Origin of the sequence: Megalodesulfovibrio gigas DSM 1382 = ATCC 19364, from assembly GCF_000468495.1 — a bacterium.
Classification (GTDB): Bacteria; Desulfobacterota; Desulfovibrionia; order Desulfovibrionales; family Desulfovibrionaceae; genus Megalodesulfovibrio; species Megalodesulfovibrio gigas.
The window spans coordinates 1,137,469-1,182,241 of sequence record NC_022444.1 but is presented as its reverse complement, the minus strand read 5'-3'; the positions used below and the strand labels follow the sequence as shown (position 1 = coordinate 1,182,241).

The 44,773-nt window shown below is 65.0% G+C and carries 41 protein-coding genes and 2 tRNA genes (1 of these 43 cut by a window edge); 28 read left to right on the top strand and 15 right to left on the bottom strand.

Annotation, left to right across the window (positions count from 1 at the left end; all coding sequences use genetic code 11):
• Positions 1-1,024, top strand: a 1,024-nt coding sequence (locus tag DGI_RS18305) for a hypothetical protein (RefSeq protein ID WP_021759736.1), incomplete at its 5' end; no start/stop codon positions are given.
• A 246-nt stretch (positions 1,025-1,270) separates the two neighbouring features.
• Here DGI_RS18305 and DGI_RS05305 read toward each other — a convergent pair.
• The 4 genes from DGI_RS05305 to DGI_RS05290 form a co-directional block, all read right to left on the bottom strand.
• Positions 1,271-1,348, bottom strand: a tRNA-Glu gene (locus DGI_RS05305).
• 10 nt (positions 1,349-1,358) lie between these two features.
• A tRNA-Gln gene (locus DGI_RS05300) sits at positions 1,359-1,432 on the bottom strand.
• A 67-nt stretch (positions 1,433-1,499) separates the two neighbouring features.
• Positions 1,500-1,844 (bottom strand): hypothetical protein, encoded by a 345-nt coding sequence (locus DGI_RS05295; protein ID WP_021759735.1) that lies wholly within the window; start codon positions 1,842-1,844, stop codon positions 1,500-1,502.
• A gap of 44 nt (positions 1,845-1,888) precedes the next feature.
• Positions 1,889-2,380: a DUF721 domain-containing protein gene (locus tag DGI_RS05290; protein ID WP_021759734.1), complete on the bottom strand. Its 492-nt coding sequence runs from the start codon at positions 2,378-2,380 to the stop codon at positions 1,889-1,891.
• Positions 2,381-2,484: 104 nt separating this feature from the next.
• On the opposite strand from DGI_RS05290, the gene DGI_RS05285 reads away from it, so the two are divergent.
• Both DGI_RS05285 and ahcY read left to right on the top strand, forming a co-directional pair.
• On the top strand, positions 2,485-3,426 hold the full coding sequence (locus DGI_RS05285; protein WP_021759733.1) for an ArsR/SmtB family transcription factor: 942 nt from the start codon (positions 2,485-2,487) through the stop codon (positions 3,424-3,426).
• A gap of 15 nt (positions 3,427-3,441) precedes the next feature.
• Positions 3,442-4,863: an adenosylhomocysteinase gene (ahcY, locus tag DGI_RS05280; RefSeq protein WP_027193414.1), complete on the top strand. Its 1,422-nt coding sequence runs from the start codon at positions 3,442-3,444 to the stop codon at positions 4,861-4,863.
• Positions 4,864-4,986: 123 nt separating this feature from the next.
• On the opposite strand, the gene DGI_RS05275 is transcribed toward ahcY, so the two are convergent.
• From DGI_RS05275 to hypD, 6 genes are all read right to left on the bottom strand, one after another.
• Complete coding sequence (locus tag DGI_RS05275) at positions 4,987-5,565, bottom strand: UbiX family flavin prenyltransferase (RefSeq protein WP_021759731.1); 579 nt, start codon at positions 5,563-5,565, stop codon at positions 4,987-4,989.
• Positions 5,566-5,650: 85 nt separating this feature from the next.
• On the bottom strand, positions 5,651-7,111 hold the full coding sequence (locus DGI_RS05270) for a menaquinone biosynthesis decarboxylase (RefSeq protein WP_021759730.1): 1,461 nt from the start codon (positions 7,109-7,111) through the stop codon (positions 5,651-5,653).
• Positions 7,112-7,219: 108 nt separating this feature from the next.
• On the bottom strand, positions 7,220-9,142 hold the full coding sequence (locus DGI_RS05265) for a molybdopterin-dependent oxidoreductase (protein WP_021759729.1): 1,923 nt from the start codon (positions 9,140-9,142) through the stop codon (positions 7,220-7,222).
• Between the two features lie 6 nt (positions 9,143-9,148).
• A complete protein-coding gene (locus tag DGI_RS05260; protein ID WP_021759728.1) occupies positions 9,149-10,711 on the bottom strand; it encodes an SDR family oxidoreductase in 1,563 nt (520 codons plus the stop codon).
• A 13-nt stretch (positions 10,712-10,724) separates the two neighbouring features.
• Entirely contained in the window at positions 10,725-11,747 is a 1,023-nt protein-coding gene (hypE, locus tag DGI_RS05255; RefSeq protein WP_021759727.1) for a hydrogenase expression/formation protein HypE, read from the bottom strand.
• Positions 11,748-11,959: 212 nt separating this feature from the next.
• A complete protein-coding gene (gene hypD, locus DGI_RS05250; protein ID WP_021759726.1) occupies positions 11,960-13,078 on the bottom strand; it encodes a hydrogenase formation protein HypD in 1,119 nt (372 codons plus the stop codon).
• A gap of 98 nt (positions 13,079-13,176) precedes the next feature.
• On the opposite strand from hypD, the gene DGI_RS05245 reads away from it, so the two are divergent.
• The 6 genes from DGI_RS05245 to DGI_RS05220 all read left to right on the top strand — a co-directional run bounded on the left by DGI_RS05245 (position 13,177) and on the right by DGI_RS05220 (position 19,056).
• Entirely contained in the window at positions 13,177-14,079 is a 903-nt protein-coding gene (locus DGI_RS05245) for a DMT family transporter (RefSeq protein WP_021759725.1), read from the top strand.
• Between the two features lie 73 nt (positions 14,080-14,152).
• Entirely contained in the window at positions 14,153-14,914 is a 762-nt protein-coding gene (locus tag DGI_RS05240) for an ABC transporter ATP-binding protein (RefSeq protein WP_027193067.1), read from the top strand.
• Between the two features lie 65 nt (positions 14,915-14,979).
• A complete protein-coding gene (locus tag DGI_RS05235; RefSeq protein WP_021759723.1) occupies positions 14,980-16,104 on the top strand; it encodes a branched-chain amino acid ABC transporter substrate-binding protein in 1,125 nt (374 codons plus the stop codon).
• 99 nt (positions 16,105-16,203) lie between these two features.
• Positions 16,204-17,121, top strand: a complete 918-nt coding sequence (locus DGI_RS05230; protein WP_021759722.1) for a branched-chain amino acid ABC transporter permease — start codon at positions 16,204-16,206, stop codon at positions 17,119-17,121.
• Entirely contained in the window at positions 17,105-18,331 is a 1,227-nt protein-coding gene (locus DGI_RS05225) for an ABC transporter permease subunit (protein WP_027193066.1), read from the top strand. The genes DGI_RS05230 and DGI_RS05225 overlap by 17 nt, the downstream gene beginning before the upstream one ends.
• Positions 18,328-19,056 (top strand): ABC transporter ATP-binding protein, encoded by a 729-nt coding sequence (locus DGI_RS05220; RefSeq protein WP_407656291.1) that lies wholly within the window; start codon positions 18,328-18,330, stop codon positions 19,054-19,056. The genes DGI_RS05225 and DGI_RS05220 overlap by 4 nt, the downstream gene beginning before the upstream one ends.
• Before the next feature lie 78 nt (positions 19,057-19,134).
• On the opposite strand, the gene DGI_RS05215 is transcribed toward DGI_RS05220, so the two are convergent.
• Positions 19,135-19,584, bottom strand: coding sequence for a universal stress protein (locus DGI_RS05215; RefSeq protein WP_021759719.1), 450 nt, complete (start codon positions 19,582-19,584; stop codon positions 19,135-19,137).
• A gap of 169 nt (positions 19,585-19,753) precedes the next feature.
• Between DGI_RS05215 and DGI_RS05210 the strand changes: the two genes are divergently transcribed.
• The 19 genes from DGI_RS05210 to DGI_RS16955 all read left to right on the top strand — a co-directional run bounded on the left by DGI_RS05210 (position 19,754) and on the right by DGI_RS16955 (position 39,644).
• The gene (locus DGI_RS05210) at positions 19,754-20,368 is read left to right on the top strand and encodes a sugar transferase (protein WP_021759718.1); all 615 of its coding nucleotides are present in this window, start codon (positions 19,754-19,756) and stop codon (positions 20,366-20,368) included.
• On the top strand, positions 20,365-21,018 hold the full coding sequence (locus DGI_RS05205) for an acetyltransferase (protein WP_021759717.1): 654 nt from the start codon (positions 20,365-20,367) through the stop codon (positions 21,016-21,018). Before DGI_RS05210 ends, DGI_RS05205 begins: the two co-directional genes overlap by 4 nt.
• 77 nt (positions 21,019-21,095) lie before the next feature.
• Positions 21,096-22,274 (top strand): DegT/DnrJ/EryC1/StrS family aminotransferase, encoded by a 1,179-nt coding sequence (locus DGI_RS05200; protein ID WP_021759716.1) that lies wholly within the window; start codon positions 21,096-21,098, stop codon positions 22,272-22,274.
• Positions 22,275-22,277: 3 nt separating this feature from the next.
• Positions 22,278-24,188, top strand: coding sequence for a polysaccharide biosynthesis protein (locus DGI_RS05195; protein ID WP_021759715.1), 1,911 nt, complete (start codon positions 22,278-22,280; stop codon positions 24,186-24,188).
• Positions 24,189-24,251: 63 nt separating this feature from the next.
• Complete coding sequence (gene fliR, locus DGI_RS05190; protein ID WP_407656290.1) at positions 24,252-25,022, top strand: flagellar biosynthetic protein FliR; 771 nt, start codon at positions 24,252-24,254, stop codon at positions 25,020-25,022.
• A gap of 18 nt (positions 25,023-25,040) precedes the next feature.
• Positions 25,041-26,147, top strand: coding sequence for a flagellar biosynthesis protein FlhB (gene flhB / locus DGI_RS05185; protein WP_021759713.1), 1,107 nt, complete (start codon positions 25,041-25,043; stop codon positions 26,145-26,147).
• Positions 26,148-26,201: 54 nt separating this feature from the next.
• Positions 26,202-28,319, top strand: a complete 2,118-nt coding sequence (gene flhA, locus DGI_RS05180) for a flagellar biosynthesis protein FlhA (protein ID WP_021759712.1) — start codon at positions 26,202-26,204, stop codon at positions 28,317-28,319.
• Position 28,320: 1 nt separating this feature from the next.
• A complete protein-coding gene (locus DGI_RS05175) occupies positions 28,321-29,469 on the top strand; it encodes a flagellar biosynthesis protein FlhF (RefSeq protein ID WP_021759711.1) in 1,149 nt (382 codons plus the stop codon).
• A 39-nt stretch (positions 29,470-29,508) separates the two neighbouring features.
• Positions 29,509-30,324, top strand: coding sequence for a MinD/ParA family protein (locus tag DGI_RS05170; RefSeq protein WP_021759710.1), 816 nt, complete (start codon positions 29,509-29,511; stop codon positions 30,322-30,324).
• Complete coding sequence (locus DGI_RS05165) at positions 30,278-31,075, top strand: FliA/WhiG family RNA polymerase sigma factor (RefSeq protein ID WP_027193064.1); 798 nt, start codon at positions 30,278-30,280, stop codon at positions 31,073-31,075. The genes DGI_RS05170 and DGI_RS05165 overlap by 47 nt, the downstream gene beginning before the upstream one ends.
• A gap of 15 nt (positions 31,076-31,090) precedes the next feature.
• A complete protein-coding gene (locus tag DGI_RS05160) occupies positions 31,091-31,816 on the top strand; it encodes a flagellar basal body-associated FliL family protein (RefSeq protein WP_021759708.1) in 726 nt (241 codons plus the stop codon).
• A gap of 42 nt (positions 31,817-31,858) precedes the next feature.
• The gene (locus tag DGI_RS05155; RefSeq protein WP_021759707.1) at positions 31,859-32,185 is read left to right on the top strand and encodes a hypothetical protein; all 327 of its coding nucleotides are present in this window, start codon (positions 31,859-31,861) and stop codon (positions 32,183-32,185) included.
• Positions 32,186-32,210: 25 nt separating this feature from the next.
• Positions 32,211-32,639, top strand: a complete 429-nt coding sequence (locus tag DGI_RS05150) for a hypothetical protein (protein WP_021759706.1) — start codon at positions 32,211-32,213, stop codon at positions 32,637-32,639.
• A gap of 3 nt (positions 32,640-32,642) precedes the next feature.
• Positions 32,643-32,990, top strand: a complete 348-nt coding sequence (locus tag DGI_RS05145) for a hypothetical protein (RefSeq protein ID WP_021759705.1) — start codon at positions 32,643-32,645, stop codon at positions 32,988-32,990.
• Positions 32,991-32,995: 5 nt separating this feature from the next.
• Positions 32,996-34,042, top strand: a complete 1,047-nt coding sequence (locus DGI_RS05140) for a tRNA dihydrouridine synthase (protein ID WP_021759704.1) — start codon at positions 32,996-32,998, stop codon at positions 34,040-34,042.
• 17 nt (positions 34,043-34,059) lie between these two features.
• A complete protein-coding gene (gene ispH, locus DGI_RS05135; protein ID WP_027193062.1) occupies positions 34,060-34,911 on the top strand; it encodes a 4-hydroxy-3-methylbut-2-enyl diphosphate reductase in 852 nt (283 codons plus the stop codon).
• An 18-nt stretch (positions 34,912-34,929) separates the two neighbouring features.
• The gene (locus tag DGI_RS05130) at positions 34,930-35,904 is read left to right on the top strand and encodes a chemotaxis protein (RefSeq protein ID WP_021759702.1); all 975 of its coding nucleotides are present in this window, start codon (positions 34,930-34,932) and stop codon (positions 35,902-35,904) included.
• 116 nt (positions 35,905-36,020) lie between these two features.
• The gene (locus DGI_RS05125) at positions 36,021-37,211 is read left to right on the top strand and encodes a hypothetical protein (protein WP_144284122.1); all 1,191 of its coding nucleotides are present in this window, start codon (positions 36,021-36,023) and stop codon (positions 37,209-37,211) included.
• 255 nt (positions 37,212-37,466) lie between these two features.
• A complete protein-coding gene (locus DGI_RS16955; RefSeq protein ID WP_158407290.1) occupies positions 37,467-39,644 on the top strand; it encodes an ATP-binding protein in 2,178 nt (725 codons plus the stop codon).
• Positions 39,645-39,957: 313 nt separating this feature from the next.
• Here the strand turns inward: DGI_RS16955 and DGI_RS05115 are convergent, their stop codons facing one another.
• The 4 genes from DGI_RS05115 to DGI_RS05095 all read right to left on the bottom strand — a co-directional run.
• The gene (locus DGI_RS05115; protein WP_027193060.1) at positions 39,958-40,302 is read right to left on the bottom strand and encodes a hypothetical protein; all 345 of its coding nucleotides are present in this window, start codon (positions 40,300-40,302) and stop codon (positions 39,958-39,960) included.
• 168 nt (positions 40,303-40,470) lie between these two features.
• Complete coding sequence (locus DGI_RS05110) at positions 40,471-41,931, bottom strand: sigma-54-dependent transcriptional regulator (RefSeq protein ID WP_021759698.1); 1,461 nt, start codon at positions 41,929-41,931, stop codon at positions 40,471-40,473.
• 7 nt (positions 41,932-41,938) lie between these two features.
• Positions 41,939-43,852 (bottom strand): PAS domain-containing protein, encoded by a 1,914-nt coding sequence (locus tag DGI_RS16950; protein ID WP_021759696.1) that lies wholly within the window; start codon positions 43,850-43,852, stop codon positions 41,939-41,941.
• 7 nt (positions 43,853-43,859) lie between these two features.
• Positions 43,860-44,773 carry the 3' portion of a hybrid sensor histidine kinase/response regulator gene (locus DGI_RS05095; RefSeq protein WP_034607441.1) on the bottom strand. 679 nt of this gene lie beyond the right edge of the window, so 914 of the gene's 1,593 nt are visible here — the last part of the coding sequence; the start codon falls outside the window, past its right edge; its stop codon occupies positions 43,860-43,862.

Here is a 44,773-nt window from a genome sequence, read left to right as displayed (position 1 = left end):
TTGTGCAATATGCGGGCTAGACACCAGTGGTCCCGATGCGCAATTACGTGCGAAGGTGCTTCGTGGAATTGATGCTATCGCCAAGGAGCTTCCAAAACGGCACGACTGGCGTGAAGTAATGACCGTGGGACTTGATGGTGGAGGCGATCTCTCGTTTTTGGTTCAAGCCCCAAATTTTCGAGCTTTTCCGGCGGGGAATTACTTTGGCGTGTCCTCGATTGTGCCAGCTTGGGGATATGGTTGGCGTTCTCTCTTCAGGGATGAGAAGATCTATGACATCCTTTCTTGGTTTTTACACTATGCTAGGCAATATATTCACCGTTCAAATGTCGCACGGGTTCTAATGATCGCGTGGGAGGAGCACTCCAAAATCTTACACCCCTTTGGATCGCGCACAGTGTCTCTTAGGTATGGTCCACAAAGGCCAATGACTTCCGCTCAAAACGCTCTTGATGTATCAATGAACGCGCTTCGCCCGTCCTCGACCATTGACCATGATTTCATCTTTAACAGCATTCCGCTGTCGAACTCTGCCTGGATCAACCGGAATATGCTCGACCCGTATGTGCATCAAGCTGCTTTCCATTGCCTCAGGGGCCATAACCTGCGACACCATTCATTTGATGTCGAAGCGGTGGTGGCGTTTGACTGCGCCATCCAGTCCGTGGCTCGATTGCTACGCAATGGGGGCAAAATATCGCGGCGGCAATTATGTAAGGCTCTTGGGCTCCCTAGTGAAGCCGGCAGCTTGGCTGAATACATGTATTTTCTTAGAAACGAATTCGGTGCGCACGCCGGAGGATGGCGTTGGTGGGACGCCGGGGAAATGGTTGGAGAAAACATCGAAGATATAGCCAACCTTGCTGACGAAATCCTTGCCAAGGCTGCCGATGCCGAGGTTCACATGCGGGCCGTAGAGCCTGATCCTGTGGATTGGGCCGGGTGGTTTTTTCAGCATTTTAAGATGCTGTGGGACACTGTTTGGTTTGAAAACTTTGATCGTTGGAACGCTCAGCACCAGTAGAGGCGATGTGCGCGGACACACAACCGTACCAGGAGAAGTGGCCTAGTTGCTTTTACCAGTAAGTGTGAAAGCAAGATGGAGAGGAGACGCATCTGTTGTTCGCTGTGCCAGGGGCAGATAGGGATAGCCTCCCTCGACCGCACCTCCGCCCACCAATCCCCACCCTGTCAACGGCGTGGATGTAGACCTTGTGTGGTCAGCAAGAAAAAAGGCTTGAAGCGTGAACTTCAAGCCTTAGATGCCTGGTGGCGTCCCCAAGGGGATTTGAACCCCTGTCGACGGCGTGAAAGGCCGTTGTCCTGGACCAGGCTAGACGATGGGGACGCACTATAGGTGGCTGGGGGACAAGGATTCGAACCTTGGTTAACGGGGCCAGAACCCGTCGTCCTGCCGCTAGACGATCCCCCAGCAGCGGAAAAGAGGTTCTACTTAATTCCGCGGGAATCGTCAAGCCCCTGCCACAACTTTTTTTTCGCTACACCGCAGCGGCCAGGCGGCGGGTGCGCTTCTTCAACTTGTTGATCTTGCGGCGCAGGGAATCGCGTTCCTTGACGGTTTCAAGGGCGGCCTTCTGCACGCGCATTTCACGGATGGACTTCTTGATCTGGTGGATCTGCGCCTTGTAGGGGGACACCTTGCCGGCTTCTTCGGTCATGCCGAAGGCTTCCTTGATGGCCCCAATGATGGCGTCTTTGTCCATCCCGGAAACACCGGTGATCATGGGCAGCTTGGCGATGACGAGATCGCGCAGCTCTTTGGCGGTCATCTTGTCCAGGGGCTTTTTGAGCCCGAGATCTTCAAAGGAAATTTCTTCAGCCATGGTCTTCATCCTTATACATGCTCCTCCGCGAGCGGAGGCTGCGTTCATCCAACGTCCCTGCCAGTCACCATCTTCACGTAGGCCCGGTACGCCTTGACCCAGGGAGTGTCTCCCGTGGCCAGACGCGCCAGGGCCGACGGGGTTCCCAGTTCGCCGATTGCGTCCGGCGTGGGCACTGGGAGCGGCGGCGTTGGCGCAGGCTTTGCGTTCAACGGAGTCCGGTTCATTAGCAGCTCACCCTGGACGTTGTCAAACAATTCTTGCCCTAAAAATCGATGCACGTCGTATAAAATTTGTGGCGCGTAGAACACCAGCTCGTGCATGCCCATGGCATCCTCCACACCCACGCGCAGCACACCCTGGTGCGAGCCCATCGGATGCGCCCAGGCGGCGATCTCCGGCCCCACGGCGGTTTCCCACTCGCGCCACAGCCGCACCAGCGCCAACCCCTCGGGCGCACCGGGGATGCGGGTGAGCAGCGAATCCGCCAGGGCCTGCGCACTGGCCTGGCCGGCATGTTCACGGGTGCGTGCCATGCAGCCACTGTAGCCGATTTTTTCTGCTTGACAATATGGAGGATGTAAGGAAATAGTTATATCAACATTTCTTGATATGCAAACATCCTGAACCAAGCGCCCCCATGCACCTCCTCGAATGTCATAAGGCCCTGGCCGACGAAACACGGCTGCGTCTCTTCCATCTGCTGGCCCACCACGAACTCAATGTGGGCGAGATTCTGGATATCGTACAGATGGGGCAGAGCCGTGTGTCGCGCCATTTGAAGATCCTGGCCGATGCCGGGCTGGTGAATGCCCGCCGGCATGGCGCGTGGGTGTTTTACGCCCTGGCGCCGGAGGGCGAGGCCGCGCCGTTTGTCCGGGCCATGCTGCCCTTGCTGGGGTCCTTGCCCACGGCGGCTGCGGATCTGGACGCCGCCCGGCTGGTGGTGGAGGAGCGCGCCCGGCAGACGCGCCATTTTTTCGATGCCCTGGCTCCGCGCCTGGACATCATGCAGCAGGAGATGCTCGGCGGGGCAGAGGTGGCCGGCCTGGTGCTGGAGGCCTTGCCCGGTGCGCCGGCCTGCGCCGTGGTGGCGGATCTGGGCTGCGGCGCCGGGGCGCTGCTGCCCGGTCTGCTGGCCAGGGCCGGGCGCGTTATCGGGGTGGACAGTTCCGCCCGCATGCTGACCCAGGCCACGCGGTTGTTGCAGCGCGAGGGCCTGCCGGCGTCCCGCGTCTCCCTGCGGCTGGGGGATCTGGAGCACCTGCCCTTGTCCGATGGCGAGGCGCACTGCGCCGTGCTCTCCCTGGTGCTGCATCATCTGCCCTCGCCGCGCCGCGGGCTGGCCGAGGCCTGGCGGGTGCTGGCTCCGGGCGGCGCCTGCCTGGTGCTGGATTTTGCCCGCCACGAGCACGAGGCCATGCGCAGGAAATACGGCGATCGCTGGCTCGGCTTCGAGCCGGACGAACTGGCCACCTGGTGCACCGAGGCCGGCTTTGTCATTGAATCCACAGATGCCCACCCCTTGCCGCACGGGCTGGGGGTGCTTCGCGTCATTGCACGCAAACAGTTGACGACCTAATACGGAGTGCCTCCCATGGTGAAACCCCTCGATCTTTCTTTGGAATATAAAGTGGCGGACATGGCCTTGGCTGACTGGGGCCTGAAGGAAATGCAGCTCGCCGAGAACGAAATGCCCGGCCTGATGGAGACCATCAAGAAATACGGTCCCCAGCAGCCCCTGAAGGGCCTGAAGATCACCGGCAGCCTGCACATGACCATCCAGACGGCCATGCTCATCAAGGCCCTGCACGCCCTGGGCGCGGATCTGCGCTGGGCCTCCTGCAACATCTTTTCCACCCAGGACCATGCCGCCGCCGCCGTGGCCAAGGCCGGCATCTCCAAGGTCTTTGCCTGGAAGGGCGAGACCCTGGAAGACTACTGGTGGTGCACCGAGATGGCCCTGACCTGGCCCGACGGCTCCGGCCCGGACCTCATCGTGGACGACGGCGGCGACGCCACCCTGCTGATCCACCATGGCGTCAAGTGCGAGAAGGATCCGTCCCTCCTCGACAAGCCCGTGGACAACAAGGAATTCGCCATCGTCATGGCCCGGCTCAAGGCCGCCTATGCCCAGAATTCCGGCCGCTGGCAGGCCGTGGCCGCCAAGATCAAGGGCGTGTCCGAGGAAACCACCACCGGCGTGCATCGGCTCTATCAGATGCAGAAGGCCGGCGAGCTGCTCTTCCCGGCCATCAACGTCAACGATTCCGTCACCAAGTCCAAGTTCGACAACCTCTACGGCTGCCGCGAGTCCCTGGTGGACGGCATCAAGCGCGCCACCGACGTGATGATGGCCGGCAAGTGCTGCGTGGTGGTGGGGTACGGCGACGTGGGCAAGGGCTGCGCCCAGTCCATGAAGGGCTACGGCGCACGGGTGAAGGTGGTGGAAATCGACCCCATCTGCGCCCTGCAGGCCGCCTTGGAAGGCTACGAAGTGGGCACCATGGACGAATTCGCGTCCCAGGGCGACGTCTTCGTCACCGCCACGGGCAACTACCATGTGATCACCTACGCCCACATGCAGCAGATGAAGGACGAAGCCATTGTCTGCAACATCGGGCACTTTGACTCGGAAATCGACATGCATTCCCTGGAAACCGACCCGGCCTGCGCCAAGGACGAGATCAAACCCCAGGTGGACAAGTGGACCCTGCCCAACGGCCGCTCCATCATCGTGCTGGCTGAAGGCCGGCTGGTGAACCTGGGCTGCGCCACCGGCCACCCCAGCTTCGTCATGAGCGCCAGCTTCACCAACCAGGTGCTGGCCCAGATCGAACTGGCCACCCGCGAGCACGAAGCCAAGGTCTATGTGCTGCCCAAGGTGCTGGATGAGGAAGTGGCCCGCCTGCACCTGGCCCGCCTGAATGCCCGCCTGGCCACCCTGAGCAAGGACCAGGCCGACTACATCGGCGTGCCCGTGGAAGGCCCCTTCAAGCCGGACCACTACCGGTACTAGAGCACGTTGTTTTTGAAAAGAACTCTCGGGGGAAAACCTNGGGAGAGCGCGAGAGGGGAAACCTTTTGCAAAAAGGTTTCCCCTCTCGCCAATACATTTTTCAGGAAGAATGTCCGGATGGCCTCAGCCGTCCTGCCAGCGCGGGGCGTGGGGATCGGGCAGGCCCAGGTGATCCAGCAGGCGCGTGGCCAGGTGGCGGGTGAGGTCGTCGATGGTGGTTGGCCGATGATAAAAGCCCGGTGACGCCGCCACGATGGTGGCGCCGGCGTCGTGGGCGGCCAGCATGTTCTGCAGGTGGATGCGGTTGAAGGGCGTTTCCCGGACCACCAGGATCAGCGGCCGGCGCTCCTTGAGGGTCACGTCGGCGGACCGGTGCAGCAGGTTGGCCCCCAGCCCCTGGGCGATGGCCGCCAGGGAGGCCATGGAGCACGGGCAGACCACCATCCCCGCATGCCGCCAGGATCCTGAGGCCGGCCCGGCGCCGATTTCCTGCTGGCTGTAGCGACGCTCGCAGCGGGCGTCCAGGTGCGCGGCCACGTGTGCCCGGTCCAGCCCCATTTCCACCTGTAGCACTTCCCAGGCGCCGTCGGAGACGATGCAATGCACGGCCACGTCCGGCCGGGCGGCCAGCAGGTCCAGGAGCATCAGGGCATAGGGCATGCCGCTGGCTCCGGAGAGCCCAAGCACAATACGGGTTTTCACGTCGAAGCAACCCCCGGATAAAAAAATTTCTGGAAGGGGGAGCACGCGGGGGACACCATGCAAAAAGGCATCCCCCGCGCAGGCGTTATTTCTTCGTCAGCGGGATTCCCAGCTTGGGCCACAGGGCGGCGACCTTGCGCTTGACCTCGGGGTCCATGGTCAGGGAGTCGGGCCATTCGCGGAAATGGCCGTCGTCCGGGCCTTTCTTGGTGGCGTCGATGCCCATCTTGGCCCCGTAGAAAGCCGTGGGCGAGGAATGATCCAGCGCATCCAGCGGCCCTTCCAGGATGACGATATCGCGCCGCGGATCCACGTTGTTGCCCAGCCGCCAGAGCACCTCGGAGGTGTTCTGCACGTTCACGTCCTTGTCCACGATGACGATGATCTTGGTGAACATCATCTGCCCCAGACCCCACAGGGCGTACATCACCTTGCGGGTCTGGCCGGGGTAGCGCTTGTCGATGGAGACGAAGCACAGGTTGTGGAACACGCCTTCCAGGGGCAGGTTCATGTCCACCACTTCGGGGAGCTGTTTTTTGATGAGCGGCAGGAAGATGCGCTCCGTGGCCTTGCCCATGAAGCAGTCTTCCATGGGCGGCGGCCCCACGAGGGTGGCCGGGTACACGGCGTCCTTGCGGTGGGTCAGCGCGGTGACGTGGAACACGGGGTAGTCGTCCGCCAGGGAATAGTAGCCGGTATGGTCGCCAAAGGGACCCTCGCGGCGGCGCTCGCCGGGATCCACATAGCCTTCCAGCACGAACATGCTGTTGGCCGGCACCTCCAGATCCACCGTCTTGCACTTCACGTACTCCACCGGGGACTGCCGCAGGAACCCGGCGAACATGAACTCGTCCATCTCGTCGGGAATGGGGGCGGTGGCGGCGTACGTGACAACCGGGTCCGGCCCGATGGCCACGGCCACTTCCAGGCGCTGGCCCTTTTTTTCCGCCAGATGATAATGATACGCCCCGCCCTTGTGCCGGTGCCAGTGCATGCCCGTGGTGTTTTTGTCGAACACCTGCATGCGGTACATGCCCATGTTGCGCATGCCTGTTTCCGGGTTCTTGGTGATGACCAGGGGCAGGGTGATGAAGGGACCGGCATCCCCGGGCCAGGTGGTCAGCACGGGGATGATGCCCAGATCCACATCGTCCCCGGTGTACACCACGTCCTGGCAGGGGGCCTTGGTCACTTCCTTGGGGAAGATGTTGGCCATCTTGGCCAGCTTGGGCAGCAGCTTGAGCTTTTTAAGGATGGAGTCCGGCTTTTCGATCTCCATGAATTCCTGGATCTGCTCGGCCACGGCGTCCAGGCTCTCCACTTCCAGCGCCATGTGCATGCGCGAGAAGGAGCCAAAGGCGTTGGTGAGCACGGGAAACTTGGAGCCCTTGACGTTTTCGAAGAGCAGCGCCGGCCCGAAGCCCTTGGACGTGCGGTCCGTGACTTCGGCGATCTCCAGATACGGGTCCAGCGGCTCCGTGATGCGCACCAGCTCTTTCTTCTCGTCCAGGCGCTTCAGAAAGGCGTGCAGGTCTTTGTAGGCCATGATTCTTCCTGATGATTCCAGAATGATTCGGGAGGAAATAGGGTGAGGATGAACGAACATCCTACCCCGAAGCCCGGCAGGATGCAATGCAGGCGCGCCGGATCGGGATCAGCTCTCCTGCTCCAGCCGGCACCATTGGGCGTAATAGGCTGCCTGCCCACCCAGATCCGCTTCCCGGGGTTCGATGAGGGCATTGATGCCCCAGCCACGGGAGAGCCAGCCCCCGCGCGGCACCAGCACGCCTTCCGGATGCAGGCCCGGTCGCAGGGCCAGCCGCACGGCCATGCTGCCCAGGGGGGTGACCAGCCGGGCCGGGCGGGCCGGATCCAGGGCTGCGGCGCACGGTGATTCCGGCGCGATGCGGGCCACGGGCAGATCCTGCATCTGTTCGGGCCGGCGGCGGGACAGAAGCGATTCGCGCTCCACAAAGGTCAGCAGACGCAGGGGATAGCCGTCCGGCGCGGGCGGTTCGGGAGTGAGGGTCCTGACCAGATGGAACCGGCCGTTTTTGGTGGCAAACTGCCCGTCGGCCCAGGGCACGGGCTGGGGCTGCGCCGCAAGCCAGCCCTGGCTGCGCAGTGCCGCCAGGGTGCCGGCCGGCGTGGCTGTTTGCAGGGCTTCGGCAAGCACGGTGTCGGCGTCCGGGAAGTCCATGCCCAGCCGCGCGGCCAGCAGGGATTGGATCTGGAAGTTGCTGCGCACCCCGGCGGGCGGGGTGTGCCATTCCGGCGGCAGGGGCCGGCCGTGCATCACGAAATCGTGCCCTGCCGCCCGGGCGATGTCCTCGCGTTCAAAGAGCAGGGCCGGCGGCAGAATCACCGTGGCGCAGGCGGCGGTGTCGGTCATGAAGGGTTCCACGGCCACGTGGAACCGCCCCCGCAGGGCCTGGGCGATGCGTGCGGCGTCCGGTGCGGTGGCCACGGGGTTCCAGCCTTCGGTCCAGACGAAGGTCACGGGCGGTTCGGCTGTTTCCAGGGCCTGGCCCAGGGCGGCGAAGGGCAGGGTGCGCCGGCGCGGCATGTCGGCCGGGGCCTTGGTCCAGCCGTAGGACACGTGGCCCTTGTCGCCACCGGCAAAGGAGATGCCGCCGCCCTCGCGGCCGATGTTGCCCGAGCACATGGCCAGGGCGTTCACCCACCGCACGTTTTCTCCGCCCAGGGCATAGCGTTGCAGGCCCCGGCCCAGGACGACGTGCACGGGCGCATCCGCCATCCAGTCGGCCAGCAGGTGGATGGATTCGGGGGAGACGTCGCAGGCCGCAGCCAGGGCGTCAAGGGAGTGTGCATCCAGCAGCGGCACCAGGGCATCCGCACCGGTGCAGCGGGCCAGGGCATTTTGATCCAGCCGGCCGGTGTCTTTCAGAATTTTCAGGGCTGCGGCGGCGAGGAAGCGATCCGACCCCGGCCGGATGCGGATAGTCTGATCGGCAAAGGGGGTGTAGCCGGGGTCGCCGGGATGGATGGCCAGCACGGAGATGCCCTTTTTGCGGGCCTGGAGCAGCACGCGGCCGGCATGGGGCGTTTGCGCCGCGAGGTTGCGGCCCCACAGCACGATGCGCCGGGCCGCCAAGGCGGTGCTCCAGTGGGGTTCGCGCTGGACACCAAAATCCTTGACGATGGCCGCGCCCATGGCCCGCACGCAGGAGCCGCCGGCCAGCCCGGCCGCGCCCAGGCGGCCGAAGATGTATTCGCTGGCCCGGTGCAGCACGCCGAAGGAGGCGTAGTCGATGTGATGCAGGATGCGCTCGGGCGTGTCTCGCAGGGCTGTGAGCTGTGCCGCGATCAGGTCCATGGCCTCTTCCCAGGATGCGGGATGGAACTGCCCGTCCTGCTTGATCAAAGGCGTGACGATGCGATCGGGCCGCTGCAGGGTCTGCTGGACGTAGTCCTGCATCTTGGCGCAGCAGAAGCCGGCGGTGAAGGGATGGTCGGGATGCCCGCGCAGACGGATGCGGCCGTCCTCCTGCCGCTCAGCGAGGAGGGCGCAGCCGTCGTGACAGTGGGACAGGCAGGCGGTGAGGGTGGTCGTCATGGAAGATCATCCTTTGTGCAGCAATCGCTCCGGCGTCTTGAGGGCATCCAGGCTGCAGGCGGTCGTCTCCCGGCCGGTGACGCGCTCGGGACCAGCGAGCACGGCCGCGCCGCTCTGCCGGCCGATGGTCCGGAGCATGCCCTTGAAGATGAGCAGGTGCAACGGGAACGTGGCCCACCAGTAGGCCAGCCCCCACAGCCCGCGGGGCAGGAACCGGGAGCGCTGCACCAGCTCCGTGCGGTGTTCGTCCAGGGGGGTGCAGCGGAATTCCAGCAGGGCTTCGCCGGGCAGGCGCATCTCGGCCAGGAGCATCAGCCGCCGGTTGGGCTGCACATCCAGCACGCGCCAGAAATCCACGGCATCGCCGATGAAGAGCTGTTCCGGATGCCGCCGGCCACGCCGCAGGCCCGGCCCGCCGGCCAGGGTGTCCAGCCAGCCGCGCAGCTTCCACAGGATGTTGCCGAACAGCCAGCCGTTTTCTCCGCCGATGCTTGTCACATGCTGCCACACCTGCGCTGCCGGGGCGTCCAGGACAAGGCGGTAGGTCTCGCCCAGCACCGTGCCGCCGGCATAGGGGGCATCGCCGCAGCCGAGCCATTCCGGGGCGCGGGCCTCGCCGGCGTCGCTCCAGCAGGTTTCCACGGTGTGTTGCCGAATCTTGTCCAGGGCCATGGTCATGGCCTCGCGCGCGGGCAGGGGCTTGTGCTGCAGCAGCTCCATGAGGCGATTGTCCCGGGCCACCACCCGCGTCTTGAGGCCCTGCACCAACGGCCGGGCCAGACTGGCCGGGATGGGCGTGACCAGCCCCACCCACAGGGACGACAAAAACGGCGTGAGCACCGGCACGGGGATGAGCCGCGGCGTGGGCAGGCCGGCCACCTCGCAATACAGGCGGAAAAGTTGTTTGTAGGTCAGCACATCCGGGCCGGCGATGTCGTAATCCTCGCCCGCGGTCTCGGGATGCTCCAGGCAGCCGGCCAGGCAGTGCAGCACGTCGCGCACGGCCACGGGCTGGGCCTCGGTGTACACCCAGCGCGGGCAGACCATCAGGGGCAGGCGATCGGCCAGATAGCGGACAATCTCGAAGCTGGCGCTGCCCGCGCCGAGGATCTGGGCCGCCCGCAGAATCGTCGCCCGCGGGGTGCCGCCGGCCAGAATCGCCGCCACCTCGTTGCGGGACTGCAGATGCGCCGAAAGCGTCCCGCTGTCCTGGCCCATGCCGCCCAGGTACAGGATGCGCTCCACGCCTTCGTTCTCGCAGGCGCGCATCATGATGTGCGCCGCCAGCCGGTCTGCGGCGGCGTAGTCCCGGGCCAGGGGATTCATGGAATGGATGAGATAATACACCGCCCGGCAGCCGGCGGCCGCCTTGCGCACGGCGGGATAGTCGAAGACGTCGGCCTCGACGATCTCCAGGCGCGGATGCCCGGCCCACGGCCGGCAGCCCAGCTTGGCGGCGGAGCGGACCATCACCCGCACCCGATGCCCGCGTTCCAGCAGCAGCGGCGCCAGCCGGCCGCCAATGTAGCCCGTGGCGCCGGTAACCAGCACAGGACGATCGTCTTGCATATCCCCCCCTTCTTTAACAAATTCGAGGCAGTTGTTCGCCTTCCAGCATGCCCAGCAGCCGGCGGCCGCCCAGCGGCGTACGCAGCAGCACCTGCCCGGCGCGGGTTTTGCCCTGGGGTTCCTGGATGGTGCCGATGCGCGCGGCATTGCCGCCCAGGGGATGCGCCCTGAGCAGGGCCAGGGCGTGTTCCGCGTCGGCCTCGGGCACGATGCACAGGAGCTTGCCCTCGTTGGCCAGATAGAGCGGGTCCAGACCCAGGAAGCTGCAGCCCGCGGCCACGGCCGGATGCACGGGGATGGCTTCCTCCTCCACCTCCACCACCACCCCGGACTGGCTGGCGATTTCATTCAATGTGGTAGCCAAGCCGCCGCGGGTGGGGTCGCGCAGGGTGTGCACGTCGGGCAGGGTGGTGATGAGGGACTCCACCAGGCCGTTCAACGAGGCGCAATCGCTGACGATGGGCGTCTCGAAGGCCAGGCCCTGGCGCGTGGAGAGGATGGCCAGCCCGTGATCGCCCATGGTGCCGGAGAGCAGCACGGCGTCTCCCGGTCTGGCGCGGTGGCCGGAGGGCGCGGGATCCACCAGAATCTCTCCGATGCCGGTGGTGGTGATGAAAATTTTGTCCAGTGCGCCCTTGGGGGCGACTTTGGTATCCCCGGCCACAATCTGCACCCCGGCGTCCCGGGCGGCCTGGCCCATGGCCGCGACGATGGTTTCCAGCACGGCCATGTCCAGCCCTTCTTCCAGGATGAAGCCGGCGGTGAGGTACCGCGGCCGCGCGCCGAGCATGGCCACGTCGTTCACCGTGCCGTGCACGGCCAGGGAGCCGATGTTGCCGCCGGGGAAGATGATGGGATCGACGATGAAGCCATCCGTGGACATGGCCACCGGTCCGCTGAGGTGCAGCCGGGCGGCGTCGTCCATCACGGCCAGGACAGGATTGTCAAAATGCTTCAAAAACAGGTCGGCCACCAGCCGGTGCGAGGCCTGGCCGCCGGAACCGGCGTCGAGAAGAAGGCGGGAAGAAGCGGTCATGAGGGAGTCCTTTTGAAAGGAAGATGCGAGGGGACACCCTTTGAAAAGGGTTCTCCCCCTCGCGCTCCCCCTTCCCAAACTTTTTATCGGTATTTTTGCATTACAGTTGGCGTTCTCGAACAACCATCGCTGCCCGTCCCCCCGCATAAGAGTCTTTGGGGAGGGAGGTCTGGAGGGAACCCCTTTCTGCAGAAAGGGGTTCCCTCCAGCGCCTATACCTCTGCATGGTATTTGTAATACGCCGCGCAGCTGCCCTCGGTGGAGACCATGCACGGCCCCACGGGATTGGCCGGGGTGCAGGCCTTTTTGAACAGGGGGCACTGATCCGGGCGAATCTTGCCCTTGAGCACGTCGCCGCATTTGCAGCCGGGGAGGGTGCGCGGTTCGGGCATGGTCAGGCCGAGGACACGCATGGCATCCTGGTCGGCGTAGGCCTCGGCGATGGCCAGGCCGGACTGCGGGATGACGCCCAGACCGCGCCAGCGGGCGTCCACCACGGTGAAGACTTCATCCATCACCGCGCGGGCCTTGGGGTTGCCGTGTTCGCTCACGGCGCGGGGATAGTCGTTGATGATTTCGGCGGCTGCGCCCTGGCGGATGGCGTTGCGCTGGCGGGCCAGGGTGAGCAGGGCGGCCAGGATGTCCAGGGGTTCGAAGCCGGCCACCACGGCCGGGATGCCGTAGTCGCGGGCGATGAACTGATAGGGCGCCAGTCCCAGCACCAGCGACACATGGCCGGGAAGCATGAAGGCGTCCACGCGGGCGCTGTCGTCGTCCAGCAGGGCCTTGAGGGCCGGGGGGACAAGCTTGTGCATGGAGAGGACCAGGAAGTTGCCGAGTCCCTGGGCCTTGGCCATCTGCATGGTGGCGGCGATGGCCGGGGCCGTGGTCTCGAAGCCCACCCCCAGGAAGACCACCTGCTTGTCTGGGTTGGCGCGGGCGAGGTCCAGGGCATCGAAGGGGGCATAGACCACCTCCACCCGTGCGCCCTCGGCCTGGGCGGTTTTGAGGCTTTGCCCCTGCATCCCCGGCACGCGCATCAGGTCCCCGAAGGTGGCCACAATGGCGTCTGGCCGGGCGGCAATCTGCAGAAACAATTCCACTTCCTGCTCGTGGGTGACGCACACCGGGCAGCCCGGCCCGGAGAGGTGCACCACGGTTTCCGGCAGGATGGAGTGGATGCCGCTGCGAAAAATGGCCACGGTATGGGTGCCGCAGACTTCCATGAAGGTCAGGGGCTCGGCGCACTCGCGCTCAATGGCCTGCACCAGGGAGCGGGCCAGGGCGGGATCGCTGAACGCCTTGGAGAAATCGAAGAACTGTCGCTCCACGAAGTCGTCCTTGGTCAAGGGTGGATGAGAGGCTGCGACCCTATCACCGCCGCCGCCGCTTGCCAAGGCGGCAGGGGAAGGAATAGACCGCATGGATCATGCAGGAAATCGACGCCAAGAATCCCCGCCGGGCCATGGCCTTTGGTCTGGCCACGGTGCTGTGCTGGTCCACGGTGGCCACGGCCTTCAAGCTCACCCTTCGCGAGCTGGATCCGCCGCAACTGCTGTTGTACGCGGCGGTGTTTTCCACCGCATCCCTGCTGGCGCTGCTGGCAGTGCAGGGGCGCTGGCGTCTGTTCGTGACGGCGTTGACGCAGCACCCGTGGCGGTCCCTGGGGCTGGGGACCATCAACCCGCTGGTTTATTATCTGGTGCTGTTCGAGGCATACGACCGCCTGCCGGCCCAGGTGGCCCAGCCGGTGAACTACACCTGGGCCATTACCCTTTCCCTGCTGGCGGCGGTGTTTCTGAAGCAGCGGCTGCGCGGGAAGGACATGGCCGCCGCCGCCGTGGCCTATGCCGGCGTGGTGCTGCTCTCCATGCAGGGGGAGTGGGGCAGCTGGGGGCGGGTGGATGGCCTGGGGCTGGCCCTGGCGCTTCTTTCCACGCTCATCTGGTCCGGCTACTGGATTGCCGCGGCCTCGGACCGCCGGGACCCCGTGGCCGCCCTGGCCGCCAATTTCTGCATGAGCCTGCCGGGATGCCTGATCGCCTGTCTGGTGCTCTCCTCGCCGCTGGACGTGTCCTGGCAGGGGGTGGCCGGGGCGGCGTACATCGGCTGCCTGGAGATGGGGCTGACCTTCGCCCTGTGGGTCACGGCCCTGCGGCTGGCTCCCAGCGCGGCGCAGGTCTCCACGCTGATTTTCCTGTCGCCGCCCATCTCCCTGGTGCTGATTCATTTTTTGTTGGGCGAAACCATCCACGCCAGCACCTTTGCAGGGCTGGCGCTGGTGCTGGCCGGACTGGGGCTGCAGCAATTCGGGCGGAAAAGCACAAGTTGAGTGGCGATATTGACAATAATGTCATTGTGGCGGCTTGCTTTTTCTCGTTACGTTTGTGTATGTTCAGCGTCCCATGGCACTGCTGCAACTCCACGACGTCAGTGTCCGCTTCGGCGGACTTCAGGCCCTGAGCAGGGCTGATTTGTCGTTGCAGGAAGGGGAGATCCTCGGGCTCATCGGCCCCAACGGCGCAGGCAAGACGACCATCTTCAACGTCATCACCGGCGTCTACAAGCCGTCCGATGGTGACGTGCGCTACGATGGGCAGAGCATTCTGCACCTGCGGCCCTTCCAGCGACTGGCGCGGGGCATTGCCCGCACCTTTCAGAATATCCGGCTGTTCACGGCGATGACGGCATTGGAAAACGTGATGGTGGCGCAGCACTGCCGGGCTTCGGCCGGGGTGGTCGGGGCCATCTTCCGCCTGCCCGGTCAGCGCCGCGAGGAACGCCGCATCGAGGAAAAGGCCCATGCCGCCCTGGCGTTCGTGGGCATGGACCAGTACGCCGACGAAGTCGCCCGCAATCTGCCCTACGGCCTGCAACGCCGCCTGGAGATTGCCCGGGCCCTGGGCAGCGAGCCGCGGACGCTGCTGCTGGACGAGCCGGCCGCCGGGCTGAATCCCTCGGAGTCCAAGGACCTGATGGAGACCATCCGCCGCATTGCCGCCACGGGCATCAACGTGCTGCTGGTGGAACACGACATGAGCGTGGTGATGAACCTCTCCCATCGGGTGGTGGTCCTGGACCACGGCGAGATCATCTGCGCCGGGCTTCCGGAGGAAGTGCAGCGCGATCAGCGAGTTGTAGAAGCCTATCTGGGAGCGTCCGTCTGAACGACACGGCGACCGGATCAGGCGTATGGTGTGATTCAACATTTCTTTTCAGGAGGATGTGTTCCATGCGCATTTCCCGTCTCGTCGTGCTGGTGCTGGCCCTCTGCCTGGGCACGGCGCAGTTTGCCTGGGCTCAGACCCTTAAGGTTGGCTCCCTGTCTCCCCTGACCGGCCCCTACGCCGCCGACGGCAACGATATTGCCAACGGCGTGCGCGCCGCCATCAAGGTGGTCACTGCTGAAGGCGGCCTGCCGGGCTTCGACAAGATCGAACTCATGGCCGAAGACAGCGCCTGCGACCCCCGCCAGGCTGTGGCCGCTGCCAACAAGCTCATCAACTCCAAAGTGGTGGGCGTTGTCGGCGCGTACTGCTCCTCCGCCACCATTCCCGCATCCGAAGTGCTGGCCGAGGAAGACATCCCCATGCTGACCCCCGGCTCCACCAGCGAAAAAGTCACCGAGCGTGGCCTCAAGCACATGTGGCGCATCTGCGGCCGCGACGACGACCAGTCCAAGGCCGCCATGGCGTTCATCCAGAATAATCTGAAGGCCAAAAGCATCTTCATCGTGGACGACAAGACCACCTATTCCCAGGGCCTGGCCGACAACGTGGCCAAGCTCTCCGAAGCCGCCGGCCTCACCGTGGCCCGCGACCACGTGAACGAAGGCGACAAGGACTTCAGCGCCGTGCTGACCAAGATCAAGGCTGCCAAGCCCGACGTCTTCTACATGAGCCTGCAGAACAGCGCCTCCGGGGCCCTGATGCTCATCCAGGCCAAGCGCACCGGCATCGACGCCGCCATCCTGGCCCAGGACGCCGTGTACCATCCCCAGCTCATGGAAGTGGCCAAGGACGCCGCCGAAGGCGTGTACCTGACCTTCGGCTTCATTGACGAAGACGCCCCCACCTTCAAGAAGTTCCTGGCTGCCTACGAAGAATTCGGCAAGCCCGGCGCCTACTCCGGCTACGCCTACGACGCCGCCACCGTGCTCTTCAGCGCCATCAAGGCCGCCGGCAGCACGGACCCGGCCAAGGTTCGCGCTGAAATCCTGAAGATGGACTTCCAGGGCGCCACCAAGAAGATCAAGTTCACCGAAAACGGGGACTCCGGCTCCAACTACATCATCCGCCAGGTCAAGGGCGGCCAGTTCATCAACTATTGGGATCCTGCCACCGGCAAGACCTACTAGGGAGAGTCGTTCTGCGGAGGGGGACGCCGTCCGGGGAGCCCCGGGGCAGCGCGTCCCCCCTCTTGCCCCTGCATATTCCTTTAGCCTGCGGCCGGAACCATGGACTATTTTCTTCAGCAATTCCTCAATGGCCTGACCCTCGGCGGCGTCTACGCCCTGGTGGCGCTGGGCTACACCATGGTGTACGGCATCATCCAGCTCATCAACTTTGCCCACGGCGAGTTCTTTGCCGCCGGGGGCTACATGGGCGTGATTCTGCTCTCCTTTCTGGCCTCCCAGGGCTACATGGACTCCCACCCCTGGCTGTGCCTGGGGGTGGCGCTATGCCTCTCCATGGCCTACTGCGCCATGCTGGCCATGGCCGTGGAAAAGGTGGCCTACAAGCCCCTGCGTAGTTCCACCCGGCTTTCGGTGCTGCTCTCCGCCCTGGGGATGAGCATTTTTCTGCAGAACGGGCTCATGCTGACCCAGGGCGTGTACGACAAGGCCTATCCCACCGAGTTCACCCATGGTTCCATCACCCTGGGGCCGGTGACCATCAGCCTCATGCAGGGATTGATCCTCGGCCTGACCGTCACGCTGCTGTTGACCCTGAATTTCGTGGTCTTCAAAACCAAGCTCGGCAAGGCCATGCGCGCCACCTCCATGGACAAGACCATGAGCGCGCTGACCGGCATCGACGCCAACCGCATCATCAGCGTCACCTTCGCCATCGGCGCGGCCCTGGCGGCGGCGGCGGGCATCCTGGTGGGCCTGTACTACGGTTCGGTGCGCTACGACATGGGCTTTGTCCCCGGCATCAAGGCCTTTTCCGCGGCCGTGCTGGGCGGCATTGGCAACCTGTACGGGGCCATGCTGGGCGGGTTCCTCATCGCCATGGTGGAGATTATGGCCGCGGCCTACATCCCGCACGGCGGGGAGTACAAGGACGTCTTTGCCTTCATCATCCTCATCGCCGTGCTGTACTTCCGCCCCACGGGCATCATGGGAGAGAACGTCAATGACGCTCGGGTCTAAGCACGCGCGCCTGTGGCTGGGCCTGGCCGTGGGCCTGGGCTGGTTTGCCCTGCTGCTGTTCCCGCTGCTGGGCATCACCCCGGACGGGTTGACCTTCCAGACCACGTGGAACGTGCTCAAGCCGGTGGCCCTGGCTGCGGTGGGCATTGTGGGGCTGGTGTCCCTCTCGCATCTGCCTGCGGCGGCCGGACTCCGCCGGGCGGCGGACTCGGCCCGGGCCGGCGCGGCAACGGCCGTCTCCCGTGTGCCGACCTTCGTGTGGATCACGCTGCTGCTGGCCGGTCTGGCGGCGTACCCGCAACTGGTGGGCCGCTACGGCGTGGATGTGGCCGTGAACGTGCTGGTGTACGTCTGTCTGGGCCTGGGCCTGAATGTGGTGGTGGGACTGTGCGGCCTGCTGGATCTGGGCTACATCGCCTTTTACGGCGTGGGCGCGTACACCTACGCCATCCTGGCCACGCAGTTTGGCGTGTCCTTCTGGATCTGCCTGCCTATTGCCGCGGTGTTGGCTGCCGTGGCCGGGGCCTGCATCGGGTATCCGACCCTGCGCATGCGCGGGGACTATCTGGCCATCGTCACCCTGGGGTTCGGGGAGATCATCCGCATCATCATCAACAACTGGATGAGTCTGACCAACGGCCCCAACGGCATCATCAGCATCCCGCCGCCGGGCTTCTACACCGTGGTGTTTGACGGCGGCATCTCCCTGGAACATGTCCTGCTGCGCAAGCTGGATCAGATGTACTATGTGGTGCTGGTGCTGGCTGTGGGGACGGTGATTGCCGTGCGGCACCTGAATTTTTCGCGCATTGGCCGGGCCTGGGAAGCCATCCGCGAGGATGAGACCGCCGCCGAGCTCATGGGCGTGAACACCTTTCGCTTCAAGCTGCTGGCCTATGCCATGGGGGCCACCTTTGGCGGCCTGGCCGGGGCCTTCTTTGCCGCGCGTATGAAGTCCGTGGCGCCCAATAGTTTTTCGTTCATCGAATCGGCCCTGGTGCTGGCCATGGTGGTGCTGGGCGGGCTGGGTTCCATCCCGGGCATTGTGCTGGGAGCCCTGGCGCTCATCGCCCTGCCCGAGGTCTTCCGGGAGTTCGAGCAATACCGCATGCTGGTGTTCGGCGGCGCCATGGCCGTGATGATGCTCGTGCGGCCCCAGGGGCTCATCCCGGCCATGCGCATGGGCAAGCGCGGGGAGGACGAGGCATGATGCACGAACGCGCCCCCCTGCTGGAACTGGCGAACGTGGACGCCTGCTACGGCCGCATTCAGGCCCTCAAGGACGTGTCTCTCAAGATTTACGCCGGCGAGATCGTGACCATCATCGGGGCCAACGGGGCCGGCAAATCCACCACACTGATGACCATTTGCGGCGTGGTCAAGGCCTCGGCAGGCAGCATCACGTATGATGGCAGCCCCATCCGCGGCGTGCCGGCGCATGCCCTGCCCAAGCGCGGACTCGTGCAGGTGCCCGAAGGCCGGCGCATCTTCCCGCGCCTTACCGTGCTGGAGAACCTGGAGATGGGGGCCTACCTGCGCAAGGACGCCGCCGGCATCCGGGACGATCAAAACATGGTCTTCGACCTGTTCCCCAAGCTCAAGGAACGCGCCCACCAGCACGGCGGCACCCTCTCCGGCGGGGAACAGCAGATGCTGGCCATCGCCCGGGCGCTTATGGGCCGGCCCACGCTGCTGCTGCTGGACGAACCGTCCCTGGGCCTCTCGCCCCTGTTCGCCAAGCACATCTTCCAGATTATCCGCACGGTGAACGCCGAACGCGGCATGACCATCCTGCTGGTGGAGCAGAACGCCAACATCGCCCTGCAGATGGCCCACCGCGGCTACGTGCTGGAGACCGGCCGCGTGGTGCTGGAGGACGATGCTAAGACCCTGCTGCACAATCCGGAAATCCGAAAAGCCTACCTGGGCGAATAGCGCGCGTCTTTGCACGGGTGGCCGCGTTCGGGGGAACCGGCACTGGTCCCCCCGAACACGCGAACCAGCCGCGCGGGCTTACGGCGTCACAAACAGCACGGGCAGTGCGCCCCGGGTGGCCACGGCTTCGGCCACGTGGCCCAGGCCAGGGCCGTCCTTGCCATGGCGGCCGTGCGTGGCGGTCATGACAATGAGATCCGCATTCTTCCGGGCAGCCATCTTGAAAATCTCCTCCACAGGATCACCGTTGGCCAGCTCCAGCTCCAGATGCGGGCAGGCCTTGAAATCCTTTTCGCACACGTCTTCCATCAGTGCGCGGGCGTGCTTGATTTCCCACAGGCGGAAGTGGTCCACCACCTCATTGGAGGGGAAGTTGCCGTAGGCGGGGAAATAGCTGCACAGGTCCACCGCAACATACAGCATCACCACAGCAGCGTTGTATTGCTGCGAAAGCGCCATCACCTTCGGGGCGGAGGCAATGGATTCGCTGCTCAGGTCCGTGGGCCAGAGTATGGTCTTTGGGTCCATGACAAAGCTCCTTGACACGTTCTGGGTGAACGGCAGATAGGGTGCAGACGGTACGGTACAATAACACGCCGCCGCAAAAAGACAAGCCGGGAACCCGCGCGGCAACTTCGGCAAAAAATCCCCCGTGCCCAGCCATTGCCCCCCTGCAGGAAAGGGGCTATGCCGGGGCATGCCCGCCGCCGAATCCCCGCGCCTGCCCTGGTGGAAACGCCCCCTGGACCTCGCCCTGACCCTCGCCCTTGCCCCCCTGTGGCTGCCCCTGATGCTGGCCACGGCCGCGGCGGTGCGCGTGGGGCTGGGCCGGCCGGTGCTGTTCCGGCAGCAGCGCCCCGGCCTCCTGGGCGCACCCTTCGAGCTGGTGAAGTTCCGCACCATGCGCGACGGCCCCGGCAGCGATGCCGAGCGGCTCACCGCCCTGGGCCGCTGGCTGCGGGCCACCAGCCTGGACGAACTGCCCGAACTGCTCCTGGTGCTCAACGGAACCATGAGCCTGGTGGGTCCGCGGCCCCTGCTTATGGAATATCTGGACAAATACAATGCCGCACAACGCCGCCGGCATCTGGTGCGGCCGGGCATCACGGGCCTGGCGCAGGTCTCGGGCCGCAACGCCTGCACCTGGGAGGAGCAGTTCCGCCTGGACGTGGAATATGTGGACAATTGTGCCTTTTTGTTGGATATCTCCATCCTTTGGCGGACGATTTGTCTGGTGCTGGCGCGCCGCAATGTCTGCCAGCCCGGTCATGCCACCCGTGCGCCGTTTCAAGGAAGCGATCAGCAGCAATGAATCTCCCCATGTGCTACATCCTCGGCGCAGGCGGCCACGGCCGCGTGGTGCTGGAAACGGCCCAGGCCTGCGGCGCCTTCAAGGCGTGTCTGTTTCTGGATGGCAACGCCACCCTGCACGGCACGCAGATCATGGGGGCGCTCGTGCTCGGCGGCGAGGACGCCCTGCCCCCTCCCGGCCCGGAAGTGGCCGTGCTGCCGGCCCTTGGCGACAATCACCGCCGTCTGGCCCTGACGCTGGATCTGCTTTCCCAAGGCTACACCGTGCCCACGGTGGTGCACCCGCGGGCCTGGGTCTCCCCCCATGCCACACTGGGCGCGGGCACGGTGGTGTTCGCCATGGCCGTGGTCCAGCCGGGGGCCATTCTGGGCTGCAGCTGCATCGTCAACACCGCCGCCAGCGTGGATCATGACTGCGTGCTGGGCGACGGCGTGCACTGCTCCCCGGGCGTGCGCCTGGCTGGCGGCGTGCAGGTGGGGGACTGCACCCACCTGGGCATCGGCAGCTGCGTGATCCAGGAGATGCGCGTGGGCGAACAGTGCGTGGTGGGCGCGGGCGCGGCCGTGGTCAAGGATATCCCGCCGGACAGCCTGGCCCTGGGCGTGCCGGCCGTGGTGGTGCGCAAGCTGCCGCCGCGGGATGTGGGGTAGGGTAAAGAATTTTCGGGGGAAGAACTCCCTTTCCAGAGACGTGTATTCGTAACCGCAATCTGTTGGAGACGCGCCCCATGGCAGACCGGATTTTTCTTTCTCCGCCGCACCGTGCGGGCACGGAGCTGGCGTTTTTGCAGCAGGCCCTGGAGAGCAACTATCTCGCCCCCGTGGGGCCGGATCTGGACGCCTTTGAGGCCGAGATCGGCCGGCTGCTGGCGCTTCCCGCGCTTCCCACCACCGGCCGGCGGCTGGTGGCCCTGAACTCCGGCGCTGCGGCCCTGCATCTGGCCCTGGTGTTGGCCGGGGTGGGCGCAGGGGACGTGGTGCTTTGTCCGGACTTCGCCTTCATCGCCTCGGCCGCGCCCGTGGTGCAGCTGGGGGCGCAGATCTGCGCCGTGGACGCCGAATACGCCACCTGGAACATGGATCCCGATCGCGCCGAAGCCGCCCTGGTCCGCCTGCAGCGGGAGGGCCGCCCGGCCAAGGCCTTGGTGGTGGTGCACGGCTATGGCCGGCCCGCGCGCATGGATCGGTTCCTGGACCTCGCCCGCCGCTTCGGGCTGGCGCTCATCGAGGACGCTGCCGAGTCCCTGGCCGCCACGGCCCTGGGCCGCCACACCGGCACCCTGGGCGACTTCGGCATTCTTTCCTTCAACGGCAACAAGCTCATCACCACCTCCGGCGGCGGCATGCTCTGCTGCGCCCGTCCGGAGGATGCCGAAAAGGCCCTGGCCCTGGCCACTATGGCCCGGGACCCCGGCCCGTTCTTCACCCATTCCTTCCTGGGCTACAGCTACCGCCTGAGCAACCTGCTGGCCGCCCTGGGCCGGGCGCAGCTGGAGGCCCTGCCGCAGCGGCTGGAGCAGAAGCGGCGCGTGCTGGAGGGCTACCGGGAGCGGTTGGCCGGGGTGGCGGGGATCTCCTTTTTGCCCGAGCCGGATCCGGCCTGGGGCACGTCCAACCACTGGCTGACGTGCATCGTCTTCGACGATCCCGGCTCGGCCCGCGGGCACGCCCGCCGCGAGGCCGTGCGCCTGGCCCTGGAGCGCGAGAACATCGAGGCCCGCGCCCTGTGGACGCCGCTGCATCGCCAGCCGGCCCTGACCGAGCTGGCCGGGGCGGGGTTGGTGGAAGGCGGCGACGTGGCAGACGACCTGTTTGCCCGCGGCCTGGCCCTGCCGTCCGGAACGACCTTGACCGAGGCGGACCAGGACCGCATCTGCGAGATCCTCGCCGCTGCGGCGAGCGCGTAGCCCATGCGCCTGCTGCGGCTTCTCTCCCACCGCAACGCCTGGCTGCTGCTGGCCCTGGATGCCCTGTTGGCCCTGGCGGCGCATCTGCTGGCATACCTCACCCGGTTCGAGGGCGCCTTGCCCGGGGCGCAGTGGGAGAACTTCACCGCCTGGGCCGCCTGGGCCGTGGGCATCAAACTGGCCTGCCTCGCCGCCATGGACGGCTACCGCGGCATGTGGCGCTACACCAGCCTGCCGGACGTGCTGCGCATCGCCAAGGCCGTGACCCTGGCCTCCCTGGCGATGATGTCCTTCCTGCTCGTGACCCAGCGGTTCGAAGGCTTTTCGCGCTCCGTGTTTCTGCTGGACTGGCTGTATACCCTGCTGGCCTTCGCCGGGGCCCGCCTGGGCATCCGGCTGTGGAAGGGGCCGGCCATGCGCTCGGGGCTGTCTGGCATGACCGGCGGTACAGGCGTGGCTGGAACGGCGGTCCCGGTGCGCGACTGCGTCATCCTGGGCGCGGGCGAGGCCGGGGAAAAGCTGGTGCGCGACATCCTGTCCTCCCCTCGTGCCGGCATCCGGCTGGCGGGAATTTTTGACGACGACCGCACCAAGCATGGCAAGACCCTTCACGGCACACCCGTACTGGACGCCATCGATGCCCTGCCCCAGTGGCTGGCGGGCCGACGCATCGCGGCCCAGGAAGCCCTCATCGCCATGCCCTCGGCCACGGGCCCGGCCATGCGGCGCATTGTGCAGGTGTGCGAGACGGCCCGCCTGCCCTGCCGGACCATCCCCAGCCTGCGGGAGCTGGCCCAGGGCCGCGTGAACGTGAAGGCCCTGCGCGATGTGGACTATCGGGATTTGCTGCCCCGAGAGGAAGCCCGGCCCGATCCCGACAGCATCCGCCATGCCGTGGCCGGCAAACGCGTGCTGGTGACCGGGGCCGGCGGCTCCATCGGTTCGGAGCTCTGCCGCCAGTTGCTGGCATTTGAGCCGACAGAACTGCAGTTGCTGGACATGAGCGAAAGCGCCCTCTACGGCATCCAAATGGAACTGGCCTACGACCGGCAGTTCCACCGGCACACGCCGCTGCTGGGCTCCCTGGCCGACACCGCCTGGACCCACTGGGCGCTGCAGACGCATCGCCCCCAGGTCATCTTCCATGCCGCGGCCTACAAGCACGTGCCCATGCTGGAGCAGCACCCCTGGCAGGCCGTCATCAACAACATCCTGGCCATGAACAACCTGCTGCAGGCCGCCCGTGACAGCGAGGTGGAAAGTCTGTTGCTGGTCTCCACGGACAAGGCCGTGCGACCCACCAGCGTCATGGGGGCCAGCAAACGGCTGGCCGAGCGGCTGCTGCAGTCTCACTGTTCTTCGGCGGCCCGGGCCGGCATGCGGCTCATGGCCGTGCGCTTCGGCAACGTGTTGGGCTCTTCCGGGTCGGTGATCCCCCTGTTTCGCGCCCAGATTGAGCGCGGCGGGCCGGTGACGGTGACGCATCCCGAGGTGGTCCGCTACTTCATGACCGTGGAGGAGGCCTGCCTGCTCATCCTGCAGGCCGGGGCCCTGGGCCGGGCGCCCGGGGGCGGGGCAGGGGAGATCTACCTGCTGAAGATGGGCCGGCCGGTGAACATCGCCCAGATGGCCGAGGACTTGATCCGCCTGTCCGGCCGCGAGCCCGGGCGGGACGTGGCTGTCGAGTTCATCGGCCTGCGGCCCGGGGAAAAGCTGTATGAAGAGCTGGTGACCGAGGGCGAAGGCGTGGTGGCCTCGGCTCATGAGCAGTTGATGGTCCTCAAGGGCGAGGACTGCGCCGCGGGGTCCCTGGATGGGCTGCTGGAGGAGCTGGCCGTGGCGGCGGCCACGCGCGACGGCGGGCGCATTCGCGAGCTGTTGCGCCGGGGGGTGCCGGAATACCGGCCGGCGTAGGGCGGGCCGGGTCGGCGGGGCTGCCGATGGTTCGTTTCTTGCTGAGGCCGGCCCATGGAATTCATGGGTTTGACGCCAGAGACCGTCCTTTCCTTTCTGCTCACGCTGTTCCGGTTGAGCGTGGTGCTCTTTCTGCTCCCCTTTTTCGGGGGGGAGAAGATTCCCATGCCCATCAAGGGCGCGTTGCTCATTGTGCTGGCCCTGGCCATCTGGCCATACCTGCACCTGCCTGCCGTGGCGTTCCCGGCGCATCCTCTCTCCATCATGCTGTTGTTGTTGGGAGAACTGGTCCTGGGGCTGACCATGGGGCTGGTGGTGCATTTCATTTTCGCAGCCATCCAGACGGGCGGGCAGGTCATCGGCTTCCAGATGGGGCTGACCATGGTCAACGTCATCGATCCCATGAGCGGACAAAGCGAAGGCGTGACGGCGCATTTTCTGTGGATGGTGACCATGCTGACCTTTCTGTCGCTCAATGGGCACCTGATGCTTCTGAAGGCCGTGGCGCTGACCTTCGAGATGGTCCCGCCCGGCGGCCTGCTGCTCACGCCGGGGTTGGCGGGGCAGGTGCTGGCGGCATCGGGACAGATCTTCGTGCTTGCCGTCAGGATTGCCGCGCCCATCATGGTGGCCCTGTTCCTGGTGGATCTGGGATTGGCCCTGGTGTCGCGCGCCGCGCCGCAGATGAACGTGCTGTTCATCGGCTTTCCCTTGAAGATCGGCGTGGGATTCATGTTCCTGGGCATGCTGTTCACCATCATGGCCGACTTTGTGCAGGACTTCATCGGACAGATGACGCGCATGTACGAAGGCATGTTTCTTCTGATGCGCTAACCGCCGCGCGAGGCTCCCATGGCGCAACAAGATCCGTCAAGAACAGAACAAGCGACACCAAAACGCGTCAAAAAAGCCCGGCAACGAGGCAGTGTCGCCAAGTCGCAGGAGATCAACAAGCTGGTCACCATGCTGGCTGGCTATGTGGCGCTCCGCTTGTACGCCGCCTACATCTGGGAGGACCTGCTCAAGGTGTTCCGCTGGTTTTTCAGCGGGTTCAGCACGTTTGAGTTGTCCGCGCAGAGTGTTCACGCCCTGGTGATCATGGTGTGCAAGGAACTGGCAATCATGGTGCTGCCGGTGGTCGGGTTCATCGGTTTCATGGCCTGGCTGGTGCTGCGCGTCCAGGTGGGGCCGCTGTGGGCGCCCAAGGTGTTCGAATTCAAACTGAATCGGATGCTGGACATCGGCAAGGGCCTCCAGCGGCTGTTCGTGGATGTGCAGACCTTGATCCGGCTGGGCAAGAGTATTTTGCAGGCGGTCTGCATTGGCGCGGCCATTTACTGGGTGATCGAAGGCGCCATGCACAACCTGTTGCCCCTGTACTACCAGGAGCCGGACTATCTGGCGGGCTTCATGTTGGAGACCGGGGCCAAGGTGTTGCTGTATGCCCTGCTGCCCATGGTGGCCATTGCCGCGTTCGACTTGTGGTACACCCGCCACGAGTATTCGGAAAATCTCAAGATGACCAAGGACGAAGTCAAGGACGAACGCAAGCAGGCCGAGGGTGATCCTGTCATCAAGGCCAGGCAGAAGCGCAAGATGCTGGAATTCATGCAGATGCGCATGCTCAAGCAGGTGCCCAAGGCGGATGTGATCATCACCAACCCCACCCACTTTGCCGTGGCGCTGAAGTACGATGTCAGCGTGGCGCCTGCCCCCATGGTGCTGGCCAAGGGCGCGGACCGCATGGCCCAGCGCATCAAGGAAATCGGCCGCGAGAACGGCGTGCCCATCCGCGAAAACAAGCCGCTGGCACAGGCTTTGTATAAGTCCGTGGAAGTCGGCGACATCATTCCCGAAGAAATGTACCAGGCCGTGGCCTCCATCCTGGCGCAGATCTACAAAACCAAGGCCAATCGCGGGCAGCCGATGGGAATGGGGCCGGCCGGGGCCACCCGGTAGCCGGGTCCCCAGGCGTCAGAGAACAGCGACCGAACTGCAAGAGGTGTCAAAAGCATGGCCAACCCCCTCGCCCAATTCAAGGGTCCCCAGATAGATTACCAGCGCTTCGCCAAACAGGGCGACATCCTGCTTGCCGGCGGCGTGGTGGTCATTCTGTTCGTCATGCTGGTGCCCATGCCCACCATTGTGCTGGACATGATGCTCTCCCTCTCCATTTCGCTCTCCATGGTGGTGCTCATCACCTCCATGTTCATGACCAGCCCCATGGAATTCTCGGTGTTTCCTTCGTTGCTGCTGGTGCTGACCATGCTGCGGATGGCCCTGAACGTGGCCTCCACCCGGCTCATCCTGCTGTACGGGCATGAGGGCGTGGACGCGGCCGGGCAGGTCATCAAGAGCTTCGGCGAGTTCGTGGTGGGCGGCAGCTTCGTCATCGGCATCGTCATCTTCTTCATTTTGTTCACCCTGAACAAAACCGTCATCGTCGCCGGTACCACGCGTATCGGCGAAGTGGCGGCCCGCTTCACGTTGGACGCCATGCCCGGCAAGCAGATGGCCATTGAGGCGGATTTGAATTCCGGCCTCATCACCGAGGAAGAAGCCCGGGAGATGCGCGAGAACATCCGCAAGGAAGCCGACTTCTACGGCGCCATGGACGGCGCGGGCAAGTTCGTCCAGGGGGACGTGAAAGCCGGCATGATCATCACCCTCATCAATATCGTGGGTGGCATCGCCATTGGCATCTTGCAGAAAGGCATGACCTGGCAGGAAGCCGCGGAGACCTACACCCTGCTGACCATCGGCGACGGTCTCGTCTCCACCATCCCCTCCCTCATCGTCTCCACCGCCGCGGGCATCATCGTGTCGCGGTCGGCCTCCAAGGCCAAGATGGGCGAGGAATTCATCGGCCAGTTGGCATACAACTCCCGCTCCCTCAAACTGGTGGCGGTGGTGCTGTTCATCTTTGCCATGGTGCCGGGCATGCCCACCATCCCGTTCCTGATCTTTGCCGTCATGATGTTCATGGGCGCGCAGATGGTCAGCGGCGGCAAGGGCGAAGGCCAGCCCGGCGGCGTGGACAGCAAGGAAGCAGCCAAAAAGCTGGGCAAGGGCGGCCCGGCGCTGGATACCCCCGAGGAAGTGCAGGCCCTGCTGCCCCTGGACATCCTGGAACTGGAGGTGGGCTACGGGCTCATCCCCCTGGTGGACGAGGAGCAAAGCGGCAACCTGCTCACGCGTATCCGGTCCATCCGCCGGCAGTTCGCCCTGGATATGGGGGTGGTCATCCCTTCGTTGCACCTGCGGGACAACCTCCAGCTCAAGCCCGGCCAGTACGCCGTGCTCATCAAGGGCAACGAGGTGGCCTCGGCGGAAATTCTCATCGATCACCTGCTGGCCATGGATCCGGGCGACGTCAAGCATCGTGTGCCCGGTGTGGAAACCCGCGAGCCGGCCTTCAACCTCCCGGCCTTGTGGATTCCCGAACGCCAGAAGGAAGAAGCCATGCTGGCCGGCTACACCGTGGTGGATCCGTCCACCGTCATCGCCACGCACCTGACGGAAGTGTTCAAGCGCCAGCTGCACGAGTTCCTGGGCCGCCAGGAAGTGCAGGGGCTGCTGGACAACCTGGGCAAGAGCTATCCCAAGGCCGTGGAAGACCTGACCCCCGGCGTGCTCAATCTGGGAGCGGTACAAAAGGTGCTGCAGAACCTGGTGCGCGAGGGCGTCTCCATCCGCGACCTGCTGACCATCGTGGAAGCCCTGGCCGACTACGGACACGGCACCAAGGACCCCGACCAGCTCACGGAATACGTGCGCGAGCGCATGTCCCGGACCATCGTCAAGCCGCATTTGAGTCAGGAAGGCGTGCTCTCCATCATCACCCTGGACAACGGCGCGGAGCGCATGCTGCAGGAAAGCCTGCGCCGCACGGACAACGGGGCCTTCCTGGCCCTGGAGCCCGGCACAGCCCACAAGCTCATCAGCAAGCTCAACCAGGCGGTGGACGCCGCTGCCGCCGCCGAAGGTCAGCCCGTGCTGCTGACCACGCCCATGGTGCGGCCGCATTTGGCCCAATTACTGCAAAGGTTCTTGCCGACACTGCCGGTGATTTCGCAGGCAGAGATTCCTTCAGACATCAAATTGAATGCCGTCTCCACGGTGGGGTTGTAACATGCGAGTGAAGACATTTCGCGGTGATTCCTCGGCCAGTGTGCTCAAGCGCATCAAGGCCGAACTCGGGGCCGACGCGGTGATCCTCTCCACCCGCAACTTCAAGGAGGAGGGCGCCGCCGTGTGCGAGATGACGGCTGCCCTGGAGCACGACGCCGCGTCATCTGCCAGAAAAATGACACCAGCCGCCACCTGTGGCACCCACGCTGCGCCGGGCATGGCGGGTTCGTCCCCGCCGCCGCAGGAAGAAGTGGTGGCCATTCTGACAGGCGGGGCCGGGGTGGGCAGTTGGCAGCAGGAATGGTTGAAGATCCGCGAGCACCTGCTCACGGCCCTCAAGCCACAGCTGCCCCTGCAGGCCCTGGCGCCACGGCAACGGCTGGCCCTGGAATACCTGGAGCGCGAGGGCGTGGACGATGCCGTGCTGGCCGATCTGGTAGCCGCGCTGCACGGCAAGCCAGCCTGCTCCGTGCTGGTGCCCCTGGCAGACATGGCCCTCGTGGCGCCGCTGGATCTCGCTGCCGGCGCACGGCAGGTGCTGGCCCTGGCCGGTCCGCATGGCGTGGGCAAAACCACGGCAGCCATCCGTCTGGCGCTGCAGGCGCGCCGGGCCCGGCCCGGCGGGCGCATCTGTCTGGTGAATGCGGATGCCCAGCGCGCCCAGAGCCGCATGCTGCTGCGTCAGTACGCCGAGCTGGCCGGCCTGCACTACCGCGAAATCGCCCCCGGCGAAGACGCCACCGTGCTGCTGGAAGACTGCGGCGTGGCGGATCTGCTCCTCGTGGATCTGCCGGCCCTGTCCCGCGGGGAAACCATGGAACAGCTCATGCTGCGGCTGGGGCTGCGGGCCCTGGAAGCAGTGGCGCCGCTGCGCATGCTGCTGGCGCTGTCGCCCCATTATGCGCCGACGCAGCTTCGGCAGTTCGGCCGCCAGTACCAGACGGAAAACATGGCCGGCCTGCTCTGGACGAAGTTGGACGAAGCCTATACCTTCGGGAATCTGGTGAACACGGCGCATGCGCTGGGCCTGCCAGCCGTGGCTTTTTCTGCCAGCCCGGGACTGCAGGACGACCTGACGCCTGCCAGTCATCGCGCATTGTGGGAGCTGCTGTTCAAGCACCGGCTTCCCGGTGCGGCGCAGCCCCAGTAACGCAAACCGTGCACGTTGGCCTTGGAGGATTGCATCATCATGGACGAGCGGCTGCCATTGGTCATGTCTGTCACCTCCGGCAAGGGAGGGGTGGGCAAGACGAACATTTCCGCCAATCTGGCATACTCCCTGGCCCGGCAGGGCAAGCGCGTCATCCTGCTGGATGCCGACCTCGGCCTGGCCAACGTCGATATTGTGCTTGGGGTTTCCCCGCAGCGCAACCTGTTCCACCTGTTCCACGAGGGCGCCACGCTGGAAGACATCCTCTTCCCCACGCCCTACGGCTTCTCCATCCTGCCGGCGTCCTCGGGCGTGGCAGACATGATCTCCCTGACCACAGGGCAGAAGCTGGAACTGCTGGAAGCCATGGATGCCCTGGAGGAGCACATCGATTATTTGATTGTAGACACCGGGGCCGGCATCAACGATAATGTGCTGTATTTCAACCTGGCCGTGCAGGAACGCCTGGTGGTGATGACGCCGGAGCCCACCTCCCTGACCGATGCCTACGCCCTGATCAAGGTGCTGACGCTGCAGCACGATGTGGAACGTTTCCGCATCCTGGTGAACATGGCGCCTTCGGAAAAAGAGGCGAAGGAAGTATATGCCCGCCTGGCCAAGGCCTGCGATCACTTTTTGGCCGGCGTCTCCCTTGACCTTGTGGGCTGTATCCCGCATGACCCATTGGTGAAGAAGGCGGTGATGCGGCAGGAACCTGTGTGTTCGGCGTATCCTGATTCTCAGGCGGCACAAAGTTTGCAAAAGCTTGCCAAGGACATCGCAACCTGGAACCCGGCGGCGAACCTGGATGGAAACATCAAGTTCTTCTGGAAAAAACTCCTTTTCCACGCCTGAGGCCTGGGAGTTGCTCGAAACCGGCAAGCTCGCCTGGCACGACATGGACGCCCCTGCCAAGCAGCGGGTGGTGCGCCATTACGCATCCAAGATCAAATATCTGGCCCTGCGGCTCAAGGCCAAGCTGCCCCGCCATGTGGAGTTGGGAGACATCATCAGCTCTGGCACCCTGGGGCTCATGGAGGCCTTGGGCAAGTTCAACCCTGAGCTGGGCATCAAGTTCGATACCTACGCCGAAAACCGCATCAAAGGCGCCATGCTGGATGAGCTGCGGCGCATGGACTGGTTCTCCAGGGGCCTGCGGCACCGGGTGAAGCTCCTGGAAGACCACGCGAAACGCTTCGAATACACCCATGGCCGCAGGCCCACGGAAGAAGAGCTTGCCCAGGATACGGGCCTTTCGGAAAAGGATGTCCGCCACGGCCTGGAGGCCCTGCAGAACCAGTTCTGCCTGGACCTCGACGCCATCCAGGACACCTTCTCGTCCGAAAACAGGGCACACACGGAGAACGAGCCGTATCATTCCACAGCGTTGCAGGAAGTGATCGACAAGGTGGCCGGCCTCATTGAGGAACTGACGCCCCGCGAACGGATGGTCATGTCCTTGTATTATGGTGATGAGCTGACCATGCGTGAGGTGGCGGAAGTCATGGAGGTGACCGAGGGCCGTGTGTCCCAGTTGCACAGCCAGGCCATGACCCGGTTGCGGTCGCTGTTCCGCAAACGCTACGGCCAGGATTTCACGATGTAACCCCTGCGGGCGACCATGGCCGACGAGACTCAGCAAAAGGAAAAAGCCCTCCTCGACACCGAGGAGCTCTCCACAGGCGAGGCGCAAGCCGCCCCGGATTCCGACAAGGTGGAGCTCGACCTGGACGACGCGCCCTTCCTCGACGAAGAAGAGGAGGTGGCGCCGGAGCCGGAACAGCCTGCCGTGCCCGCGCCTGCCGTGGATGCCGCCCCTGCGCGGCCCTCCGTGCTGGCCCTGCTGGTGGAACGGGCCAGGGAGTTCCTCGCCACCAAAAAAGGCAAGATCGCCCTGGGCGTGGCCGGGACGCTGCTGGCGGGGCTTGTCGGCCTGCTGCTCTGGTCCGACTCGCCGCCACCGCCACCACCTCCGGCGCCTCCCCCCCCCGTGGAGGAGACTGCCCCCGAGGTGGAGCTGGAGCCCGAGAGCACCACGGGCTACGACTTCATCGTCTCCCTGGAGCCGTTCATGGTGGAATACCTGCAACCAAACGGGACGTATCGCTTTCTCATGGCCCGGTTTTCCCTGGCCACAGGCAGCGAGCGGGTATCCTTTGACGTACGGAACAAACTTGTTGTGCTCAGGGATGCAATTTTTTACTATCTGCGTAATAAGGACATGTTGTTTCTGTCCGACACGAACAACGTGGCGCAGCTCAAGAAGGATTTGCTTTCCGTGATCAACCAGTACATGGCCGGCGACCAGCTTGAGGTGGTGCTTATCGAAGAATATCTCATCAAATGATGCACGGTCCGTGCAGCAGGGCCGGCACCCCGGAGAGCATGCATGCCTGTGCACATGAACCTTCTTGTGGCCCCCATTCCTCTGGCCGGCGAGATCGCCGGTGCGGAACTGGCATTGCCGCAAGCGCAGGCCCATGCAGCCAGGGATGCGGCCTTCGATGCGCTGGTGCGGGACCGGCAAAAAACGCCGGCCGTGGACCCGCAAACCGGCCTCGAATCCCTGGGCAAGGATGGCGGCGGCCAGGGGCCGCCCCCCCGCCGGCAGCGCCAGGGACGCAAACGCCCTGCCAGCGCGGAGCCTGCACCGACGATTACCCACGCCCATGCCGAAGGCCCCTGGCAAGGCGTTCTCATCAATGTCAACGTCTGACCGCCAGTAATGGACTGCCCTCACCATGCCTCAATGGATCATCATCGTTCTCACCGCCGCAGAAGTGCTGTTGCTTGTGCTGGTGGGGTTGTTTTTTTTGCGACTCAAGCGTTCCGAGCAGCTGGTGCTGGAATTGCAATCCAACCAGGAGCGGCTGCTGCAACGGCTCCAGTTCAACGCCCAGCTGGAACAGGAACTTGTCTCCAGTTTCGCCCAGCGGCAGCAGGAACTGGTGCACCTGTCGCAACAGATGGATCGCCGCGCCGAGGAACTGAGGGATCTGGTGGACAAGGCGGAGCGCATCACCCGTTCGCCCCAGACGCTGCGGCATATGGTCTTGCAGGGGCACCGCCGCGGGCAGTCCCTCAAGGCGCTGGCCCACGCCACGGGGCTGACGCTGGATGAAGTGACGCTTATTCTCCGGCAGTCGCAGTCGGAGCTGGAGAGGGAGTAGCCCATGCGTGTGGGACGCGACCAAGCCGGCCTGGGGGGCCACTCTTTCGACTCCTCCCGGGAACGGCGTGAGGCCTTCCGGCGTTCCCATCGCCCTGGAGACATTGTCCGGGCCCGGTTCCTGGAATGGGAACTGCGCCCTGCCACAGCCGACGCCTCCGGGTTGGCCTGGGTGGAGGTGGACAGCCACGCCCTGCGTGCGCCCCTGTGCGGCGACTTCGCCCCCGGCGACCGGTTTTTGCTGCAGGTCAACGCCCTTGAGCCGGAGATTGTGCTGGCCATGGTCGCCCGAAACAATGCCGCCGCGACAGCGGACGAGGCTGCCCGCCCCAGGCTGCATATCACCATCTGAAACGCATGACACCTCCCCGCCCCCTGCCCATGGGGCCCGGCGCGCCCTGGTTGGCGCCCCTGGCCGGCTATTCCGATCTCGCCTTCCGCCTGCTGTGCCGCGAGTACGGCGCTGCCGTCTGCTGCACGGAAATGGTCAGCGCCAAGGGCCTTGTCTACGGCTCCCCCGGCACCCGCGAGTACCTGGCCACCCTGGAGGCAGAGGCTCCGGTGGTGCTGCAGTTGTTTGGCCCGGAGTCGAAATTCATGCTCCCGGCCCTGGACCTGTGCTTGTCCAAGGGTTTTGAATGGTTCGATATCAACGCCGGTTGCCCCGTCCCCAAAGTGGTGAAGACCGGCTGCGGCGCAGCTCTGGTGCGCGACGAGGACGGCCGAAGCCGGCTGCTGCAGATGGTGCGGGACATGGCCCGCCAGCTCGGCCCGGGCCGGCTGGGGGTGAAATACCGCCTGGGCTGGACCACCGGGGACGACGTGGCCGTGGAACTGGCCTGCCGGCTGGAAGAGGCCGGGGCAGGGTGGATTACCCTGCATCCGCGCCATGCCACCCAGGGCTACGGCGGGCAGGCCCGCTGGGAGGCCATCGGCCGCGTGGTGCAGGCCGTGTCCATCCCGGTCCTGGCCAGCGGAGACTTGTTTCAGCCGGAAGACGGCGTGCGCTGTCTGGAGCAGACCGGGGCCGCCGGGGTGATGTTCGCCCGCGGTGCGCTCAAGAATCCCGGCATCTTCGAAGGCTTCCGCCGCCTGGCCGGCACGTCCGCGCTGCCGGATGTCCCCTTGCCGCACGATTCGCCCCAGGCCCTGGCCGCCTGCATCCGCCGCCATGCCAGCCTGGCCCGGGAACATGCCTCCAGCCCGGCGCAATTTTTTCGCATGCGTGGCTTCATTCCCCGCTATGTCAAGCGGCTGCCGGAAGGCGGGACGTTGCGCAGACGGCTGACCTTGTGTAAGAACTGGGAAGAGCTGGAGACCATTGCCGCAGTCATCGACGCCTTGCCCGCCATGGAACCGGTAGAGCCGGTGGAACCGGTGGACTTGGCTGAATATATGCCGTGAGGGGGAATTGTCGCGTCATGGACGTCAAGCGTGCCCGCACCGCCGGGTTCTGCATGGGGGTGAGTCTGGCCTTGCACAAGCTGGACCGCCTGCTGCAGCAAAACGGCGCGCAGCCCATCCACACCCTGGGGCCCATCATCCATAATCCCCAGGTGCTGGAGCACTATGCCGCCCGCGGGGTGACCCGCCAGGACGATCCCGACGCCTTGCCGCGCAACGCCCAGGTGGTCATTCGCGCCCACGGCGTGCCCCAGGCTGTGGAAGAACACCTGCGCAACCGCGGCGTGGAAATTCTGGACGCCACCTGCCCCAAGGTCAAGCGCGCCCAGCTGCTCATCCAGAAACAGGCCTCCCAGGGCCGCAAGCTGTTGCTGTTTGGCGAGCCGGACCACCCGGAAGTGGTGGGGCTCGTGAGTTACGCCGGCCCGGGCTGTCTGGTGTTCCAGGATCTGGAAACCCTCACGGCCCTGCCTGTGGAGCCCGGCCAAGCCTATGTGCTGGCCTCCCAGACCACCCAGGACCGCCGCCGCTTCGAGGACGTGCGGGCCTGGCTGCAGGCCCGGCTGGGCGCGGATTTGCCCGTGCTGGAAACCATCTGCGACGCCACCCGCGAGCGTCAGGACGAAGCCAAGGCCCTGGCCGAGACCGTGGACGTGATGGTGGTGGTGGGCGGCTTCGATTCCGGCAACACCCGCCGTCTGGTGGATGTGGCCGTGGCCGCCGGTGCGCCCTGCCACCATGTGGAAACTGCGGACGGGCTGGACCCTGCCGCCTTTGCCGGCCGCCGTCTGGCCGGCCTCACGGCAGGGGCCTCCACCCCGAAACACATCATCGACGCAGTGGAATCCCGCCTGCGCGCATTTGCCTGAGCCCCAAAGGAGCCCCCCATGGCCCAGACGAACATTCTGCTTGAAGCCGGCACCAATGAACTGGAAGTGGTGGAGTTCTATCTGGAAGAAGCAGGCTCCGACACAGGCGGCGAATCGAAGACCGGCAAGTCTGCCAGCTACCGGGGCTACTACGGCGTAAACGTGGCCAAGGTGCTGGAAATCATCCGCATGCCCAATGTGACGGAACTGCCCGAGGCGTCCAATTCCGCCATCCTGGGGGCCTTCAACCAGCGCAACAACATCATTCCGCTGGTGGATTTGTCCATCTGGCTGGGCAAGCAGCGCGCGGAAAACGAGGCGCCCAAGGTCATCGTCACGGAGTTCAACGACTCGGTCACGGCGTTCATGGTTTCCGGCGTCACGCGCATTCACCGCATCAGCTGGGAATCTGTGGAGCCGCCCAACGAATACATGGCCGCCATGAGCGACAATTCCATCACCGGCGTGGTGCGGCTGGAAGATCGCATCGTGTTTCTGCTGGATCTGGAAAAGATCGTCACCGACCTGAATCCTGCCCTGGGCCTGAAGCTGGATGAAGCCATCGACTGGAGCACGGACATCCGCTATCGGGCCATCGTGGCCGACGATTCCGGCGTCATCCGCGAGATGATGCGCGATTTGCTGGAAAAGGCCGGCTTCGACGTCACCGCCTTCACCAATGGGCGCGATGCCTGGGAAACCCTGCAGCGCATCGCCCAGGCTGCCACGGAACAGGGCCGCCCGGTGCGCGATTTTGTGCATGTGCTGGTTTCGGACATTGAAATGCCCCAGATGGACGGCCACCACCTGACCAAGCGCATCAAGGAGGATCCCGTGCTGCGGGATTTGCCCATCATGCTTTTCTCGTCCCTCATCACGGACAAACTGCGCCACAAGGGCGAGGCCGTGGGCGCGGACGACCAGATTTCCAAGCCGCAGATCACGGAACTGGCCCAGCGCGCCCGGGCGCTCATCAAGTCGCGCTGGGGGTAGGCGGGTCATCACATCTTGTTGGTCGCGCTGCCGCATTGTTGTCACACATTGGGGATATTTCCTGATGACCTCGGGATGTTCCCGGTGGTGAACGGACAACAATGTGGGGCGTGGCCATGCGGCAATCCGATTCCTCTTCCACCTGCGGGACCCAGGACCAGGCGGAAGCCTGGCTGCAGAGTCGCGAAGAGCTGCTCTCCCGCATCCTGGAGCGCAAGCGGTCCTTTGTGGACACAGCCAGCAAGCGCTATCTGCTGTATCTGGGCCGTTGGATGACCCGGGCCGGCGCCGTGCTGGCCCAGGACAATGCCGACCAGGTGCAATGCGCGGCGGACGCCTTTCGCCAGGCCGTGGCCGGCCGCATGGAAAGCCACTACCTCGGCCGGCTGCTGAGCGTGATGAAGGCCGTCATCGAGGAGGCCTCGCGCGATCCTGGCCTGGGGTTTCTGCCCGGCCCGAAGGCCGAGGCCATTGCCCACACCTTTCTGGATGATCTGGCCGATGCCTTTGCCGCGCATCTGGACCAGTCCATGTGCGCCCTGAACGCCCGTCCGTCGGCCGAGTCTCCCACAGGCGAAACCTCCGGGTATGTGGTGCAGTTTCGTGGCGAGATGGAACCCCGCGTCCGCCGGCTGAATGTGGAACTGGTGGAATTGTATTGCCGGATGCATCGCTCGTTGAAGAAGGACTATTGCTGCGTGCAGGAGGAGGAAGCCCCTCGGGAAGAAACCGTGCCGCAACTGCTGGACGCCTTCGGACGAGGTCTGCTGCATCCCGTGGACTGTTGCAGAGGCATAGATTCCTGCACCCTGGCCAGCGATACGAATTTCCCGCGCCTGTTATGCGCGCCGGTGCTGCAGGCGCTGCGCAGCTACGTCATCGGCTCGGACAAGTACGACGCCACCAACAAGAAGCTCATCCAGAGCATCTACAAATACTGCACGGCGCAATCCGAATTCCAGCGCTCCCGCCTGACGGAGTACTTCGAGGAACCGCACGTGAAGCAGTATCTGCTGGCGTATATCGTGCACATCCTGCAGGTGTTCTGCGAGGAAACCAAGCTGGAGGCCTTTGCCAACGTGGTGCGGGCCAACCTCAAGGAGGTGCCGGGCACCGAGGGGATAGGCTTCCGCCAAATCCATCTGTCCATGCTCGTGCATTCCTGGGCGCGCTGTTGCCTGGATAACCTCGGTACGCTGCGCGGTCGCAAGCGGGTGGTGCAGATCCTTCGCGTGCATCTTCCGGGCACGGACATTCCCGAAGTGGAGGAGGAAGGCGCGGCCGGGCAGGCGGTCGAGGCGTCCTGATGCCAGTGACGGGTTCGGGCAACGCCGCCAACCAAATCCCCCGGTTGCGCCAAGCGCAGACCTCGACCGCCCTGGCAATATCTCCGGCGGATTTCTTTCCCAACACGTCGGAAAGAGGGCCTGCAACGCACATGATCTTTGACGGGAATGGGCGATGACGATATTCTCCCCGAAAATCCTGACGGCGGACGCACCAACAGACAGGATACCCGGGGGGGGCTCCAGTCCATGGCGATACGCGCGGCACGTTTCTTCGTGCGACATGTCCCGATCTGTCTGTTGCTGGCGGCCCTGCTGCTGACGGCAACGCCGTGCCCGGCCGGAGGCGGCCGCGAGGCCGGCCCTTACGACCTTGCGCCTCCCGCCGTGCCCCTTACTGCCGAGGAAACCGCCTGGCTCCAGGCGCATCCCATCCTGCGCATCGGCGGCCCCAGGGCCTTCCCGCCCTTTCATTTTTATGACGAGACCGGCAGCGCCCAGGGCATGGCCCTGGACTACCTGCATCTGATTGCGAAGTCCCTCGGCCTGACGCTGCAACAAGAGCCCGTCGCTCCCTGGCCTGAGACCCTGGAGCGGATCAAGGAACAATCCCTTGACCTCATTCCCTGCATCGCCCGATCCCAGGAGCGCGAGTCCTTTCTTGTTTTCTCGAAGGCGTATCTGTCTTTTCCCATAGTCATCATCAGCCGGAGGGACGCCAGGTTCATTGGCGGGCTGGATGACCTGCGGGGCATGAACGTGGCGCTCATTCCAGATAACATCGTCGGTACCTGGCTGAAGCGCGACAATATCGACGTGAACCTCGTGCCCGTAGGCTCGCCTCAGGAGGCCCTCGAAGCCGTGGCCGAAGGCGCCGCCGATGCCGCCATCGAAAATCTTGCGGCCGCCAGCTACCTCATCGACAAGTACGGCCTGGCCAATCTCAAGGTCGCTGCCCCGACCTCATACGGCAACTACGACCTGCATTTCGCCGTTCGCCAGGACTGGCCGGAGCTTGTCGGCATTTTGAACAAGGCCCTGGACGCCCTCACCTGGCGGCATCACGCCCAGCTGCGGGGCAAATGGCTTTCTGTCCGCTATGAGCATGGCATCACGCCCCTGGACGTCTTCACCTTGCTGCTGGTGATCTGCCTGCCCGTCCTGGCGGTGATGGGGACCACGCTGTGGCACAACCGCCGGTTGCGCCAGGAGGTGGCGCACCGCAAACGCATGCAGGCCCAGCTGCACCGTGAGCGCGTTTTCACCAACGCCGTGCTGGACAGCGTCCCCGGCCTGCTCTTTCTGTATGATGATCACCAACGGCTGGTGCGCTGGAACCGGATGCATGAAACCTTGACGGGCTACACCGGCCAGGAACTGGCCTCCATGCATCTCATGGACTGGTACGAGGGCGACCTTGCCATGCAGGAAAAAATCGCCGCCGCTGTCCGCCGTGTCTTCGCGCAGGGCATCGGCAATGAAGAAGCCGAAATCCGCACCAAAGACGGCCGGCGTGTCCCCTTTTTCCTGACCGCCGTGCGGCTGGACATCGACGGCGCGACCTACTTCACCGGCATCGGCATCGACATCACCGAGCACCGGCGCATGGAGCACGCGTTGCTTGAGGCCAAGGAAGATCTCGAACTGCGCGTGGCGGAGCGGACCAGGGAATTACGGGAGGCCAACCTCAAGCTCCTGCAGCTTGATGAACTGAAGAGCTCGTTCATTTCCCTGGTGTCCCATGAACTGCGCACGCCGTTGACGTCGGTGCTCGGCTACGCCAAGGTCACGTCCAAGGCTTTCCGCAAGCATTTCAAACCCCTGGTCCAGGATGACGCCCCGCTGACAGTGCGTGGAGACCAGATTCTGGACAATCTGCAGGTGATCGAAAGCGAGGGGGGCAGGCTCTCACGCCTCATCAACGATCTGCTGGATCTCAACCGGATCGAATCGGGCAGACAGCCCTGGCATGACCGGCCCGTCAACCTTGCCGAGGAAGCCAGGGCCGCCGTGCGGGTGCTGCAGCGCGAGTTCTCCGAAAAGCCTCAGCTCCGCGTGGAAGTTGCCATGCACCCTGAGGCCCCCCTCGTGATGGCCGATTGCGATCGTATCCGCCAGGTGTTCATCAATCTGCTGTCCAACGCCCTGAAATTCTCCGCAGAAGGTTTCATCCGCGTCACCGTCGGTCCGGACGCGTCCGGGCAAGGGGTCACGGTCACGGTGCAAGACAGTGGCATCGGCATCCCTGGCGAGGATCTGGAGCGGATTTTTGATCGCTTCTATCAGGTCGCCAAAAACCAGGACACGGACAAAGCCAGCGGCACCGGCCTTGGTCTGGCCATATCCCGCCAGATTGTCGAGCATTACGGCGGCCGGATGTGGGCGGAGTCCTCCCCGGGACAAGGCGCCTCCTTCACCTTCGTGCTGCCGAGGTATGCACGCTTCGAGGGGTGAGTCGGCAATTCCCTTTGATCCTGGCTCGCAACGCGCCATGAAAAGGCCTTGCCTGCCCGGTGGGGGGGGTACCTGGCAGGCAAGGCGCTTGGGGGGGGGACCGGGGGGGATGGTCCCCGCTATGGGCAGGGAGCGGGCAGCCGCGCAGGATGCGCAGCCGCCGCGAGCTCCCGTTGCGTCGAACCGACCGCTGCAGGAGGGGGGGTCCTATGAGAGAGCGGTCGGCAGGTCAGCCGTCCAGGGGGGGGAAGGACGGCCGATATGGTTGCCGGCATGGGCCGGGCAATGTCAGAGAACAATCCACCGCATCAATTCAACTCAGTCGGCCGCCAGCAAGTTTCGCTGTGGCAAGGGAATGCAGCTCCTTTGCCGTGCGCTGCAAATCGCCTGCGACCCGGCAGGCCTCCAGGGCCGTTTCCGCAACCTGGATGTGGATGTCCGGTTGCAGGGCGCGGATGACCTGGAGCACGCCACTGCTGCATTCTTTCCCCATCTCGCCATCGACCAGCACCGCCTCAAACGGGACACCGCTGAAGGCGAACGTGTACGCTGCCGCCACTGGGGAGCTGTGGCATTCGCAGGTGAGCCCGGCCGCCTGCAGTGCCTGGCAAACCTGCTGCAATGTGGTGGCGCATCTGTGAATGACGAGTACGTGCATGGCAACGCAGCCTTACTTGAGGCTCTTTATGCATCTGGCGTGCCAAATTTCGCCACGGGGTGATATTCGGGCAACAATCCGAATTGATAGGGATAATCACCCTGGGGCACCCCCGGCATGCGTCGGCGGCGAGGGTGCGTTTTCGCACATATACCTGTGCGCTGTGCGTTATCGCCCGGGCTCTTTTTGCAGCCGGCGGTGCAGGGCAAAGCGGGAGATGCCCAGATATGCCGCGGCGCGGCTCTTATTGCCATGGAATTTGGCCACAGCCTGTTCCACGATGTGCGCGGTCAGGGCTTCCAGGTCCAGCCCCTCTTCCGGAAGGGCCTGGGGCAGGTGCAGGATGGACGAGGGCGGCAGGGACGTTGTCTCCGTGCAGGCGGTGGCGGGAGAGGCCAGGAAGGACAGGTGCTCGGGCCGCAGCACCGTATCGTCGCAGAGGAGCACGGCGCGTTCGATGGCGTGTTCCAGTTCCCGCACATTGCCCGGCCAGGAGCAGCGTTGGAGCAGGGCCAGGGTGTCCGGATGCAGGGAGCGGAAGGCCTTGCGCTTTTTGACGGCTTCGCGCTGCAGAAAGTGACGGGCCAGGGCCTCGATATCCTGGGGGCGTTCCCGCAACGGGGGGATGACCAGATGGCCCACCTTGAGGCGGTGGAAGAGGTCGCGCCGGAACCGGCCCGCATGCACCAGTTGCTCCAGACCCTGGTTGGCTGCGCAGACGACACGGGCCTTGAACTGCCGCCGCTTGACGCCGCCCACGCGATAGAAGGTGCGTTCCTCCAGCACCCGCAGCAGCTTGGGTTGCAGCGTCAGGGGCAGTTCGGCGATTTCGTCCAGAAAGAGGGTCCCCTGGCCGGCCAGTTCCATCTTGCCCAGGGCGCCGCGGGGCGCGCTGCCCGTGTAGGCACCCGGATCGTGGCCGAACAGTTCGGATTCGAACAGCTCTGTGGGGATGGCGGCGCAGTTGATGGCAATGAAGGGCTGATCGCACCCGGATTCGCCAAAGTGGATGGCCCGGGCCAGGACTTCCTTGCCCACGCCGGTTTCTCCTTCCAGCAGCACGGGCACATCCGGGTTGGCATGGAACAGCCGGGTTTCGTCAAAGAGCTGCAGCATGCGCGGGGCGGCAGCCACCACGCCGTCCAGGCCGGCATGCTTCCGCAGCAGTTTGCGGGCCTGGTCCAGATCCTGGCGCAGGCTGGTCGTGGCGGCGGCCACATGCTGCTCCACGGGGGCCTTGAGGGCCTGATTTTCGCGCAGCAGGGCCTGGTGTTCCGCGGCGCGTTCGATGACGGCGGCCAGTTCGCGGGCATTGATGGGTTTGTTCAGATAGTCATAGGCGCCCTTGCGCAGGGCTTCGATGGCGGTTTCCATGTCGCCGTGGCCGGTGATGAGCACCACGTCGCAGGTGCTGCAGGCCGGGTCCGTCTTGATGGCCGTCAGCAGCTCCAGGCCGTCCATGCCGGGCATGCGGATGTCCGTGACCACCAGGGGAAAGCGTTCGCGCCGGAGCGCGGCCATGGCCTCCTGCCCGCCGGCAACCGCGGCAGGGGAGTGGCCCAGGTCGGCGATGACCACTTCCAGACTTTTGAGACTGTTGGGATTGTCATCCACTACCAGCACGCGCATGGGCACCTCACGACGGGTCGGCCGCGCGCAGTACCAGGGAGAAACGGGCTCCCTGTCCGGCGGCGGCTTCGGCCAGCACGTCCGCGCCCCAGGAGCGGGCCAGGCTGTGCACGATGGATAATCCCAGCCCCATGCACAGGCTGGCGTCCTTGGTGGTGAAGAACGGATCGAACAGCCGGTCCTGGCGTCCACCCAGGCCAGGGCCATTGTCTTCCACGATCAGCAGGACCTGTCCACCCCGGGCGCAGCCCTCCACGCGAATGAGTTTCGGGCGCAGCGGGTCCACGGGCAGGGTATCCAGGGCCTGCATGGCGTTGACCACCAGGTTGATGACCACCTGCTCCAGTTGTACGGGGCTGGCCAGGACGTGCGGCAGCGCCGCAGGCAGGTGCAGGGCGAGTTCGATGCCGTGGGCGGCAAGCTGGGCACGCACCAGTTGCAGGGCGCTGCGCACCGAGGCTGCCATGTCCACGGGCTGGATGGCGGCCGGAGTGTCCAGGCGGGAGAGGGCGCGCATGTGGTTGATGATGTCGCGCACCTTGTTGGCCTCCTGCAACATCAGGCCGATGCGTTCCCGAATGGTGGCCACGGGCAGGCTGGGGTTGCTCTCCAGCAGCATTTCCAGGCCGCTGCCGTACAGCTGCAAGGCATTCAGGGGCTGGTTGATCTCGTGGGCGATGCCAGCAGCCAGGGTGCCCATGGCTTCCAGCTTTTGGGCGCGGTGCAGCCGGGCTTCCACGGCCAGCTTTTCGGTCACGTCTTCCACCAGCAGCACCACGTCCTGCCCGCCAGGGGCCGCCGTGGGCAGCGGGCAGAAGGAGAAGCGCAGGGTGCGCATGCCGTGGGGCAGGGGCACGTCCAGATGCAGTTCCCGAGGGGTGTCCCGGCAGCAGCCGGTCGTCTCGCAGGGGCAGGGCGCTGTCTGGGCCAGGGTGGGCAGCAGCAGCCGGCATTGGGGCAGGGAGTCGAAATCCACGTGGGGATACCACTGCCGCAGCTTGTGATTGGCCAGCACGATGTGTCGCTGCGAATCGATCACCGCCAGTCCCAGGGGCAGGTTGTCGGTGATGGACTGGGCCAGACGTTCGCCTTTGGCGGCGGCCTCGCGGGCGTGGCGAAAATGGGTGACATCCACATGCGTGCCGCGGAACAGCAAGGGTTTGCCGGCGTCATCCCGCACCACCGCGCCCCGGGTGAGGAACCACAGGATGCGGCCGTCTTTGTGGAGCATGCGGTGTTCCATCTCGAAGACATCCAGCGCGCCTTCCACATGGGCGCGGGCTGCAGCGAGAACGGATTCCCGATCATCCGGATGGATGCGGGCGGCCCAGGCGTCCACGGTGGAGGGCAGTTCCGTCTCGGCAAAGCCCAGCATCTGCTTGAGGAAGACGTCCAGATGCAGCGTGCGTGCCGCCATGTTCCATTCCCAGCTGCCCAGGCCGCCGGCCACCAGGGCCAGGCGATATCGCTGTTCGCGGGCGTGGAGCGCGTCCATTGTGGCGCAGTGGGCTGTTTCGTCCTGGGCCACCAGCACCACGCCGTAGCCCGGCAGCGGGATGGGCGCGGCCCAGGTGCGCAGCCAGGCCATGGCGCCATCCGTCCGGCGCATACCCAGCAAGGCGGGACCGCGCATCGCGCCCTGGGCCAGTGCTTCGGCAGCGGGAGATGCGTGCGGGGGCAGGGGGGAACCATCCTGCTGGAACATCGGCCAGCGCGCGGCCGTTACCTCGTGGCCGAGGAGCTGTTCCCGCGGTCGGTCGAAGATGGCGGCCGCGGCGGCGTTGGCCTCGACGATGCGGCCTTGCGGATCCGTGATGGCCACGGCCACGGGCAACAGGTTGGCGATGAGGCGATACAGGGCCAGCGTGTCCTGCCCCGGAAGAGGCGGCCCGAGATCGGGCGGTTTTTCTGGTGCGGACACGGGAGCCTTACTCGGCAGGGAGCCTGCTGGCCACCTGGGTCAGTACGCGTTGGAATTCGGCTGCGTTCACGGGTTTGGCGATGTACCCGTCCATGCCGGCGGCGAGAAAGCGTTCCCGGTCGCCCTTGAGGGCATGCGCGGTGATGGCCACCACGGGAATGCTGGGAGACAGGCCGGGCACGGCGCCGTTGCGGATGTGTTCCAGCAGTTCCAGGCCATCCATTTCCGGCATCTGGATGTTGGTCAGCACCATGTCGAAGCGTCGGGTCTGCAGGGCGTCCAGGGCCTGCAGGCCATTGCCGGCGCACACTGCCTGGTGGCCCTGCTTTTCCAGCAGCCGCACGGCCAGACGCTGGCTGACGATGTTGTCGTCCACCATCAGTACTTCCAGACAGCGGGCGCTGCCGGCAGGCAGGGATTCGGCTGCGGCCGGACGCGGCGCAAGCACGGCCGGCGGCTGGAAGGTGGCGGTGAAGTAAAACGTGGAGCCCAGCCCCGGCCGGCTGCGCAGCCAGATGGCGCCGGCCATCATCTCCGCCAGTTCCTTGGCGATGGCCAGCCCCAGCCCGGTGCCGCCATACTGCCGGGCCGTGGGGGCCTGGAGATAGCATTCAAAAATTTCGCGGTGCTTTTCCTGGGGGATGCCCAGGCCGGAATCGCGCACGGAGAACAGGAGCTTCACCGGGCTGGGCTGCATGGCCCTGGCCCTGGCCTCCACCTCCTCGCGGCTCAGGGGTACGGTGACCATGTTCACCTCCACCTCCACGCCGCCGGCGTCGGTGTATTTGACGGCATTGGAGACGAGGTTGCCAATGATCTGCCCCAGGCGGCCGGGATCGCCGTTCAGACGGGGAGGCACGTCCGGGCTGATGTGCAGGGAACAGAAGATGCCCTTGCGTTCGCAGGCGTGTCGGTGGGGCT

Coding starts and splice junctions, on each gene's coding strand:
- DGI_RS05295 (WP_021759735.1), bottom strand. CDS start 1,844: ATGGCTGAAGAAATTTCCTTTGAAGATCTCGGGCTCAAAAAGCCCCTG.
- DGI_RS05290 (WP_021759734.1), bottom strand. CDS start 2,380: ATGGCACGCACCCGTGAACATGCCGGCCAGGCCAGTGCGCAGGCCCTG.
- DGI_RS05285 (WP_021759733.1), top strand. CDS start 2,485: ATGCACCTCCTCGAATGTCATAAGGCCCTGGCCGACGAAACACGGCTG.
- ahcY (WP_027193414.1), top strand. CDS start 3,442: ATGGTGAAACCCCTCGATCTTTCTTTGGAATATAAAGTGGCGGACATG.
- DGI_RS05270 (WP_021759730.1), bottom strand. CDS start 7,111: ATGGCCTACAAAGACCTGCACGCCTTTCTGAAGCGCCTGGACGAGAAG.
- DGI_RS05265 (WP_021759729.1), bottom strand. CDS start 9,142: ATGACGACCACCCTCACCGCCTGCCTGTCCCACTGTCACGACGGCTGC.
- DGI_RS05260 (WP_021759728.1), bottom strand. CDS start 10,711: ATGCAAGACGATCGTCCTGTGCTGGTTACCGGCGCCACGGGCTACATT.
- hypE (WP_021759727.1), bottom strand. CDS start 11,747: ATGACCGCTTCTTCCCGCCTTCTTCTCGACGCCGGTTCCGGCGGCCAG.
- DGI_RS05245 (WP_021759725.1), top strand. CDS start 13,177: ATGCAGGAAATCGACGCCAAGAATCCCCGCCGGGCCATGGCCTTTGGT.
- DGI_RS05240 (WP_027193067.1), top strand. CDS start 14,153: ATGGCACTGCTGCAACTCCACGACGTCAGTGTCCGCTTCGGCGGACTT.
- DGI_RS05235 (WP_021759723.1), top strand. CDS start 14,980: ATGCGCATTTCCCGTCTCGTCGTGCTGGTGCTGGCCCTCTGCCTGGGC.
- DGI_RS05230 (WP_021759722.1), top strand. CDS start 16,204: ATGGACTATTTTCTTCAGCAATTCCTCAATGGCCTGACCCTCGGCGGC.
- DGI_RS05225 (WP_027193066.1), top strand. CDS start 17,105: ATGACGCTCGGGTCTAAGCACGCGCGCCTGTGGCTGGGCCTGGCCGTG.
- DGI_RS05220 (WP_407656291.1), top strand. CDS start 18,328: ATGATGCACGAACGCGCCCCCCTGCTGGAACTGGCGAACGTGGACGCC.
- DGI_RS05215 (WP_021759719.1), bottom strand. CDS start 19,584: ATGGACCCAAAGACCATACTCTGGCCCACGGACCTGAGCAGCGAATCC.
- DGI_RS05210 (WP_021759718.1), top strand. CDS start 19,754: ATGCCCGCCGCCGAATCCCCGCGCCTGCCCTGGTGGAAACGCCCCCTG.
- DGI_RS05205 (WP_021759717.1), top strand. CDS start 20,365: ATGAATCTCCCCATGTGCTACATCCTCGGCGCAGGCGGCCACGGCCGC.
- DGI_RS05200 (WP_021759716.1), top strand. CDS start 21,096: ATGGCAGACCGGATTTTTCTTTCTCCGCCGCACCGTGCGGGCACGGAG.
- DGI_RS05195 (WP_021759715.1), top strand. CDS start 22,278: ATGCGCCTGCTGCGGCTTCTCTCCCACCGCAACGCCTGGCTGCTGCTG.
- fliR (WP_407656290.1), top strand. CDS start 24,252: ATGGGTTTGACGCCAGAGACCGTCCTTTCCTTTCTGCTCACGCTGTTC.
- flhB (WP_021759713.1), top strand. CDS start 25,041: ATGGCGCAACAAGATCCGTCAAGAACAGAACAAGCGACACCAAAACGC.
- flhA (WP_021759712.1), top strand. CDS start 26,202: ATGGCCAACCCCCTCGCCCAATTCAAGGGTCCCCAGATAGATTACCAG.
- DGI_RS05175 (WP_021759711.1), top strand. CDS start 28,321: ATGCGAGTGAAGACATTTCGCGGTGATTCCTCGGCCAGTGTGCTCAAG.
- DGI_RS05170 (WP_021759710.1), top strand. CDS start 29,509: ATGGACGAGCGGCTGCCATTGGTCATGTCTGTCACCTCCGGCAAGGGA.
- DGI_RS05165 (WP_027193064.1), top strand. CDS start 30,278: ATGGAAACATCAAGTTCTTCTGGAAAAAACTCCTTTTCCACGCCTGAG.
- DGI_RS05160 (WP_021759708.1), top strand. CDS start 31,091: ATGGCCGACGAGACTCAGCAAAAGGAAAAAGCCCTCCTCGACACCGAG.
- DGI_RS05155 (WP_021759707.1), top strand. CDS start 31,859: ATGCCTGTGCACATGAACCTTCTTGTGGCCCCCATTCCTCTGGCCGGC.
- DGI_RS05150 (WP_021759706.1), top strand. CDS start 32,211: ATGCCTCAATGGATCATCATCGTTCTCACCGCCGCAGAAGTGCTGTTG.
- DGI_RS05145 (WP_021759705.1), top strand. CDS start 32,643: ATGCGTGTGGGACGCGACCAAGCCGGCCTGGGGGGCCACTCTTTCGAC.
- DGI_RS05140 (WP_021759704.1), top strand. CDS start 32,996: ATGACACCTCCCCGCCCCCTGCCCATGGGGCCCGGCGCGCCCTGGTTG.
- ispH (WP_027193062.1), top strand. CDS start 34,060: ATGGACGTCAAGCGTGCCCGCACCGCCGGGTTCTGCATGGGGGTGAGT.
- DGI_RS05130 (WP_021759702.1), top strand. CDS start 34,930: ATGGCCCAGACGAACATTCTGCTTGAAGCCGGCACCAATGAACTGGAA.
- DGI_RS05125 (WP_144284122.1), top strand. CDS start 36,021: ATGCGGCAATCCGATTCCTCTTCCACCTGCGGGACCCAGGACCAGGCG.
- DGI_RS05115 (WP_027193060.1), bottom strand. CDS start 40,302: ATGCACGTACTCGTCATTCACAGATGCGCCACCACATTGCAGCAGGTT.
- DGI_RS05110 (WP_021759698.1), bottom strand. CDS start 41,931: ATGCGCGTGCTGGTAGTGGATGACAATCCCAACAGTCTCAAAAGTCTG.